Raw genomic sequence first — 55,184 nt, 5'->3', positions numbered from 1 at the left:
CGAGGGGCTGATCGACGGCGTCCGCATCGACCATGTCGACGGGCTGACGGACCCGGCCGCCTATTGCCGCACGCTGCGCACAAGGCTCGACGCGCTGCCCCGCCTCGATGACGCTCCAGCCGGACCGGCGTGGATCGTGGTGGAAAAGATCCTGGGGCCGGGAGAGAAGCTGCCGACCGATTGGGGCATCGACGGCACCAGCGGCTACGACTTCATGGAACAGGTGAGCGCCGTCCTTCACGATCCGGCGGGGGCGGAGCCGCTGGGACGGTTGTGGCATGACGTGAGCGGCCGATCCGCGAACCTTCACCCCGAAGAACTGCTGGCGCGGCAGCAATTGCTGGCATGGCAGTTCACCGGCCAGCTGGAGCATTGCTGCGCAGCATTCGTCACGCTGGCCCATGCCACGCCGGACGCGGACGGGATCACCGCCGCAATGCTGCGCCGCGCGATCGAGCGACTGTTGTGGGTGTTTCCCGTGTACCGCACCTATGGCACCGGTTCGGACGCGCCGCAGAGCGACGACGCAATCCGGGCGGAGGCACGCCGGCGTGTCGCGCCGCATGTGCCCCCGGGCGAGTGGGCCGTCACGGACATGATCCTGGCTTGGCTGGCGGCAGAAGGGCCGGGCGATCCGGCGTTGGTCGCGGAGGCGGCGCGCCGGTTCCAGCAGCTGTCCGCGCCGATCGCAGCCAAGGCGCTGGAGGATACCGCCTTCTACCGGTACGGGCGGCTGCTGTCGCGCAACGATGTCGGCTTCGACGCCGGGCTGATGGGCATGGCCGTCGGCGACTTCCACGCGCTGATGGCGGAGCGTGCCGCGCACTGGCCGAACGCGATGCTGACGACCGCGACGCACGACCACAAGCGCGGCGAGGACACGCGCGCGCGTCTGGCTGTGCTGAGCGCGATCCCCGACCGCTGGCGCAGCGTCGTGACGGAGTGGGAGGCGATCGCGGACGGGATGGTTGCGGATATCGACCGGGGCGACCGGTACATGCTGTTCCAGGCGCTGCTCGGCGCGTGGCCCGATACGCCGGAGGCGGACTTTGCCGACCGCGTCGCCTCCTGGCAGACCAAGGCGCTGCGGGAGGCGAAGCTGCGCTCGTCATGGGAAGCGCCGGACGAGGATTATGAAGGCCGCGCCAACACGCTTGCCCGCGCGCTGATCGAGGATGAGGCCTTTGCAGGCGCCGTGACACGCTTCGTCGCGGAGATCGCACCGGCGGCGGAGCGCAACAGCCTGATACAGGTCGCGTTGCGCTGCACGGTTCCGGGCGTGCCCGACCTCTATCAGGGTACCGAGTTCGCGGACCTGAGCCTTGTCGATCCGGACAATCGCCGGCCCGTGAACTATGCCGCGCGCCGCGCCGCGCTGGATGGTGCCGCGCCGGCCAAGATGGCGTTGCTCGCCGCCCTGTTGCAGCTTCGTCGCGAACAGCCGGACCTGTTCGCGCATGGCGATTACCGCGCGGCAGCGGTGACCGGCGACGCCACGGGCCGTGTCCTCGCCTTCGAGCGGCGGCATGGCGACCGCGTGTTCCGATTGGCCTGCCTGTTGCGCGGCGATGCGGCACAGGGCGCGATCCGCTTCGAGGGTGGCGAGCGCGACGCCGGCCGCCTGCTGTCCACCGCGCCCGTCTGGTACGAGCTGAGCTGACCCCGTGCGCGTCTTCCTCGATTTCGAAGCATCGTCCCTGGCCGACAAGAGCTATCCGATCGAGGTCGGCTGGGCATGGGAGGATGGCCGGGATGAGGATTACCTGATCCGCCCCGCGTCCGGCTGGACCGACTGGGCGTCGGAGGCGCAGGCGATCCACGGCATCGCCCGTGAAACGCTTGAGCGGGACGGCACGCCCCACGACGTGGTGGCGCGCCGGATGGTGGAGGTGCTGTCCGGCCACGACCTGTTCGCCAGCGCGCCCTCCTGGGATGGCAAGTGGCTCAGCGCGCTGCTCCGCGCTGCCGGGCTGCCCCGCCATGCCTTGCGCCTGCGCGACAGCGAGGACGCCCGGGCCGAAACCGCGCGGGACATCCTGGCCCCGGTGCTGCTTCAAGACGCGCTGGGTCCGGCGGTCGCCGCCGTGCTGGCCCAGGCCGAGGCGGATCGGCCGTCCGGACGGCCAGCGCACCGTGCCCTGGCGGATGCGGTGCAGGAACGCGCATACTGGCTGCACGTCCGCGACCTTGCGACACAGCGCGCCGGTTCACCGACCGGCTGACGCGGAACGCGCGTCGGCGACCTTAGGCAGCCGGCGCGTCCTCCTGTGCCAGCCCCGCCGCCCGATCGGGACTCACGCGTACGTCGCGCAGGGCGCGCGGTGGATCGTTGCCCGCGGGCCAGCCCTCCCGCTGGCGGGTACGGTCGCCGTCCGCCTCGTCCGTCTGGTCGTGGAACAGCACGGTCGTGGTCGGGAAAGGCAGGTCGATGCCGTTTTCCTGCGCCGCGCGGCGGATCGCCAGGATCACCTTCGCCTTGATGCCGATCGTGACCTTTGGCGCGGTCCACCAGCGTGCTCGCAGCGTCACGGTGCTGTCGCCGAAGCCCACCGCCAGCACGTCGGGACCGGGGTCCTGCTCCACCCCCTCGACCCCCGCCATCGCCTGTCGAAAGACGCGCATCGCGTGATCCGGGTCGTCGCCATAGCCGATGCCCACCTCGATCTGGCTGCGCACGGTCGGAAAGGCGGTGTGGATGGTGACGGCGGAGGTGTAGATGTCCGAGTTCGGAATGATGACCCGCCGGCCGTCATAAGTCTTTATCAGCGTTGCGCGGCTCTGGATGTGCTCCACCGTCCCCTCGAACCCCTTGACGATGACCTGGTCGCCGCGGCGGAACGGTCGGTTGATGAGCAACAGGATGCCCGCCAGCAGGTTCTGCAGGATGTCCTTGAACGCGAATCCGATCGCGACGGAGCCGATGCCCAGGCTGGAGATGATCGTGCCCGGTTTCACCGAGGGGAATACGATCACCGAGGCCACCAGCACGGCCGTCAGCATGATGAAGCCGAACGCGATCGATCCCAGCACACCGCCGAGATCGGCATAATCGCGGTGGAAGAAGGCGCGGCGGACACCCCGCGCGACCAGCCGCCCGACCACCCAGGCGATCAACAGGAAGATGATGCCGCCCGCGATGCTGGGCAGCGCCTTGGCGAAACTGTTCCACCACAGATGGAGCGTGGCGACCACCGTGCTGACCGGGTCCAGCACCGGCGGCGGGGTCACATGCGCGACAACGGTATTGTTCATGCGGATCGGAACGAGCCCGAAACGGATCGGGTTCCGGTATGGCCGGGTCGGGCAGGCTCGCCGCGCCCCGGCCGATCCGGGATCAGCGGCCGATCACCACCGTCACGGCGCGCCGGTTCTGGGCATAGGACGCATCGTCCGACCCCAGCGCGACGGGGCGTTCCTTGCCATAGCTGATGGTGCTGACCCGCGACGCGTCGATGCCGCGCGCGACCAGATAGTTCTTCGCGGAATTGGCGCGGCGATCGCCCAGCGCCAGGTTGTACTCACGCGTGCCGCGCTCGTCGCAATGCCCCTCGATGGTGATGCGGACCTGGGGATAGCGGTTCAGCCATTCCACCTGGCTGTCCAGGATGCCGCGCGCGGTCGCGTCGATATCGAACTCGTCGAGCGAGAAGTTGATGGTGTTGGACGACACCGATCGACGGAAATCGGCGTCGGAACCCGGCACCACCGCGCCGTTGTCCATGCCAGTGCCCGGCGTGTTGGCGCCAACCTCGCCCGCATTCTGGGCGGGTGCCGGCGGCAGGACCGGAGGCCGCTTCTTCGCGCAGCCGGCCAGCGCGATCAGCGCGGTGGCGGCCAGGATGGTGGAATGAAGCTTAGCCATGATCAACTCCCGTGGTTCAAACTAGTCCTGTTCATGCCCCCATGAACGACATCCTCGTAAACGGCGTCAGGGCCGGATCGGGCCCCAGGCCGGGTCCGACCCGTCGAGCGGCGTCGGGATCTTGCGTTCCACATTGCCGGTCAGGTCGACCATCCACAGATCGGCCTTACCCTGGCTGCCCCGGCTGGACCGGTAGAAGGTGATGACGCGGCCGTTGGGCGACCAGCTCGGCCCCTCGTCCTGCCAGCTGTTGGTCAGCAGACGCTCGCCCCCGCCGCTGGGGCTCATCACGCCGATGCGGAATGCGCCCGACACCTTGGTGAATGCGATCAGGTCGCCGCGCGGGCTCCACACCGGGGTCGCGTAGCGCCCGCCGCCGAAGCTGATCCGCTGCTGGTTCGATCCGTCCGCATTCATGACATAGATCTGCTGGCCGCCGGACCGGTCGCTTTCGAACACGATGCGCGACCCGTCGGGCGAATAGCTGCCACCCGTGTCGATGCCGGGCGACTCGGTCAGGCGCTGCGGCTCCCCGCCCTGCGATGCCACGCGGTAGATGTCCGTGTTGCCACCCGTCGCCATGGAGAACAGGATCCAGCGGCCATCGGGGGAAAAGCGCGGGGCGAAGGTGGTCGCGGCATTGCGTACCACCAGTCGCGGGCGCCCCGAACCAAGGTCGTAGACGTAGATGGAGGGGATCTTGCCCTCATAGCTCATGAACACGATCGACTGCTGGTTCGGCGCGAAGCGCGGCGTCAGGACGATCGACTGGCCGTTGGTCAGGAAGCGGTGGTTGGCGCCGTCCTGGTCCATGATCGCCAGGCGCTTGATCCGCTTTCCCTTCGGCCCGGTCTCCGACACGTACACCACCCGGCTGTCGAAATACGGCCCTTCCCCGGTAAGGCGGGTGTAGATCGAATCGGCGCATTTGTGCCCCGCACGGCGCCAGTCGGATGGCGGCACGACAAAGCCCTGTCGCGCCAGTTCGGTCTTCGACGCGACGTCGTACAGGTAGCAGCCGACGGTCAGCGAGCCATCGCCGTTCGCCTTCACATAGCCCTGGACCAGCGCCTGCGCGCCCGTCCCGCCCCAATAATCATAGGCCGGGGCCGTCACCTCCGGCACCGACACGGTGCGCAACTGCGCGGGCGGCAGCGGCGTGAACAGGCCGGAATTGCGCAGGTCGTTGGCGACGATGTCCGACAACTGCCGCCCCACCGCATCGGTGGAGCCGGCCGGCGTATCGATGATTTGCGCCGCCGGCATCACCGGGATCGCGATCGGCGTTGGGGAGCTGGTGCCCCCCTCCACATCCACCACCAGCCCGCCGGCCTGATCGCCCGCCGGCTGCCCGGCCTGGGGCGCTGCCGCTGTCGTCGCCGGAGCCGGTGCAGGTGGCGGCACCTGCTGCGCGACGCTGCTGCCCGACAGGAACAATGCAGGGGCAAGGAGGGCAGTTACGAGGAGATAGGCCTTGGTCATGCGCGTCAACCCGGAAGCTTGTAGCGGAGCGTGAAGTTGCTCCAGCCATTCTGAACGTCGTACAACTCCTCGGGTAGCCCCTTAAGCGGCGAGCACCCGACGAACGTGGCGATGGCGAGATCGTCGACCCGGTCGACATAGCGGCTGTTGTCGTCGTCGACGCCGGTATGGCCGACGACGCGCGGACGCGCGGCCAGCGTGCCGTCGCGGTTGAGGCGCAGGTTGATCGCGACCCGGATACGTTCCGCACCCGGTCCCGGCGTCACCTGGCGGTTCGCGCAGGGCTGGACCTGGCGCAGGATCGCGGAGCCGATGTTCGCGGCCTGTTGCGCGCCCATCTTCGCGGCGGGCGCGGCGTCGGCGTTGCTGCTCTTGCTCGGCTCGGTACCCAAGCCCTTGAGGAAGTCGTTGCCAAGACGGCCGCCGCGCGGACGTTCCGCCTTGGCCGTCGCGCTCGACCCCGATCCGCGCGCAGGCGTCGCCGGCTTCGCGCTGCTTGCCGCGGGGCGCGTGGCGTTCGGCTTGCCCGACCCGCCGCTGGTGGTGGCCGGTTTGGCAGGCGCCGGCTTGGCCGGGACCGGCTTCGCGGGTGCGGGCTTGGCCGGGGCCGGCTTTGCGGGCGCAGGCTTCGGCGTAGGCGCGGGTTTGGGAGTCGGTTTCGGCGCAGGCTTCGCCACCGGCTGCGGCTTGGGCTCCGGCTTGGGCTGGGGTTTGGGTTGTGGCTGCGGTTTGGGCTCCGGCCGGGGTTGCGGCTTCGGCGTGGCCTTCGGTTGCGGCTTGGGCGGCGCGGGGGTGGGCGGCGCGGGTGCGGGTTCCGGCTTCGCCTCGGGTGGCGCCTCGACCGGCTCCGGCGCGGCGGCCTCTTCCGGGGCGCCGATTTCCGGCGCCACCGACTGCGCCGCCTCTGCCGGATTGGGCGCGGTCGATTCCTTGGCCACGTCGGTCACCAGGCTGACCTCGACCGGCTGCTGCTTCAGCTTTTCGGGATTGGGCGTGGCGAGAAAGCCGACCGACAACAGGCCGAAGAGCACGAGGTGCCCCGCGACGGCTACGCCCAGCCCGATCTTCTCCGCGCGCTCCATCAGCGGCCGGCGGTTCCGCCGTCAGCCGCCTCGCCGCCCGCGTTGGTGACCAGCGCGATGCGGGTCAGGCCCGCGCGGCTGAGTTCGCCCATGACATTGGCGACGCGGCCGTAATTCTGGCCCCGATCGGCGCGCAGGTAGATCTGCGGCGGCTGGTCGGCGCCGACCGCCTTGTTCGCGATCGCGTCGAGGCGTGCGGGCAGATCGCCCTCGTTCACCTCGTCCTTGTCGATGAACAGGCGGCCCTGTTCGTCGATCGACAGTTCGATCGGCTGTTTTTCCTGGTCCAGCGCCTTGGCCCGGCTGTCGGGCAGGTTCACCGGCACGCCGGCGGTCAGCAGCGGCGCGGTGACCATGAAGATGATCAGCAGCACCAGCATGACGTCGACCAGTGGCGTGACGTTGATGTCCGCCATCGGCGCGCGCCGCCCGCGCCCCCGACCCGAAGGAAGGTTCACCGCCACGGGATCAGCGTGCCCCGTCCAGCTGGCGCGACAGGGTGGCGTGGAAGCCATCGGCGAAGCGGTTCAGCGCCGCTTCGATCCGGCCGATCGCATGGTTGAAGCGGTTATAGGCGATCAGTGCCGGGATCGCCGCGAACAGGCCGATCGCGGTTGCGAACAGCGCCTCCGCGATCCCCGGCGCGACCACCGCCAGCGACGAGTTCTGCGCCTGCGCGATACCGGTGAAGCTGCGCATGATGCCCCACACCGTCCCGAACAGGCCGACGAACGGCGAAGCGGAGGCGACGGTCGCCAGCACGTTCAGCCGATCGGACAGGCGATCGACCTCCCCCGCCGCCGCCGCGCCCATCGCGGTCGCGAGCCGTTCCCGCGTGCCCGCCTTGTCGATCGCGGTCCCGGCGGTGGATCGGCGCCATTCGGAAATGCCCGCCGCCAGCACGCGCGTGGACGGCAGGTCGCCCTCCGCCTCCTTCTTGTGAAAGGCGTCGATGTCGTCCGCCTTCCAGAAATCGCGTTCGAACCGGGCCATGCCCTTGCGCGTGCGGCCCAGGCGCACGACCAGAGACACGATGATCGCCCAGCTCCAGATGCTGGCGAGCAGCAGGCCGGCCATCACCACCTTCACGACGATGTCCGCCTGGAGGAACAGCGCCACCGGCGACAGGGTCGCGGCGTCCATGTTGAAGACGGGGTTCATGGGCGTTGCAACTCTCCCTGGCCGACAAGGCCTTGATAGATGGCGATCCAGTGCGGCGGTTGCCGCGTCGGCCGGCCGCTGGCGGATACCAGCGCGACGGTGATCCGCGCCTCCGCCAGCAAGGCGGTGCCGCACCTGACCTGTTGATGAACAAGGACGTCGGCGGCGCGCACGCGTTCCAGCCGCGACACCACCATCAGCGCGTCGTCCAGACGCGCCGGCGAACGGAAGCGCAACTGCACGTCGGCCACCGCATAGGCGCCGCCGCCGCCCTCGAAGAACGCACGCTGGTCGATGCCGGCGATGCGCAGCATGTCCGATCGCGCCCGTTCCATGTAGCGCAGGTAATTGGCGTGATAGACCACGCCCGACAGGTCCGTGTCCTCGAAATACACGCGCAGCGGGAAATGGTGCACGCCGCCGTCGAACCGCCCCTCCGCGGGTCGGTCGGCAACGGGCAGATCGAGGCCGGACGGACTGGTCACGCCGGCCTGTTAACCCAAGGAGTCAGACGGGGAAAGCCCGTGCGGGCGCGCTCAGCGGCCCTCCACCTCCGGCGTGCCGAACACCGACGGGTCGATCTCCAGCCGGGGATACGGCCGCGCGCCCGGCTGCGGCGCAGGTGGCGGCGCCTGGGTCGCGGCGCGGACCGGCGCGGCGATCGTCGGTGTGGTCAGCGCGGGGGCTGGCGTCGGCCGAGCCAGAACGCGGACCGGCTGGGCAGGCGCCGGCTGAACGGCTGCGGACTGAACGGGTGCGGCACTCGGCACGGCGACGGCAGGAACCGACGCCAGTGGTGCTGGAGAGGACACGGCGATCGCGGTCGTCGGCGCGGCGGACGCGGCCGCGATGCGCAAGCTTCCGATCCGCCACGCGTCATAGGCACGGTAGAAATCGACAAAGGCCTGATCCAGGCCGGGCATCTGCGCCCGCGCGAACGCGTCCAGCCCGCCGGCGGGAACCGCGGGGGCGGCGGCCAGGATCCGCTCCGCCGCCGCGCAGAAGGACGGGCGCGCGGGGGTTTGCGAGTAATAATTGTACAAGCGCGTCATGGAATCGTCGTACCGGTCGCGCCAGTCACCACCGCCCGCACGATACTCGGCGGAATAGCGCGCCTCCGCCGCCGCTAGACCCGCCTTTTCGCGCGCCAGCAGCGCGTTGTACGCCGCGATGATCGTGGTGCCCTGCACGCCCTGGCAGGACAGCGCCGCGACGTTCAGCCCCGCGCGCAGGTGCCACACCGCCGCCGCCGCGGTCAGGTTGCGATTGGGCGTGGGATAGCTGCCGTCCGCCAGAACCGCCGGGATGCGCATGCCCGGCGTCGCGCCCGGCGGCAGCATCGGCGCGGCCACCACCGGTGTCGGCTCGGGCGGCGGCGTCACAACCGCCACCGGCGTGCGGGTGGCACACCCCGCCAGCAAGGGCAGCACGATCAGTACGGAACGCCGCATGGCCGAATCCTCGAAAAGCACGTGGTTAACCGTACCCTCTCGTATCTGCTTTTACGGTTAACGAAAGGTTGCGGCGACCGGCGGCGGCCATGTCACGGCCGTTCGCGTACCGGCGGGAGGAGAAAATCAGCCCCCGCGACGGCCCAGCGCGGCGGCGGCCTCATCCATCAGCTCGCCCAGGATCGCCGCGGCGGGTTCCTCCTGGCGGACCATGCCAACCGACTGGCCGGCCATCACCGAACCATGTTCCACATCGCCGTCGATCACCGCACGGCGCAGCGCGCCCGCCCAGTAATGCTCGATCTCCAGCTGCGCCTCGGCCATCGCGACCGCATTCTCGTCCAGCCGCCCGGCCACTTCGCGCTGCTTGGCGGAAAACAGGTCGGACGCCGAATTCTTCAACGCGCGGACCGGGATTACCGGCAGGCGAGGGTCGATCTGCACCGACGCCACCGCGTCGCGGGCGGAGGCGCGGATGAACGCCTTCTTGAAATTGGCATGGGCGATCGATTCGGTCGCGCAGACGAATCGCGTGCCGAGCTGCACCCCGGCCGCACCCATTTCCAGATATCCCGCGATCGCCTCACCCCGGCCGATGCCGCCGGCGACGAACACCGGCACCGCGTCCGCGATTTCCGGCAGCATTTCCTGCGCCAGCACGCTGGTGGACACCGGACCGATATGGCCGCCGGCCTCCATCCCCTCGATCACCAAGGCATCGACTCCGGTCCGAATCAATTTCTTCGCGAGCGCCAGCGTTGGTGCGAAGCAGACGACCTTCGCCCCGCCTGCCTTGATCGCCTCCAGCGATCCCTTGGGCGGCAATCCGCCCGCCAGCACGACATGGCCGACGCCGTGGCGCACGCACACGGCGATCAGGTCGAACAGCTGCGGGTGCATGGTGATCAGGTTCACGCCGAAGGGCCGGTCGGTCAGCGCGCGTGTCCCGGCGATCTCCCGGTCCAGCAGGTCGGGCGTCATGGCGCCGCACGCGATCACCCCGAACCCGCCCGCGTTGCTGATCGCGGCGACCAGGTTGCGCTCCGACACCCAGGACATCGCGCCGCCCATCACCGCGACGCGCGAACCGAGGAAGTCCGCGCCGCGCGCCATCAGGCGCGACAGCCGCGCGGCACCGTGATCGGCGGCGGTTGGGGAGGTCGATGCGGGCGCAAGCGTGTCTGTCATGCCGGGCGGACTACCGCGTTCATCCGCGCGCCCGCAAGCCGCCTGCGTGCCGTTCCGACGCACGCCGTGCCACGCCTCCCTTGCGGAAGCGCAACGAAGATGGTTCATCCGCGTATATGCCTGCTACAAGGCAGCAAGACTCAAGCACGGAGGAACATCATGGCACGTTCGGCGGAAAAGCGCGGCAAGGATGAAACGGCGGCGGCCGAGAAGAAGGTGAAGTCGACCGGCAAGGCGGCAAGCGGCGCGCGCGGCGGCATCACCGCCCCCGTCACCCCCTCCGCCGAGCTGGCCGAGATCGTCGGCAAGGACGACCTGCCCCGCAGCGAGGTGGTCAGCAAGGTATGGGAATACATCAAGAAGCACGACCTGCAGGACGCCAAGGACAAGCGGCAGATCAACGCCGACGACAAGCTGGAAAAGATTTTCGGCAAGAAGTCGGCCAGCATGTTCGAGATGAACAAGCACCTCAGCGCGCATCTCAGCGCCAAGAAGGCCTGACACCGGACACCCGTTCCGTGATGGCGGGGCTCGGCAGGTCGCAGAAACGCGGCGGGCCGGCCCCCTCATTGCATGGCGGACATAGGACGCCTGACAAAACGCGGGGGCGATTCGTCACCCGCACACATCAACGTTGGGCAGTCACGCCGAGCGGCCGTTCAGATCAGCCGGTTCACGGCCTCCATGAAGCGCAACAGGCTGATCGGCTTGGACACATAGGCGTCCGCCCCGGCCGCGCGGATACGCTCCTCGTCCTCGCGACCCGCATAGGCGGTGACAGCCATCACCGGGATGCGGCGCAGATCCGCGTCACCCTTCAGCTCCACGATCAGCTCATGTCCCGTCACGTGCGGCATCTGGATGTCCATGATGATGAGGTCGGGTGCAAAGCTGCGTGCCCGCGCCACCGCCTCCCGACCGTCGCGCACCGGCTCCGCCACGAACTCGTGCGCCCGCAACAGATCGCAGAACAGCTTGCTGTTCAATTCGTTGTCCTCGACAACGAGCACCTTCTTTGCCACGCGCGCATCGTCTTCCATCGACAAGAGAGATAGGCGTTGCGGGACCCCGACACAAACACAGACCCGCAGGCGATCGCATTGCGTGCGCTCGTCTGGACCCTGGAAGAGCCGGATCGAGCATCCCGCTTGATTGACATCACCGGCCTGACCCCCGCCGATCTGCGCGCGCGGGCGGCGGAACCGGCGGTGCTGGCCGCCTGCCTGTCCTTTCTCGAGGCGCATGAGGCGGACCTGATCGCCTGTGCCGGCGCGCTGGACGTCACGCCGCCGGCCCTGGTCGCCGCGCGCGAGGCGCTGGAACGATGAGCCGCCCGCTGCTCATCACCGATTGCGACGAGGTGTTGCTGCACATGGTGCGGCACTTCGGCACCTGGCTGGACGAGGCCAAGGACATGGATTTCGCCATCCAGCACGGCGCGTTCGAACAGCGCATCCGGCGACGGAGCGGCGGCGATCCGTTGAGCCAGGACGAGATGTGGGGCCTGCTGGACGAGTTCTTTCCGGCCGAAATGGACCGCCAGACGTTGGTGCCGCACGCCGCAGACGCCCTCGCCGCGCTGGCGGAACGCGCGGACATCGTGGTGCTGACCAACCTGCACGATGTCTGTCGCCAGCCGCGCATCGAGCAGCTCGCCCGGTTCGGCATCGAACACCGGGTGGAGTGCAACCAGGGCGGCAAGGGTCCGCCGGTCGCCCGCCTGGTCGCGGAATTCGGCGCCTCCGTCACCGTGTTCGTCGACGATCTGGCGGTGCATCACGAATCGGTCGCGCGCCACTCACCCGATGTCCACCGGCTGCACATGGTGTCGGAACCCGACCTGGCGCCCAGTGTCCCGGCCGCCCCGCACGCCCATGCCCGTATCGACGACTGGCGCGCGGCGCGGGCCTGGATCTCCGACCGTTTCGAGGCGGGCGTGGCCGCCCCGCCGACCACCCCATCCCCCATCCTTTCGGGAGTTGAAGCATGACCGACACCATCGACCAGCGCCTGTCCGACCTGGGCCTGACCCTGCCACAAGCGGCCGCCCCCGTCGCATCCTACACGCCGGTCGTGGAGGCGGGCGGCATGCTCCACATCTCCGGACAGCTGCCGTTCCGCGATGGACAGCTGGTCACCGGCCGACTGGGTGACGGCGTGTCGCTGGAAGAGGGGCAGGACGCGGCCAAATTGTGCGGGCTGATGCTGGTGGCACAGGTGAAGGCGGCGCTGAACGGCGACCTGTCGCGCGTGCGCCGCATCGTGAAGCTGGGCGTGTTCGTGAACTCCACCCCGGATTTCACCGACCAGCCCAAGGTCGCCAACGGCGCGTCCGACCTGATGGTGTCGCTGTTCGGCGACGCGGGCAAGCACGCGCGCTCCGCCGTCGGCGTGGCGGTGCTGCCGCTGGGTGCGGCGGTAGAGGTCGACGCGATCATCGCGGTCGACTGACATACCCAAGGTCGGACCACCCGCGCGCTGTGCATGGATCACGCGCGGATGGTCCGGCGGGGTTGCCGAATTGATCTATGTGATCCCGGTTGCCGGCCCCGTCGGTTAGGAGCATGGTCTCCCAAGCCGAACAGTCAGGACACGGATGCCGCAATACAGGATCAGCTTCGCCGGACGTGAACAGGAAGCGATCGCCATCGAATGCGCGGACGTCGAGGAAGCACGCAACGAAGCGGTACGGCGTCTGGGCACCTATCTCGCCGATCATCCAGGTTTCGCCAACGAAGGACACTGGCGCGTCGAAGTGGAAAGCGAGCAGTTCGAGCCACTGCTCCACGTCATCGTGGCAACCGTGCCGGCACGATCGCGCAAGGATCGCTGATGCAGGAGCCGAAGCGAATGTCCGGCTCGCCGTGTCGCTGAAAGATCAGAGTGGCGGGAGCAACCGCGCACCCCCGGAAGCGCGCACGACGCCTAGATCTCGACCGGGAAGCCCGGGGAGTCGCTGAGCCGGGCGATGTCGGGCCAGCCGAGCAGTTCGCGCGCGTCGACGTCGATAAAGAACGCGTGCCGCTCCCGCGCTTCCACGCGACCGGCCCGCTCCACCGCGCGCCGCACCATCTCTTCCAGCGATCCGCTGGCGATCTGCTTCGGGCGCACATTCTCCTTGCCCGCGACCGCAGGCTCCCGCTGGCGCCATAGCCGCGCGGGTTGCTTCCACATGCTGTTCACTTTGTTCTCGCGTCTTTGTTTCGACGAGCGAGGCCTTGCTAGCCGGGTGCAACCGAACCGTCATTAACCAAAATGCGACGAACCCAACTTACCCACAGCTTTCTTTGATTCGACTCGTTTCGGATCAAAGCGGGCTGCGCCGGCCCAGGTCTCGCCCTGTCGTTTCACCCGTTCCGGCAAGCCCGGAGCCCCCCTATATGGTTCAGCGATGACCAGCATCACTGCCCGTATCGCCGATGGCGTCCTGTCCATTGCGCCCGACGATTGGGACGCCTGCGCTGGCCCTGACAATCCGTTCGTCGGCCACACGTTTCTCTCCGCGCTGGAGGAGTCCGGCAGTGTCGGGGGTCGATCCGGGTGGCAGCCGCTGCCGGTGATCGTCGACGGACCGGACGGGCGACCGGCCGCCATCGCACCGGCCTATGTGAAGGCGCACAGCCAGGGCGAATATGTCTTCGATCACGGCTGGGCGGACGCGTGGGAGCGGGCCGGCGGGGACTATTACCCGAAGCTTCAGGTGGCGGCGCCCTTCTCCCCCGTTCCTGGCCCCCGCCTGTTGCTGCGCGACCCGGACATGGCACCGGCGCTGATCGCGGCGTTGCAGGCGGTGGTGGACGGCAACGGCCTGTCGTCCGCGCACGCCACCTTTATCGCCCCCGAACAGGTGCCGGCGTTCGAGGCGGCGGGCTGGCTGATCCGCCAGGGCACACAGTTCCACTGGCGCAACCGGGGCTATGGCAGCTTCGACGATTTCCTGGACCAGCTCGCCAGCCGCAAACGCAAGGCGATCCGCAAGGAGCGTGCGGCGGCGGTGGAGGGGCTGACGATCCGCCACCTGACCGGCGCCGACATTACCCCGGATCATTGGGATGCGTTCTGGACCTTCTACCAGGACACGGGCAGCCGCAAATGGGGTCGCCCCTATCTGACCCGCGCGTTTTTCACCCGGCTGGGCGAGACGATGGGCGACAAGGTGCTGCTGATCGTCGCAGAGCGGGACGGGCGACCGATCGCGGGCGCGCTGAACCTTATCGGCGGGGACACGCTCTATGGCCGGTACTGGGGCGCGACGGAGGAGGTGCCGTTCCTCCATTTCGAGCTGTGCTATTACCAGGCGATCGACGCCGCCATCGCGCGCGGGTTGGCCGCCGTTGAGGCGGGTGCGCAGGGGGAGCACAAGCTGGCCCGCGGCTATTCCCCCGTGCCGACCTGGTCGGCGCATTACATCGCCGATCCGAACTTCCGCCGCGCGGTCGCCGACTTCGTGACGCGAGAGCGCGAGGCGGTGGTGGCGGAAAGCGATTATCTGGGTGAGCTGACGCCGTTCCGCCGGGGCAGCTGAACCCCGAAATCCTCCAGCGTCAGCGGTTCGGGCTGGCTGCGGTCATCGATGCGCAGCAACATGCTCGACCCGTCGCGCCATACCGGCGTCATGCCGTCCAGCAGCGCGGGGTCGAAACGTGGCGGCTCCAGCAGCCAGACATAGTCGAACGCATCGCGCGGGAAGTTGTTGAGCGCCATGCGGATCGGCCGCCACCAATTGCCACGGCAATAGCGGTCGGTGACGATCTCCGACGGATCGTGCGCGAAACCGCCCGCCGCCGGATAATGCGTGGTGAGCAGTTGCGCGCCGGCCATCGACCATTGGTCGTTGGAAAAGGCCAGGCGCCGCGTGATCAGCATCGCCGGAAAATGCTCCAGCCGGCTGTACGCCCAATCGTCCAGGCAGCGGCGCCCTACGAAACTGACCACCCGCGCCCGTTCCGGCACATGGTCCAGCGCCGCCATCTGACGGCTGTAGCTGCGCTCGTAGAGGAAAAAGCTGGCGGTGGTGCCGACCAGCCGCGCGGCGAAGAACGCCATGCCCAGCGCCGCGATGGCCGAGGCATGGCGCATCGACAGGCCATGCCGCGCGCGGAGCGCGATCACCGCGATGGCCAGCGCGAACGGGGCCAGCCGCATGTCGGCATAGGCGCTGCCGAACACGATGCGCGGCAGGATGATGAACACCGCGAACAGGAACGCCGCCGACAGGCCGAGCTGTCGCGAATATTCCACCCGGTCGTCGCGCACGCCCTTGAACAGGATCAGGAACAGCAGCGTCGCGGAAAACAGGTCCCACGCCATCCACCGGTCGCGCAGCACCATGGACAGAAAGCTGATCTTGGCACGCCAGTTGAACCAGTCGCCGGTCTGCCCCGTGACATGCTCGCCCGACCGCCAGAATATCATCAGCAGCATCGGCAGGCAGAGCGGCAGACACCCCAGCCCAGCGCGCACCATCGCCTCCAGCCAGCCGCGCCAGCCGCCGCGCGCCTCCGGCCGCTCCATCCGGTCGTGCTGGCGGATCAGCTCCGCCGACATGGCCAGCACGCCCAGCACGCCCCAGCCGAACGTATGGCACAGCCACAACAGGCATGATGCCGGCAGGAAGATCGCGGCGCGCAGGCGGAACCGGTTCAGTCGCGCCAGCCGCAGCCACAGCGCGAACAGGTTCAGCGCGATCGCCATCGACAGGGCGAAGTTCACGAAACCGAACTGGAACGGATAGCTGTAGGCGAGCGGCAGCGCGAACAGCGCGGTGGCGGGGATACGGCCATGCACCTCCCGCGCGATCCAGAGCAGGCCGGCGACGGTCAGCGCCGGGATCGTCATCACGATCAGCTTCACCGCCAGTTCGAGGCCGAACACCTTGGCCAGCGGGACGACCAGCAGGTCGATGCCCAGATTGCCGATCAGCGACCAGCGGAAATCATACCATTGTGACAGCCAGGGATCATGCCCGATCGACAGCTGCACCCGGTACCGCCCCATATGGCCGGGCAGGTCGACCAGCGGGGGCACGGTGGGCCAGAGCAACGGGATCGTGGCGGCGAGGGTGACCGCGATCACGAACCAGCGCGTCTGCCACCAATGAAGCTTTTCCCCCATCCGACCCGTCTTAAAGCGCGCGTGGGCAGACGGACAAGGGCATTGCCGCTCCAACCGGCGCATCCCCTGTCCGCGCGACGATCACCGGTCGCGCCGGCCCAGCAGGCGGAGGCGGAGCGCGTTCAGCTTGATGAAGCCGGCGGCGTCGCGCTGGTCGTAGGCGCCCTGATCGTCCTCGAACGTCACGACTTTTTCCGAATACAGGCTATTGGGCGACTTGCGGCCGATGACATGGACGGCGCCCTTGTACAGCTTCAGCCGCACCGTGCCCGACACCTTGGCCTGGCTGTGGTCGACCGCCGCCTGCAGCATCTCGCGCTCCGGCGAGAACCAGAAGCCATTATAGACCAGCTCCGCATAGCGCGGTGCCAGTTCGTCCTTCAGGTGCGCGGCGCCGCGATCCAGCGTCAGCTGCTCGATCGCGCGGTGCGCCAGATGCAGGATGGTGCCGCCCGGGGTTTCGTACATGCCGCGTGACTTCATGCCGACGAAGCGGTTTTCGACCAGGTCGAGCCGGCCGATGCCGTGCGTGCGGCCATAATCGTTCAGCTTCGCCAGCAGCGACGCGGGGCTCAGCCCCTCGCCGTTGACCGCCACCGCATCGCCACGCTCGAAATCGATCGTGATGATCTCCGGCGTGTCGGGCGCATCCTCCGGATTGACGGTGCGCGAGAAGACGTAATCGGGCACCTCCTCCCACGGGTCCTCAAGCACCTTGCCCTCGGACGAGGTGTGCAGCAGGTTCGCGTCGGTGGAAAAGGGCGCCTCGCCCCGCTTGTCCTTGGCGACCGGGATCTGGTGCGCCTCGGCGAATTCGATCAGGCGGGTACGGCTGGTCAGGTCCCATTCGCGCCACGGCGCGATCACCTTGATATCCGGGTTGAGCGCGTAATAGCCCAGTTCGAAGCGGACCTGGTCGTTGCCCTTGCCCGTCGCACCGTGGCTGACCGCGTCGGCGCCGACCATGTTCGCGATCTCGATCTGCCGCTTGGCGATCAGCGGCCGCGCGATGGATGTGCCGAGCAGGTACAGCCCCTCGTACAGTGCGTTCGCGCGCATCATCGGGAAGACGTAGTCGCGGACGAACTCTTCCTTCAGGTCGTCGATGAAGATGTGTTCGGGCTTGACGCCCGCCATCTCCGCCTTGCGGCGCGCCGGCTCCAGTTCCTCGCCCTGGCCCAGGTCGGCGGTGAAGGTCACCACCTCGCAATTATACGTCTGTTGCAGCCATTTCAGGATCACGCTGGTGTCCAGACCGCCCGAATAGGCCAGCACGACTCGATTGATGGACTCGCTCACGCTCGACGCTTCCTCGGCAAGGGCTGTGGGAACAAGGTCGCGCCCCTATGCGCTCCCCGCCCGCCACGCAACCGTTCACCCGCCGTACAAGCCGGCGTCAGCATGAGGATCGCCATGTCCCGCTTTCCCCTTCTCCTCGCCGCGACCGTCGGCGTCGCCCTGTCCGTTCCGCTGGCCGCCCCCGCCGCCGCGCAAAAGACCCCCGCGCGCAAGGTGACGCCCGGCGCGAAGACGGCGGCCAAGGTCTCGCCCCAGGTCAGGGCCGAGTTCGCGCGCAGTGACACCAACAAGGACGGGTTCCTCAGCCGGACGGAGGTGACAGAGCGCGTCCGCCGCATGGATGTTGGCCGGTCGAAGCTGAACGGGCAACAGATCACCGATCTGTCGACCCTGTGGTTCGCACGGGCGGACACGAACAAGGACGGCAAGATCTCTCCCGCGGAGATGCAGGCGCTGCTGAATGCCACCGCGCGCCGCTACGACACCAATGGCGACGGCGTGGTCAGCGTCGAGGAACGACAGGCCGCACGCGCCGAGACGCTGAACGAGGTGCGTCGTGGCCCCGCCGGCCCGAAGAATCCGGGTCGGTAAACCAGCAGCACTGAACGGGCGCCAGGCGGTCAGCCGCGCAGCGCCCGTTCCCCGTCAATCATATAATCGCGCGTGACCGGCAGGGCGGTTCGGCTGCGGGCATATTGCAGCTGGAAATTGACCAGCGCGCCGTGCTCGAACGCCTTGCACGCGCCCGCCAGGTAAAAGGTCCACATGCGATAGAAGCGCTCGTCGTACAGCGCGACGATCTGGTCCTTCGCCGCCACGGTTCGATCGTACCACGCCTTCAGCGTCCAGGCGTAATGCAGGCGCAGCACCTCCACATCGCACAGGAACATCCGCGCCGGCTCCGACGCCGCGACGATTTCCGACAGCGACGGGTTATAGCCGCCGGGAAAGATGTATTTCGTCGTCCAGCGATCGGTGACGCCCGGCACGCCCAGACGGCCGATGGTGTGGAGCAGCATCACGCCGTCCTCGGTCAGCAGGTCGCGCACCTTGGCGAAGAACTCGCGATACTGCGCGGTGCCGACATGTTCGAACATGCCGACCGACACGATGCGGTCGAACCGCCCCTCGACCCGGCGGTAATCGATCAACTCGAAACGGACCTTGTCGGCGACGCCCGCCGCATCCGCCCGCGCGCGCGCGACCTTCAGCTGTTCCTCGGACAGGGTGACGCCCAGCACCTCCACGCCCAGCTTGCGGTGCAGGTACAGCGCCATGCCGCCCCAACCGCACCCGATATCCAGCACGCGCATGCCCGGCCGGATCGCGAGCTTTGCCGCGATGTGCGCCAGCTTGTCCTCCTGCGCCCGGTCCAGGTCGTTGGCAGGGTCGGTATAATAGGCGCAGCTATATTGCCGGTCCCTGTCGAGGAACAGGTCGTAGAGGCGGCCCGACAGGTCGTAGTGATGCGCGACGTTGCGCCTCGATTGGCGCTCCATATTCACCCGCTCGACCCGGTGGCGCAGCGCACCCCATAGTCGGGCCAACGGCGAGGCGGCGAGGCGACCGCCACCCTGCTCCCACGGATCATTGGCGGTCATCAGCTCGATCAGGTCCATGGCGTCGCCATTTTCGACGATCAGCCGCCCGGCCATGAACATCTCCCCCGCGCCCAGGCCGGGGTCCCGCAGGATCGCCCGCTCCACGCCCTTGTCCGCGAAGCGCAGCACGACATGGCCGAAGTTGTCCGCCGGCTGGCCGAAAGTGACGAGGGGCTTTCCGGGGCGATTCAGGGTGAGTTGGCCGTGACGAACGGCGCGGCGAAGAAACACGTCAATCAGCGACATGACTATGGCGGTAGCAACTTAGATGCCGGCATACCAATCGTAATCGACATTGTCCTCCCAAAAGCCGCCCTTGCCCTTGCCGATCCCGGCCAGACTCGGCACCGCCTCTATCCCCATCACATATTTCGCTTGTTTATAACCGAGTTGACGCTCGACCCGCAGGCGCGTCGGCGCACCATGGCCGATGTCGAGCGGCCGGCCGTTCAGGAACAGCGCCATGATGGTTTGCGGGTGGAACGCGTCGATCAGGTCGATCGACTCGTAATAGGGCGCGCCGCCGATCTGGTCGGCGCAATGAAACACGACGTAGCGCGCGGCGGATTGCACCCCCGCCAGCTTCAACAGGCTGCCCAGCAACGGTCCCTGCCACTGGCCGATCGCGCTCCAGCCCTCGACGCAATCGTGGCGCGTGATCTGCCGCCGCTGCGGCATGGACCGCAGCTGCGCCAGGCTGAACTGAAGCGGTCTCGCCACCAGTCCGCCGATCGCAAGCCGCCAGTCGGCGAACCCGTTGGCCGCCAGCGCGCCATATGCGGGCGTGTTCGGGTTGGCGTTGCCGTTGGTGCGGAACACCGGCGACATCTGGTCGACCCGGTATTCGGGGGCCAGCGCGGCCCGGTCGATCAGCGCGCGTTGCAGCCCGTGACTGATCGCGTCCCCGGAATCGAGGATTCTGCGCGCCGGGCCGAAATCCTGCACCCGGTCGCACGCCGACAGCAGCGTCCCCGCGCCGATCCCCAACAGCGCGCGGCGGCGGGTCAGCACCGCGCTCAATGCCCCTCTCCTTCCGGTACGCGCAGCCAGCCGGTCAGCATCGCCCCGATCTCCTGCCGCCAGCCCGCCAGGATGACCGCGACCAGATGCACCACGACGAACGCGACCACCGCCCAACAGGCGATGAAGTGGATCGAGCGCGCCGACTGCCGCCCGCCGAACAGGTCGAGCAGCCACGGCGCCCCCGCATTCCATCCCGGCGACAGCGACAGGCCGGTGGCGATCATCAGGGGCAGCAGCACGAACAGCGCGACGCAATAGGCGATCTTCTGCGCCAGGTTGAACCGCTCGGGATGCGCCGCGTCGTGGAAGCGGAAGCGGAGATGCTCGCGAACGTCTCGGCCCAGCGCCGCCGGCTTCAACTCCGCCGCCCGCACGCGCAGGTCGCGTGCGAAATGGCGGTTCACCAGGCTGGCGATCATGAACCACAATAGGTTGAACGCCAGCACCAGCGCGAACAACAGGTGCCAGCGCCTGGCCAGCGCCAGATTGTAGCTAGACGGAATGGTCAGCCAGCCGGGAAAGGTCGGCGGGTTGAACCAAGACGTATCGAGATTGGCGCCGTACACGCCCCAGTACAGATGCGGATGCGCGTTGGAGATCATCAGCCCGCTGCCGATCATCACGAACACGGTGACGGCGTTGGCCCAGTGCCACAGCCGTGTGGGCAGACGGTGGCGATAGGCTTTGCGGGGCGCGACCTGTGCGGGGCGTACATCGTTCACGGGTAGCAGCTTACAGCAAGCACGACCGTCGCGGTAGGCGGGAGCCGATCGTGCCGCGCCGACGTTCAGCATCGATGACCGACTGGCATTTCTACGAACCCGCGCAGGGCCACCGCCTGCCGCACGACCCGCTGAACGCGATCGTCGCACCCCGCCCGATCGGCTGGATCAGTACCGTATCGGAGGCGGGCCTGCGCAATCTGGCACCCTACAGCTTCTTCAACCTGCTATGCTATTCGCCGCCGCTGATCGGTTTCTCGTCATTGGGATGGAAGGATTCGGTCGCCAACATCCATGCGACCGGGGAATTCGTCTGGAACCTCGCCACCCGCGATCTGGCGGAGGTGATGAACGCGACATCCTCCACCCTGCCGCCGGACGTGGACGAATTCGCGCATGCCGGGATCGAGACGGCGCCGTCCCGACTGGTCCGTCCCCCGCGCGTCGCTGCGAGCCCGGTTGCCTTCGAATGCCGTCTGACCCAGCTGATCCGGCTGCAGGGGAAGGAGGGTCAACCGCTCGACCAATGGCTGACGATCGGTGAAGCGGTCGGCATCCACATCGACGGCGCGATGCTGGAGGATGGCATCTACCAGACCGCACGGGCGCACCCGATCACGCGCGGGGGCGGCCCGGCCGATTATTTCGAGATCACCGAGGATGCGTTGTTCAAACTGCGCCGGCCCGGCTGAGCCGATTAGGTCCAGCGCGGACGTTCAGCCGCGGGACAGCCTACAGCGGCGATCCCCTACGCAAACGGCGCGCTAGGGGGACGGGTGATGAAGGGGCATATCGCGGCGCTCTCGGCCGGTGTCGCGGCGATGCTGGCGCTTGGCGGCTGCACGCCGGTGCGCATCGCGGGGTTCGACTCACTCGCCGCTCAGGGCGAGCTCGATCGCATCGACGTGACCCATGTGCCCGGCTGGCGTGACGGCACGTTCCGCGTCGGCGCCGCGACCGGGCATTTGCGCCGGCGGGAGAGCAGCGATGCGATCGGCTGGGGGCCGGACATCATCGGTCCGGCGGCGGACGCGGTCAGGATCGGCTCGGTCGCGCGTTTCGGCACGGTCGAATTCGCGATCGATCGCCTCGATCCGGTTGGTCGGCTGGAAGGGCGCTGCCGCTATTTCCGCAGCGAGGCGCGGGGACAGGCGTTCGGCGTCGACGCGGCAGCACCGCTCGACCCGCTGCAGCTGGGTTGCGCGTATCGCATCGATGGGCGCGACGCGGGGTCGCTGGTCATGCGCGCCACCTCCGCCCGCGACATGGCCGATCCGCGCACGGGGACGGTGACCATCGACGGCCTCACGCTGGACATCGAATCGACGCACCGGCTGGGCGGCGTCGGCTTCCGGGTGCCGGACGCCATCGGCTATGTGCTGCTCACCAACGGTGGGGAGACGGCGGGCGCTGTCGAGATGACCGGCGCGCAGGACCGCCGCATGCTGCTGTCCCGCCAGCCCGCGCTGCGTGCCGCCGCAACCGCGGCGCTGCTGACGCTGGCGCTGTTTCCCGACCCGGGCAACGTCGACTGACGATCAGGCGTAGGCGCGCCAGAAGAACACCAGCGTCGTCGCCCCCGTCACCAACAGCGTCCACGCGCGAATCACGCCGGCCGGCAACCGCTTGCCCAGCCCTGCCCCCGCCCATCCGCCGACCAGCGCGCCGGCCAGCATCGGCGCACCCAAGGTCCATTGCACCAGCCCGGTCGCCACGAACACGATCGCGGCGGCGGCGTTGGCGACCGCCAGCATCAGCGTGCGCGGCGCGAACAGCTCTCTCGGGGAATGCCCCGCCAGCAGGCCGTATGTGGCGGTGGTCATCAACCCCACGCCGCCACCAAAATACCCGCCATAGATGCCCAGCACCGCCTGGACGACCATCAGCGTCCGGGTTCCGATCGTCACCCGTTGCCGCAACCAGTCCGACGCCGCGCGACCGAACGCCAGCACCACGAACGCGTACAGCACCAGCCATGGGACGATCAGGTCGAACGCGCGGGCCGGGGTCAGCACCAACAACAGGCTGCCCACCAGACCCGCCACGAAGGTGATCGCCGCGAGCCATCGGTAGGACACGCCGCCGACCGGGCCCAGCTCGTCGCGAAAGGCCCAGGCGCTTGCGGCGGCACCCGGCATCAGCGCGACGTTCGACGTGGCGTTGGCGATGTTCGCCGGCAATCCCGCCGCCAGCAGGGAGGGCATGGTGGCAAAGCTGCCGCCGCCCGCCAGCGCGTTCATCGCGCCACCAATCAGGCCAGCGCCCGCGGCGAGCAGATACGGCGCGACGTTCAGGGTTCCACCATCATCGGCGCGTCGGCGACCGGCAACGGCGGCACCCGCGCCAGCAACGCCGCACCCAGCAGCGCCAGCGCGGACAGCACCAGGCAGAACAGCGTCACGCCCGTCCAGCCGCCCCGCGTCCAGGCGACCCCACCGGCGGAGCCGAGCACGCTGGAACCCAGATAATAGAAGAACAGGTACAGGGCCGCCGCCTGGCCCCGATGGGACTGCGCGCGCCGGCCGACCCAGGCGCTGGCGATCGAATGCGCACCGAAGAACCCGATCGTCAGCACCCCGATGCCCGCCACCACCAACGCCAGCGGCCGCGCGGCGGTAAGCGCCACGCCGACAGCCAGGATCGCGACCGGTACCCAGAACACGCGTCGCCGCCCGACCCGGCCCGACAGGCCGCCGAACCATGCCGAACTGCCCGATCCCAGCACATAGAGCAGGAACACCGCGCCCACCGCGGCCTGGCTGAGCGAATAGGGCGGCGCGACGAGGCGGAATGCCGCATAATTGTACACGGTCACGAATATGCCCATCAGCACGAACGCCTGCCCGAACAACAGCGGCAGGGCATCGTCGCGGGACAGCGTGCGTACCGCACCGATACCGCCGCCCCGGGCCACGAACCGGCGAGAGGGCGGTGCCAGTCGACGGAACGCCTCCGCCATCGCCAACCCGATCAGGCCCACCCCGCCCAGCGCACCGCGCCATCCCCACAGGTCCGCGAGAAGGCTGGCGACCAGTCGGCCGCCCATCCCGCCCAGCCCGCTGCCCGCGATATACAGGCCCATGGCGGAGCCGATGGCGCCCGCGTCGATCTCTTCGGCCAGATATGCCATGGCGACGCCCGGCACCCCGGCCAGCACCAACCCGGTCAGCAGCCGCAGCGCGAGCAGCGCCGGCCATCCCGGCATCACCGCCGCCAACAGCGTCAGCGCGCCCGCCGCCAGCATCGCGAACACCATCAGCGGTCGCCGCCCGATCCGGTCGCTGATCGCCCCCGCCGCCAGGATGCCGAAGGCGAGCGGACCGGTCGCCAGCGACACCGCCAGCGACGCCTCCTCCGCGCTCAACCGATACTCCCCGGCCAGCAGCGGCAGCAGCGGCTGCACCGCGTACAGCAGCGAGAATGTGGAAAATCCGGCGAACAGCATCGCCAGCGTCAGCCGGCGGTACGCGGGCGTGCCATGACGATGCCCGCCCAAATCCGCGTAATCGGCCACGGCGGGCGCGATCAGCCCAGCGCCACCATCTTTTGCTCCGCCTCGCGGTCCATCTGCGCGCGGCTCTTCTTCTCGGCGGCGGTCTTCAGCTGGCCGCACGCGGCATCGATGTCGCGGCCGCGCGGCGTGCGAACGGGGGCGGAAATGCCCGCCTCGAACACGATGTTGCTGAACGCGCGGATACGATCCGGGGTCGAGCATTCGTACGCGGCGCCCGGCCACGGGTTGAAGGGGATCAGATTGACCTTTGCCGGCAGGCGATATTTGCGCAGCAGCCGCACCAGCTCGTGCGCGTCGGCGTCCGAATCGTTCTTGTCCTTCAGCATCACATATTCGACCGTGATGCGGCGCGCGTTGTTGGCACCCGGATAGTCGGCACAGGCCTGCAACAGCTCCTCGATGCCGTATTTCTTGTTCAGCGGCACGATCTCGTCGCGCACATCCTTGGTCACCGCGTGCAGGGACACGGCCAGGTTCACGCCGATCTCCTCTCCCGCGCGCGCCATCATCGGCACCACGCCGCTGGTCGACAGGGTGATCCGCCGCTTCGACAGGGCAAGGCCGTCACCGTCCATGACGACCGACAGCGCGTCGCGGACATTGTCGAAATTGTAGAGCGGCTCACCCATGCCCATCATCACGATGTTGGTCAGCATCCGCCCTTCGGGCTGCGACGGCCATTCGCCCAGCGAGTCGCGGGCCAGCATCACCTGACCCACGATTTCGCCCGCAGTCAGGTTGCGGACCAGCCGCATCGTGCCGGTGTGGCAGAAACGGCAGTTCAGCGTGCAGCCGACCTGGCTGGACACGCACAGCGTTCCCCGATCGGCATCGGGGATGAACACCATCTCGTAATCCTGCCCGTCGGGGGACCGGAGCAGCCATTTGCGGGTGCCGTCGTTCGACACCTGCGCCTCCACCACATCGGGACGCGAGATCGCGAACCGCTCGGCCAGCCAGGGGTGCTGCGCCTTGGCGATGTCCGTCATCTGCGTGAATTCGGTCGCACCGCGATTGTACAGCCAGTGCCAGATCTGCTTCGCACGCAGCTTCGCCTGCTTGGGCTCCATGCCCGCCGCCGCCAGTGCTTCGCGCAACTGGTCGCGCGACAGTCCGACCAGGTCGACACGACCATCGGGCCGCGCGGCGAGGTCGCGCGGAACGGGCACGGGATCGATGTGCCCTGGAATGGGCATGGGAACCGCTGACACTGTAAGCATTGCGCGGATATAGCGGATTTTCGCGCCGATTGCCACCGGTGCCCCGACCGATGAACAGACTGGCGCTACCGCCTCAGGCAGGCGAGCGCCGCCGCGTCCATCGCGGTGGCGGCGCCGTTCAGCGCGTACACGTCGGCAAAGGGACGGCCGCCGATGCCAACCGCCTCCACGCTCATGCTCCGGCCCGCGCGGATCGCCGCCGCGATCGCCTGGTCGCTCGGCGTGTCGGCCGCCCAGGCGTCCACTCCGTTCGCCACCAGCGCAAACCGCCGCTCCCCCACCGTCAGGGTCACCCCCGCCGACCGGTCGCGTTCCCGGCTGAGCCGGACGTGCAGCGACGCGCGCAGACCCCGTGCGGGCCAGCTCGCAAGGCTGGCGAACGGGCGCGATCCGCCGCGCGTGCCGGATACGACGGGGCGCGAAATCGCGAAGCAGTGGCGCGCCGCGCGGGGCGCGGCCGTGTCGCGAAAGGCGCCCCAGACGCCGAACACCCCGATCGTGTCACGCGCCGCGATGGGCGCTCCCAGGCCCAGCGCCGCCGCCGCCAGCGCAGCCCGCGCTATCCATGGCGTCATGGTTCGCCCCGCCCGCGTTTCAACCCCGATCGTTCGACATGTGACATGATGGCAACGCTTTTGGCCGTTTAGCTGGGGTTCATGCAACTCCTGCCCGCTTCCGCCATTCGACGCATCCTAGTTTTTCGCATCAGTATGGAGTTGCGTAATGCGTAAGATCACCCTGGCCGCGCTGGTTCTCGGCACGACCCTGTCCGCCCCGGCGTTCGCCCAGAGCACCAACCCGGTGTTCACCGGCCCCCGCGTCGAGGGCACGATCGGTTACGACCATGTCGGCGCCGGCAGCAGCGTGAACAACAACAACGGTCGCGACGACCAGAAGATCGACGGCTTCCTGTACGGCGTGGGCGTCGGTTACGACGCGGCGTTCGGCGGCGCGCTGATCGGTGCGGAGGCGGAGATCACCGACTCCACCGCGAAGAGCGATCGCAACGACTACACCAGCGACTTCGGCTTCGGCCGGGTCAAGCAGGGCCGCGACCTGTATGTCGGCCTGCGTGCCGGTGTGCTCGCCACCCCGTCGACGCTGATCTACGCCAAGGGCGGCTACACCAACTCGAAGCTGAACGTGCTGGCCGGCAACACCACCAACACCACCGACACCAACTTCAAGCTGGACGGCTGGCGCATCGGTGCCGGCGCGGAGCATGCCCTGTCGCCGAACAGCTATGCCAAGCTCGAGTATCGCTACTCGAACTATGAGGACGCGCGCATCAACTATCCGAACGGCGCGAACAGCGGCCGTTTCGACGTCGACACCGACCGCCATCAGATCGTCGCGAGCTACGGCTTCCGTTTCTGACGTTAGCGCGTCGTTAACCAGCGACACGGGAAGGGTCGGGGCGCTTGCTCCGGCCCTTCTTCTTTGGCTAGGAATGCGGCCCGAGCGACATGGCCCCGGCGCGAGAGAGTCGCTGGCGGCGGGGGGTTTATGATGAAGGCGACGATCGAACGCGCAACGCTGCTGAAGGGGCTGAGCCACGTTCAGTCGGTGGTGGAGCGGCGCAACACCATTCCCATCCTGTCGAACGTGCTGCTGGAGGCGACCGAGGGCTCGCTGAAGCTGATGGCGACCGACTTGGACCTGCAGATCAACGAATCGGTGCCCGCCGCAGTCGACCAGCCGGGCTCCACGACCGTGTCCGCGCACACCCTGTTCGACATCGCGCGCAAGCTGCCTGAGGGCGCGCAGGTCCAGCTGACCGTGGCGGAGGGTCGGATGACCATCGTCGCGGGGCGTGCCCGCTTCTCGCTCGGCACCCTGCCGCGCGACGACTTCCCGGTGATCGCCGAGGGCGAGCTGCCGACGCAGTTCGAGCTGCCGGCCGAAACGCTGAAGCAGATCATCGACAAGACCCGCTTCGCGATTTCCACCGAGGAAACGCGTTACTACCTCAACGGCATCTTCCTGCACGTCGCCGCCGATGGCACGGGCGGACAGGCGGTGCTGAAGGCGGCGGCGACGGACGGTCACCGCCTGGCGCGCGTCACCGTGGCGCAGCCGGAGGGTGCGGCCGGGATGCCGGACGTGATCGTGCCGCGCAAATGCGTCGGTGAGCTGCGCAAGCTGCTCGACGAGGTGGACGGATCGGTCGGCGTGTCGCTGTCGGGCACCAAGATCCGCTTCGATCTGGGGCAGGCGATCCTGACCTCCAAGCTGATCGACGGCACGTTCCCCGACTATTCCCGCGTCATCCCGACCGGCAACGACAAGATCCTCAAGCTCGACCCGAGCGGGTTCAAGGAGGGGGTCGACCGCGTTGCCACCATCGCCACCGAAAAGACGCGTGCGGTGAAGATGGCGCTGGATCGCGACAAGGTGACGCTGTCGGTGACCAGCCCGGAAAATGGCACGGCTGCCGAGGAAGTGCCCGGCGACTACGCCGCCACGCCGTTCGAGATCGGTTTCAACAGCCGCTACCTGCTCGACATCCTGAACCAGATCGACGGCGACCTGGTCGAGGTGCACCTGGCCGACGCGTCCGCTCCGACGCTGATCCGCGAAAACGACAAGTCGCCGGCACTGTACGTGCTGATGCCGATGCGGGTGTGACGGGCGGATCGGTTTTCCGCCGCACCTGACCGGGTGGCAGTGATCGCACGAAGCGTGCCGGTCCTCTATGGTCGGCCGGCACCGCTTCCGCCCACGTCCCGCAGACTCTAAGCGGAACGGCGATGCTGTCCCGGCTGGTCCTGACCGACTTCCGCAACCACCCCGCGCTCACCCTGTCGCCGGGGCCAGGCTTCGTTGTGCTGTTCGGAGAGAATGGCGCGGGCAAGACCAACATATTGGAGGCGGTGTCGCTGCTCGCGCCCGGACGCGGCCTGCGCCGCGCGGCGCTGTCGGCGATGCCGCGCCAGGGTGGTGCGGGCGGGTTCGGTATCGCCGCGACCGCGATCGCCCCGGACGGCGCGGACGTGGAGCTCGCCACCGGCACGCTGGCCTCGGCGCCGGAGCGGCGGCTGGTCCGCATCCAGGGGGCAGCAGCTGCAGCGACCAGCTTGGCCGAATGGATCACGGTGCTGTGGCTCACACCCGCGATGGACCGGCTGTTCGTCGAACCCGCCGCCGGCCGCCGCCGCTTCCTGGATCGACTCGCGCTGGCCTTGCACCGGGGTCACGCTCACCACGCCCAACGGTATGAGGCGGCGATGCGCGATCGCAACCGCCTGCTCGCCGATCCCGCGCCCGACCCGCACTGGCTGTCCGCGCTGGAGGCACGGATGGCGGAACATGGAGCGGCGATCGATGCGGCCCGGCACGATACCGTGACGCTGCTCGGTGAGCGGTTGGCGGCGGAGCCGGACGGCCCCTTCGCCCGCGCGCGAATGGTGCTGGAAAGGGGAGGCTCGTCCGATCTGGCCGGCGACCTGGCGCGCGGTCGTGGCCGCGATGCCGCCGTGGGTCGGACGCTGATCGGCCCGCACCGCGCCGACCTGATCGTCACCCATGCGGCCAAGGACCAGCCCGCCGCGCTTTCCTCCACGGGCGAGCAAAAGGCCCTGCTGCTCGGCATCGTGCTCGCCCATGCCGATCTGGTCGCCGCGCGCACCGACCGCGCGCCCGTGCTGCTGCTTGACGAGGTCGCCGCGCACCTCGACCCGGTGCGTCGCCTCGCCCTGTTCGACCGGCTGTCCGGGCGGGGTCAGGTGTGGATGACGGGGACGGAGGCGGGCCTGTTCTCCGGCGTGCCGGACGACGCGACCCGCCTGGCGGTGCATCCCGGCGGCGTGGGCTGAAGCAGACGCCGTCGAGGACGCCTACTTCCCCTGCGCGCGCCAGCGTTTGACCGCGCGGGCGATCATCGCATCCTCATCCCCGACCTCACGCCACAATTGCGAGAACAGCGGATCGCCGGACGCCGGGCGCTTGATCTCCTCCAGCGTATCCAGCGACACCCGGATCGGGATCGCGACGCCCTCGCCGCAGATGATGCATTCGCGGTTGCGCAGCGCGGGGATCGAATCGAGGAAACCGCGCGCACCCTCCGGCATCGCGGCGCGGACGAACGACTGATCGCGTTCGTTGTTCAGGCGCATCGCGATGATCGTGCCGCACTGCGACAACACCCCTTCCGACAGGTCGGAAGGGCGCTGGGTGATGAGGCCCAGGCTGACGCCGTATTTGCGCCCTTCCTTGGCGATGCGGCCCAGGATGCGCCCCACGGAGGATGACGCGACGCCCTGGTCGGCGGGGATGTAGCGATGCGCCTCCTCACACACGAGCAGGATCGGGCGCTGCGCCTCGTTGCGGGACCAGATCGCGTAATCGAACACCATCCGCGACAGCACCGCCACCACGACGGATGTGATGTCCGACGGCACGCCCGACACGTCGATGATCGATATCGGCTTTCCCTCGCCCGGCAGGCGGAAGATGCGGGCGATGAACTGCGCCATCGTATCCGCGACCAGCATGCCGGAGAACATGAAGCCGTAGCGCGGGTCGGCCTTGATCTCCTCGATCTTGCTTTTCAGGCGCAGATAGGGGGCGGTGTCGCCGGCGCGGTCCATCTTGCCCATTTCCAGCTGCACGATGCTGGTCAGGTCGCTGAGCAGGTACGGGATCGGCGCATCCACCGTCAGCTTCGCGATCTCCTGCCCCAACCGGCTCTTGCCGCGCGCCATCAACAGGCATTTGGCCAGGATGTCGGCGTCGATCTGACGCTGCGATCCGGTCGCGGTCAGGAACACCTCGCAATGTTCCTCGAAATTCATCAGCCAGTACGGCATCTGCAGGTTGTTGACGTCGTACAGCGCGCCGTTGCCCTTGAACGCGGCGGAATATTCGCCGTGCGGGTCGATCATCACGACATGGCCGTTGGGCGCGCGTTCGCAGATGCGGTGCAGGATCAGCGCGGCGGCGGTCGACTTGCCGGTGCCGGTGGATCCGACCAGCGCGAAATGCTTGCCCAGCATCGAGTCGACGTACAGCGACGCGCGCACGTCCTTCGTCGGATACACGGTGCCGACGCCGATGCTGGCCTGCGCATCCGCGGCATAGACCTGTTTCAGATCGGCGGTTGTGACGGGCACCACCTGGCATCCGGGCATGGGATAGCGGGTGACGCCGCGCCGGAAATGATAGAGCTTGCCGGTCAGGCGCTCCTCGTCGCCCTCACCCAGAAAGTCGATATCGGCCAGGATGCGGCCGCCGTCGACCTCCTGCCACGACAGGCTGCGGACATTCGCGACCAGCCACACGCCGCCCATCCGCATCTTGATCTGGCTGCCGACCTGACCCGCGCTGGCGGCGACGGGATCGGCCACCTGCGCCAGCGCATCGATCGCCTGTGGGTCCAGCACCACCTGGCTGGACGACCCGGCGACCGCCAGCACGAACCCGATCGCCTCCTCGGCCCCGGCCAGCACGGCCGGGGCGGACACCGGCGCGGCATGATCGAACATCTTCGATCCAGGCATGAATGTCATCTTGGGGTCCGGGTCCTGAGCAAGCACAGGCCAGGGTGGTAGCGGCGAAAGCGTAAACATACGGTACGCGGTGATTTTTCGCCGCCACGACCGGCCCGCCTCAGATCCGTCGCGCGATCCACCCCGCCGCCCAACCGAGCAGCACCGACAGCGCGACCGCGACCAGCCCGTACAGGATCGCGTGGCGATCGGCGGCGCGGGCCACGAATCGCTCGAACCCCGATTTGCGGATGTCGATGTCGCGCACCGCCGCGGCCAGCACGTGACCGTCGCGAATCAGGAACGTCTCTGCGGTGAACCGCCCCACGGGCACGCGCGCCGGGATGCTGACGCGGGCCCGGTACAGCACGCCGTCGGTGATCTCCACCGCATGCGGCGCCTCATGATACAGGCCCGCGCGCCGGCGCAGGTCGACCAGCCCGTCCTGGAACCGCCCCTGCACATCGGCCGGCGCGCTGGAGGCGGGGGAGAGTTGCAGGCTGTCGACGCCCAGTTCGTAGATCGCGCGCGTCCGCTCATCGACCAGTCGCGCGATCGGCCGGGACGAGGCGAGCGCGTAGAAGGACGGCGCGGATCGATACCGCAGCCGTTCGGCATTGACCCAGATGCCAGCCACCTTCTCCTTTTCGCGGACCAGGATCGATTCGGTCGGCCCCTTCACCACCACGACCACGTCGGTCGGCGCCTCACCTTGGGGCAGGCGGCCGCCGGGATACAGGATCGCCCCGAACAGCAGCAGCTCTGCCCCGGTGAAGGAATAGGCGATCTCCACCTCGCGTTGCGACACGTCGGGCACCAGCACGGGCTTGGCCTGGCCGAGCAGCAGCGGCGCGGCCAGCAGCGCCGCGATCGCCCCGCGCCGCCTCACGCCAGTTCCACCGTGAAGATCGCCTCCGGCCGCCAGACCAGCCCCAGCAGGATGCGGACGGCGAGCAACAGCACCACGATCGACAGTCCCAGGCGAAGGTATTCCGGACGCACCTTCGTTCCCAGCCGCGCACCCACCTGCGCCCCCGCCACAGAGCCGAGCAGCAGCAGCCCGGCCAGCACGATGTCCACCGCCTTGGTGGTGGTGGCGTGGACCATGGTGGCGATGGCGGTGACGAACAGCGTCTGGAACAGGCTGGTGCCGACCACCGCCGATGTCGCCATGCCGAGCAGATAGACCATGGCCGGCACCAGGATGAACCCGCCGCCGACGCCCAGCAGGATGGTCAGAATGCCGATGCCAAACCCGATCAGCAACGGCGCGAGCGGAGAGATGTACAGCCCCGATTTGTAGAAACGGGTGCGGAACGGCAGGCTGGCGAAGAAGGGATGGTGGCGGCGACGGGCAGCCGGCGCGGCGCGGCGACCGCGCGCCACGGCAATGACGCCGATCGATTCCCGCGCCATGACGCTGCCGATCCAGCCGAGCATGACGACATAGACGACGCCGATCACCAGATCGATCTGACCGACCGACTGCAACAGGCGAAACAGCTGCGCGCCCGCCAGCGATCCCAGGATGCCGCCCGCGACCAGCACGCCGCCCATCTTCGCATCGACGCCGCCGCGACGCCAATGCGCGAACACGCCCGACACGCTGGCGCCGGTCACCTGGCTGGCGGCCGATGCCGCGGCGACCGTCGGCGGGATGCCGTAGATGATGAGCAGGGGCGTGGTCAGGAACCCGCCGCCGACGCCCAGCATGCCCGACAACAGGCCGACCCCGCCGCCCAGCAGCACGATCACCAGCGCGTTCACCGACAGATTGGCGATGGGAAGGTACAGGTCCACGCGCGACGGCTTACCCCGCCCGCACGCCCGCCGCCACCATCAGAAATCCGTGCCGACCGACAGGGCCGGGCCCGACCCCGGCCGCGCTTCCCCCACGACCCGCTGTCGCCAGTCCAGCGTCATGCGCAGCGAGCGACCTGCGACCGGTACCCCCATGCCCAGCGTCGGCCCGATGTCGAACCGCCCGGCATCGCGCTGCACTGCGCCCCATGCACCACCGCCCAGGTCGATCCGCGCACGCCCCAGCGCCGCCACCACGCGCGTGGCGCGGGCGGCACCATCCGCGAAACCTTCCACCTGCCCGCGCGCCACCGCGCCCGCCTGCGCATACGCTTCCAGCCGAAAGCCTGCGGCAACGGGCACCGGTCCGAAACCGCCGATCGCCAGCAGCGTCGGCCCGCCGCGCCCACTGTCCAGGGACACGCGCTGCTCCGCCACCAGCCGCACCGGCAGAGCGGCCGGGCGCCACTCCACGCCAATGGCGGCCTCGCGCCCCTGCCCTTGCAGCGGCGAGGCGACACGCGCCGCGATCGCGATGCGGCGGCCGTGATCCAGGGCATAGGTCAGCCGCGCGCCCGCCTGTGATCCGCCAAGCCGGCCGCCGGTCAGCGTCCCGCCCGACCCGCCCCGCGCCAGCAACCACGCGCTGCCCGACAGACGCGCGGTCGCCGAGGGCGGCGGTGTGGACCCGACCGGCGCGACGATGGCGCCTTCAGCTTTCCGATCCGGGTCGGCAACCGCGACCGCCTGTCCGGACGGAACCGTGGCATCGACCGCCACGGCGATGCGGGTCGGGACTGCGGAGTTCGACGAGGTACGTTCGGCGGCGCGATCGGATGCGACCGCAACCGGCTTCGATCGACCCTGACGGCCATGCTCCGCACGCGTCGCCGATGCTGTCGCGAGGGGACGATTTAGCGTCGCGGCGGCGAGCGGCGGTGCCACCGCGCGGATCAGGTCGGCACCCGAATCGATATCCGGCAACAGCCAGGCGACTCGCATGGCGGTCCATCCCCCCAGCGTGACCGCCAGGAACCGCAGCGGCCGCCCCGTCCTCACGCGGCCTTGGCCAGCGGCGGGGCGACCAGCGACTCGTCCGCCAGATCGGGAAACACGTGCCGGGTCTTGTCCCATCGCAGCGCTTCGCCCGCCAGCATCCGCAGGTACATCGTCAATGCCCGCCGCGCCGCGGCCAGCGCGATGATGTTGCCGACCACGAAACGGGGCAGCGACAACAGGCCTTGCCGCCAGCCATAGGCCGCGCCCGTCGCCGTCGCCCGCATCAGCAACCGCCAGACGAGCAACGCGCCGTTCGCGATCAGCAACCAGCCGGGTACCGCCGGCAGCGCATCGCCGCCCCACCATCCATGCCCAGCCAGGCTGACCACCCACGCCACGCCCCCGGCATAGGCCGCGGCGAGCACCAGCATGGCGAGCGGCGCGCGGCGGTCGCGCATCCGCATCCAATGATCGCCCACCGCCCAGCTTCGCGCCCAGCCGGTACGATCCCATCCGGCGAGCGCGATGCCGGTCATCCAGCGCGCCTTTTGCCGGGCAGACGCACCGAACCGCATGGGAAAATAAGCGCGCACCGCCACCGTGCCGCCATCCGCCGCCGTCACCCGGACGAAACTGCCCCGCCCGCCCAGCTCCGCGATCCGCAGGCCGAGTTCGTAATCCTCCGTCAGGCTGGCGGCATCGAACGGATCGCCGCCACGCGCGTCGGCGATGCGCGCCAGCATCGCCACCGCGACGGCGCATCCCGTCCCCGCCAGCGGCATCGCCGCGCCGAGTGCGGTGCGGACCAGCATATGCCGGCCATGCGCCTGAGCGAAGGCGGCGTAACAGGTATATTTTCGATGAGTCTATTGGGCCTCGTTTAACGTTTGCGTCCGAGAATCTGTGCATGTTAGGCGGGGTTCAGGGGAAACGGAGACCAACCATGGACGCTTTGCAGGAAGAGATTGATCGTAATTTCGACAGCTTCCAGCGCGTCGTCCACCAGTTCCTGCCTGCCCGAAAGGGGCAGTGGGCGCTCCTACGACACGGTGACGTTACCTCGTTCTACCCGACCGCTGGGGAGGCCGAGGGCGCCGGCATGGACGCTTACAAGGACGACATCTTCTCGATCCAAGAGGTCACCGAAGAGGTGGTCGATCTCGGCTTTTTCTCGCACGTTGTCGCGTAAGCGTGGCTACAGTCACGGGCGTCGTCGATGCCCACCGACGTCTCATCATCGACGTCGCGCTTCAGCCAGCCCCGGTGGTTGTGCATGGCGTGCAGCCCCATACCGTCGTGCCGACTTCTCAGGTTAGCGCTCTAAGAGGTCTGATCGACACCGGGGCTACAAAGACTTGTATTTCGCGATCGGCTGCGAAGCAGATCGGGCTTCGGCCGCGCGGCAAGTTGAACCTCGGCGGAGTGTCCAGCATCGAGCAGCACAACCGATACAGGTTCGTTCTTGGTGCCTTGTACGATGATAAGGGCGCCCGTGGCTATTACATGTTCGATGAGGTCTCAGGTGTCGACTTCCGGGACAACGGCGATTTCGACGTACTGATCGGAATGGATGTGATCGCGCAGGGTGACCTTACCCTGACCCGTGCCGGCACCTTCACCTGGATGTTGCCCTAACCGAAACAATTTGAGTGCTGGCAAACGCAAGCACCTGATCGATCTGCCGCACGACCTGTATAGCGACGCCGCGACCGCTTGGATGCGGTGTCGCCACAATCCGCGCGATCAGCTTTCGCAGCCTCGGCACCGCCTCCAGGCGCGTCTCCTCGCCGGCCAGCGATCGATCAAGATCTTCAATCTCGCGGCGGTACTGGTCGGCAAGGCCGGGGTGCAATGTGAGCACCGGCAGCGCGTCCATGCTGGCCAGTTCGCGGGCGAGTGCGTCTCGATCGTCGCGGGCTGATGCCAGCGACGATCGTATTTCAGCGAACTCGCTGCCTCCCTCAGCGACGGCGGCCACCAGGCGGTCGACCTTGCGCGTCGCTTCTCCCAGTCTCCGCTCTACCCGATCGTGGTCGCGGCCGAGCGTGGCTGTCTGGCGGGCGTGCTCGCGGTGGTATTCGCGCAGGTAGGCCGACACGACGTCGGGGGCGAGCATCTGCCCTTTCAGGTCGGCCAGCACTGTCCTCTCCAGCTTTCGGGTCGCAATCCGTCGGTTGTTGGTGCACGCCTTTCCGCCGTCGTGCTTGCTGCATCCCCAGTTGCCATGGCTGACGATGATCCAGGGGCTGTCGCACACGCCGCAGATGCCTAGGCCCGATAGGATGTGCTTCGGTCGGCGCTGCGTTTCGGGGCGCGGAGTGGCGCGCCGGGCGAGCTGATCCTGCACCTCGGCGTAAAGCGCGTCATCGATGATCCGGAGGTGCGGCACGGCGGTTTCTGTAAGGTGACCATCGCCCTTTACGAAGCGACGCTCTCGCGTCGTCGGGTCGACCACGGCCTTGGTGCGGCCGTAAACCATGCGGCCGACGTAGATCGGGTTGCACAAAATGCCAAACCCTTCGCCGCGATGGGCCGCGATAGCGGAAGCGCGCCAGATCCCGCGCTTTGGCGGAGGCACGCACTCGGCGTTAAGCTGGAAGGCGATCGCCTGCGCGCTCCGGCCGGCCACGTACTCGCGATATATGCGGCGCACAATCTCGGCTTGTTCGGGGTCGACCTCGCGGAGTCCGCGGATCAACTCGCCGCGATCATCAAGCTTGCTGACCCGACGGTAGCCGTAGGCAACCGTGTTTGCTGATCGTCCCTCGGCGACGCGGCCGCGATGGGCACGGCGAATGTTGTGGGCGAGGTCCACGCGCTGCTGTTCGTCGAGCAACGCCTTGAACGCGCCCTTGAAAGCGTCGATCTCACCGTCCGCGAGCGAAAAGAGCCGGGCACCCCGGAAGTTGATCAGCTTGCGCAACTGGTGTGCGTCGCCTTGATCGCGGGCGAGGCGACTGGTCGAATCGACCACGACCTGCTCGATCCCGCCCCGGCCGAGGTGGGCGAGCAGCGCCGCCAGCCCGGGCCGCTGCGCCTCGCCCATTCCGGCCGCGCCGCTGATAGCGCGATCCTCGTAGACGCCCGCGATCGTCCAGCCCTCACGCTCTCCACGTTCGCGGCACGCTGCAACCTGGTCCTCGATCGACCAGGTATTCTGGAGAGCGCTACTGTACCGGGCGTAGATGAGGGTTCGCACGATTCGGATCCTTGCGGGCCGCGGCAATGTCCCGCGCGACGTGGGCCCGTGCAAGCGCCTCGACGAAGGCGATCACATCGGGGGGCGACGGCTGAGCCGGCGCGGGATCGAGGCGACCGCGGCTAGCCATCAGGCAGCGAGCCTTTCCGCGCGCTTTCGCCGCAGATCGACCACGCGCTCGGCGCTGACCATCACAACAATCACGGCCTCGCCGGATAGGCCGCTGTAGGGGCGCTGGTGCCATGCCAGTGCGTCGCACAGGTCTGCCATGATGCGGCGATCGTCGCTGGTCGGATTGCGGTCGGCCTGGGCACGCGCCTTGACCGCGATTGTGGCGAGCTCCGCGACCAGCAGGTGATTGTAGCGGCCGAAATAGCCGGTGCGGTCATTCCATGCGGGACAGGCCGGCGCGGCCAAGTCGGTGATCCAACGCCACTGCGCAGCCAGCGCTCGGATAAGCGCAAGCCCTTCCCCCGCAGCTTCGGCCGTCAGCTTGCCGGCCTCGACATAGGCGGGGAAGCTCGCCTCGCGACCACGTAGCAGATGCGCAGCCGTGTCGGCGCAGTATCCCCGAAAGCGGTAATCGGCGAGGCGGGGCGGTAACGAAGTCATTCCCGCACCGTTGATTGAAGAGCCGGAACCACCATGTGGGGGGCCAACAGGAGTGTTCCCCATGGCGATTGATACGCAAGACCTCGCGCAGCGAGTGCAGTTGCTGGAGCGTAACATCCAACAGCTTCAGGAGCAGGTGAACGAGCAAGCTCGTAAGCTAGAGATGGCAGAGCGCCAGTTGGCCCATCGGCCAAGCAAGCTGGGCCGGAGCGTCGTTTCCATGGCTCGACACAGCGATTACTGATCACGCAGCCACCTCGTCCGCTGTATCGTTCGCGCACAGCGCCGGCAGGTTGGCCCTGACCAGCGCCTCGGCCACGTCGGGGCAGACGCTGTTGCCGATCTTGGCAATCTGGCTGCTCTTGGTCAGGGGTTTGCCGTTGGGGCCGATCGCGGCGAGGGTGTAATCGGCGGGAAAGCCCTGTGCGTTGGCCAGTTCACGCGGGGTGAGCATCCGCATGCCGATGTCGACGATTACATAGGTCGCTGCGTCTATGGGCACGGTAACGACGGCGAATCGATCCTTGGTCGTGACCGTGCCGATCGGCTGATCCAGCCCGTGTCCGTCGACCTCGTTTCCGTAGTACTTCACCAGGAACGCGGCCACCTGAACGGCGTGGGCCAGCTGGTCGGGCGGCAGCGCGTCGGCTTCCACCATGACCGTCTCGACTAGGCGCTGTTGCGCGGCTGTAGTGGTGACGGTGGTCAGGGGCTTATCCGCCACACGTCCCAGCATTCCGCCGGTGTTCGCCTGCTCCATATGGGCGCACACGACGGCGTGCTTGTTGCTGCCGGCCATCACAGTCGGAGCCGGCGCATCGACCGAGTGGCGCCCTCCGTTGCTGTAGAAGGTCGACAGGAACGCGGCCACCGGAGCGTGCTTCGCGCCCCCGGCAACGACCGTGCCGAGCGGCGTGTCCAGATCAAGGGCGCGAGGCGCCTGCCCTTCCCGCTCGCCGTAGCCGGTCTGGACGAGTGTCGCAGTGGTCAGCATCTGCTGCGTGCCGCGCACGGTGGCGGTGGTCAGCGGTTCGTCCGCCGGCCGGCCGACGCGGTCAAAGTTGTGCTGGCCGATGAAGGCCGCGTCGATCGGCGCGATCGTGGCCGTGGCCCGGGCGAACTCGCCGCCATTGGCGGTCGTGATCGTGCGTAGCGGCTCTGCCGGGTCGTGCGACCGGGCGCTGTTCTGCGTATGCGTGATCGGCACGATCGCGGCATCGACCACGCCATGCTCCGGCTGGCTGGTTGCAGTGCGTAGCGGATCCTGCGGGTCGAACACGCGCGCGGCGCGGGTGCTCGTGAACGCGGTGCCGAGGATGAACGGCTTCGCCGTGTTGACGACGTAGCGCATGACGCCGTGCGCGATGCGGCGATTGGTCGCCGGCTTCAGCGGCCGGGCGCGGTCGAAGATCGACGGGCACGGGATCGACCAGTCGATGCACTCGGCCGCGGTGCGGTACGGGAGCAGCTTGCCCTTGCGCACCTCGACGCTGTCCGGCTTGCCGTGGGTCGGCGTCGGCCAGACGATCGGCAGGCCATCGCGACGGGCGATCAGGTAGAGGCGCTTGCGGCTGGTCGGCGCGCCATAGTCGCAGGCGCGCAGTTCGCGGTACTGGACCTTGTAGCCCAGCCGGCGCAGGCGCCGCACCCACAGGTCGAACTCTTCGCCCTGGCGTTCCTTGATCGGCATGCCCTCGGCATCGAGTGGACCCCAACGGCGGAACTCTTCGACGTTCTCCAGCATGATGACCTGTGGCGCGCCGCGACCGTCGGGCGTCGCCTTCAGCAGGCGTTCTGCCCAGTGGACCACCACCCATGCGAGGTCGCGGATGTTTTTCTCGCGCGGCTTCCCGCCTTTCGCCTTGCTGTGATGCTTGCAGTCGGGGGAGAACCAGGCGAGCGCGACCGGCGCGCCGCCCGTGGCGTCGAGCGGATCGACGGCAAGGATCGACTGGCAATAATGGCGTGTGGTCGGATGGTTGGCGATATGCATCGCCACCGCCTCCGGATCGTGGTTGATCGCCACGTCTGGCTCGCGGCCGATCGCGCGCGCGATGCCGGTCGAGGCCCCACCGCCCCCAGCGAAGTTGTCGATGACGAGCGGGCGCATCAGCTAACCTTCCCGAAGCCGATCTCAATCATGAGGCCGAGCCACTGGATGCAAAGGACGCGTCCCTTCACTTCGTCATATTCGCGGGTGCGCGTTGACTGGCCGAGTGCCGTCCGCAGGCTGCGAGCAAATCCCGCAGGCAGTTCGACGCCGCCATGCGGATCAACCGTCAATGCGGACCCCGCCCAGCCTGACCAGTCGAAGCGGGGAATGAAATGGCGGCGCATCAGAACGGCACCTCCTGATCGCGGGTGAGCCGGTCGATCATCGCAGCGACGAACTTGGGACCGGCATCGTTCGCCAGATTGTCGAGGTACTCCAGCGTCCGGACGTCGACCTGAACGCGCCCACTTTCGACCAGGCAGAGGACGAGGCGCGAGCCCAGCCCGCCATTCCCACAATTCCAGCCTTCCCCGCCGCGCGGAGCATGCGGGAGATCGTCTTTCTCATTGACGACTGGCTGCGGAATCTTCTTGCCGTCGGGGATCCTCACAGCATCCCCGCGAGGTAAGCGCGCAGCATCTGGGCAACGAAGAACAGGGCGGCGATGCCGAGCAGCGCCACCTCGACCCGGCGGGCGTAGTAGCCGATCGGGCGCTCGTGACGGGGTTCCAGCGGGTCGGGACCGCCCTGCCCGCCTGTCGGCTGGCTGAACGCCAGCACCTGTGCGTCGCGGGCGCGGAGGCGGGCGACGGTGGCGGAGAGCTCGCCCGGGAGCGACCGCCAGCCGATCGGGAGGAACCGGCGTGGCGTGACGCGCGGAGCGCGCCGGGTGAACGCCTCGCAAGGCATGCTGACCGGCAGGACCTCGGGATAGGCCACGAGGTCAAGCGGGTCGTATGAGGCGGGGGCGGCGCTCAGCGCAGGCTGCGGGATGATCGCAGCCGGTTCGCAGGTGTCAGGAAGAACGATGACGGACATGGTGCGCTCCTTTCAGCGCACGCTTACCGTCAGCCTTTGCTTACAGTCAAGCAGAATGTAAGCGGGGGCTTACAACTCAGAACGTCACGAGCTCATCCCATGGTATGATGCGATGAAGGTGCGCAACGCGCGCCCTCTCCACGCGGAACGTGCCGGCGGGATTAAACTGCTCGAACTCGAAATACTGGGCAGTCTGCCGAACCAAGCGCTTTGCCATGACAGTGAAGATGCGTTCACCCTCGTCACCATCAGCGGCACGCAACTGGGCCACTACGTACTCGCCAGTCGTCGGCGGTCGGCGCGGATCGACGTAGGCGAGTTCCCCCGGCTCGTAACGCGGTGCCATTGAAACCCCACGAAAATACAGGGCGTAAATGTCTCGCCGGCCATCCAGAACCAAAGGGCGCCGTGCATAGTCGATCACATCGTTCAAGTGCATTTCCATGCCCTCGACGCTGTGCAGCAACCCATCATCTTCTACCTCGATGTCCGCACACAGGGCTGTGCCGACAATCGGGATATCTCGGGGTCGATCCTGCCCACGAAAGGCGAGATACGGCGCCCTCGCCTCCGCAGGCGGAGCCTCCTTTTCCGGCTGTCGGACGCCAGCTTCAAACTCGCCGAATGTCACTCCGATGGCGTCGAGCAGCTTGGTGATGGTGGCGTGGTTAGCAGATCCTCGCCGTTTGATGTCGTTCAACGCCATACGGCTGACGCCAGCCCGTATCGTCCAGGCGCTTGCAGACAAGCCGGTCGGTTTAACTGCCATCAATCGATCGTGAAGCGTCAGCGGGTCAGACATAATGTCAGCTATAGCTAACATCATGCTGATGGTCGCCTAAAGCTATCGCTTACACATTCCGCTTGCGCTGTAAGCGTGTGCTGATATGTAAGCGGGTTATGGACGTGCCTACCACCGAACAGCTGGTCGAGCGGATCGAGAAGTTTCTCGTGCAGCACGACATGCGGCCCACCCGCTTCGGCAGGGAGGCGACTGGCGAGCCTCAGCTGCTCGACAGCCTTCGCAAGGGGCGGTCTCCCAGCCTCGACACGGCGAATAAGATCGTCGCCTACATGGCACGTCGAGATGATGAGGCCGGTGCGGTTGATCATGGCACCGCTGATAATCTGGATCATCACGCCTCGGCATCGGGAGAGTGCGCCGATATTTCCCGGCAGGCGGTGACGGCATGAACGCGCTGATCGCCGCGGCCGTGAAGGGCCGCATGCTCAAGATCGCGTTTGGCGAATTGGTCGCACGTGCTGGCGGCGTCGAGGCAGCCGCCGGCTTCTGCCGCGTCGGCAAGAGCACGCTGGCCCGCTACTACGCACTCGGGCCGGCCGACGAGGAGTGCTTCGCGCCCGTCGACGTGGTGCGCGACCTGGAGGCGCTGGTCGGCGAGCCGATGGTCACGCGGGTGCTGGTCACCATGGCGGAGGGCATCTTCCTGCCCCAGCCGACCGCACCGGCCCGGCGCGGCGACCTGCTTTCGATGCTGGCCGATGCCGCCAAGGAACATAGCGACCTGACGCAGAAGCTCTGCGCCAGCCTGGCCGACGGCCACCTCGATGCGGTCGAGGCCGAGCGCGTGCTGGCCGAGATCGACGACAATTTCCGCGTGCTGGCGACCATGCGCGCCGCGGTGACATCCATCCTGGAGGGGCAATGAAGAACAAGATGCACCTGCCCGCGCGCGTGCCGAACGAAGGCGCGCGCCTGCTGGCGCAATGGATCGCGCGCGAGTGCCATGGCGCGCTGGGCGTGGCGAACCTGAAGCTGTGCGTCGGCATGCCGACGTTGCAGCGGCTGCTGGACGGCGAGATCACGCCCGGCGCGTCGCTGGTCGGCCCGATCGCGGAGCGCACGCACGGCTGTGTCGCGCGCCTGGACTGGCAGCGTTCGCCACGTGGCGGTTGGTTCGATGCGCCTTCGGCTGCGCAGCCGCAGCGGCGGGCCGCATGACGGTCACGATCGACGATCCCGCCGCTGGCGGCAGTGCGCCCGGCGCCTGGGCAACGGCGATCGCGCATACGCCGTCACTGGCGGCGCAGACTAACGAGATCACGCGTGGGGCGCTCCCCTGTCGCTCCGCGCGTGCCGGCGAGGGGCAGGTGACCGCCGCCAGCCCCTCGCCGGATGAACAGGAGGCAAAGGCATGACGGCGCTGACGAAGATCACCGGCGTCCTGCCGGACGGCCATTTCGACGGCGAAGCGGTGCACGTCATCGCGTCACCGGAGCAGCTGTTCGCTTGGGCCGAGCATGCCAAGTCCGGTGAGCGCTTCCTCTATGGAACGCGGTGCGTGTTCTCACCCAAGGGTGAAGGCGTGCGGGCGGCGATGAACCTTGCGGAGCGCGGGCTGGTCAACCTCTGCCAGCGGCCCGTCGCGGGGCGGCGGGAGCGGAACTACGAGGCGCAGCGCACGTCGCGGCGGTGGCCGGGCATCGATCCGGTTGCGCAGGCAACCGACGGCGATCTGATCGGGCTGGGCGACGAGACGGCAGCGGTGAACAAGGTGCTGCCGATCCTGAAGCGGGCGGCGCAGTTCGGCCGCCCCTGCCCGACCGACACGCAACTGGCCAGTCAGGCCAACATCCGGGCCGATGACGTGCAGGCCGTGCTGGGCGTGCTGCGCGCGATCAACGCGATCCGCATCACGTCCGCGCCGGCACCGACCTGCAGAATCGTCACGATCGTCGAGACGGGTCACTGCACGGGGGCAGCACGATGAGCGTGGAGGTCGATCGCGACGCGCTGCTGGGCGCCGTTCGCCGTGTTGCGGACGTGGTGGAGGCGCGCACCACCATTCCGGTGCTGGGCAACCTGCTGATCGAGGCGGCAGAGGGCAAGTTGACGCTGACCGGCACCGACCTGGACCTTCAGGCGAGCGCCACGATCGACGCAGCCGGCACGATGTCGATCACGGTCGACAAGAACAAGCTGCTGGCGGCGGTGACCAGCTTCAAGCCGGGCCGGATCGCGATCAGCGCGGTGCCAGGTCGGCAGGCCGTGCAGATGAAGGCTGGGCGCGGATCGCGCATCCTGTCGACGCTGCCGGCGACGGACTTTCCGAAGCGCGAGGCGCTGGCGAACGCGACCGCATTCGACATCCGGGCATCGGCGTTCCTGCGCCTGTTGGATACGACGAGCATCGCGCATTCGACTGACGAGACGCGCTACTACCTGAAGGGCGCGTTCCTGCACGTCCGGGGGGACCAGCTGATGGCGGCTGCTACGGACGGGCACAAGGCGGTGCAATGCCGCATGACAGTTCCCACGGGGGCCGAGCAACTGCCCGACATCATCGTGCCGACCAAGGCAGTGACGCTTCTGCGCAAGCTGCTGACGAAAGTGGACGGGGAGGTTCGCTTCGGCGCCACTCACAAAGCCTATGAATGTCAGGTTGGCGGTACTCTGCTGATTGGCAACCTCGTCGATGCGACGTTTCCCGATTACCAGCGGGTGATCCCGGATCGCTGTGACCGCGCCCTGATCGGCGCTCGCGACGCACTTCTCGACCCGCTGACACAGGTGGCTGCCATCGTCGACGCCGAGGGCGAGAAGAAAATCCGCGTGGCAGTGATCGACCTGCAAGCCTCGCCTGCCGAAAGCGAGGTGTCTGCCAAGGATGCCACAGGCGCAACGGCGGTTGAGGCTTTGGACGTTGAGGTCAGCGGCGAGCCGATCCGGTTCGGGGTGAACCAAAGATATCTGAGCCTGGTGCTGGGGGTCTTCGCCGAAAGCAGCCGCATCGAATTGTCCCTGGCCGATCCCGCCGCGCCCATGCGCCTGACCGGGGACAAGGACCCTGATGTTGTTGCCGTCATCACACCTTATCGCATCTGAGGAGGTTCGAATGCAGCCTTTCAACAGGAACGATCCCAGCGAAGCCGCCAGGGTCGCGGCCCTTCATCCGGGGGGCAATCCGCTTTCGCCGGCCCCGCGCCTGTCGGACGACGAACGGCTTGCACGTGCCGAGACGGAGCTCCTCTCACTCGCTATCGAACGCGGCTGCGCGGCTACGTGCGGCCAAGAGCGTGATCTGGCGATCAGCATTGTGGCGCTTCGCGCCGCATGTGGCCGCTGATGTCGAGCGATGCCGATGCGCTGCTCGCTGAGATCGAGGCGTGGAGCGACCCCGCGGCGTGCAGCTATGGCGAGTTGGGTACGATCGTGCTCAACCATCCCGGCTTCGTGCCCTTGCTGCGCAAGCGCGGGACGTTGAAGGCCGATACGGCCGGCAAGCTGCGCGCGTTCATGAGGCACTTTCCGGACGTGGAGCGGCTTCCTGCCGACCTGCGCCGGTCGATGGTCGCGCAGGGTCGGACAGGTCGCACCTGGTCACCCGAGAATCACCAGTCGACGATGCTGCGCCTCGGACATCCCGAACTGCGCGATCCGCCGGCTGCACCTCGCCCGGCACCGACTGGCGACAAGCCCCGCATCAACGCCGCGGTCATTCGGGCCGCGAAGCTGGACGGTCGCGATCTGCCCATCTTCGTCACCGCCCTGATCGACATGGGGCTGGAGTGCTGGCGTGATGATCGCGCGGCGCATGGGGAGGCGGTCGCGTGAAGCAGCGCCTCGACACGCAGGTGGCGACGGCGGTGGGAGCCATGCTGGTCGGCCGCGACAGCATCACGCTGGACGTGGTTGCGAGCAGACTGCCGGCACATATCCGAGCGGCGAACCCGTCGCTGCGATGCATGACCAAAGCGCTCGTTGGCGCCGGCTGGGTCGGTGACCGGCGCGACGGCGGACAGGTCGTCTACATCCCCGCGCCCGAGGATGATGGCGAGCCGGCCGATCTGACCGGACACAATGTCGAGGGCGTGGCCGGTGAAGAGGTTCGGCTCCTGATCGAGCGGTGGGAGCGCCTGGAGGAAGAAAAGAAGGGCATCGCCGACGACATCAAGGATGTCGCGGCCGAGGCGAAGGGTCGTGGCTACGACATCAAGGCGATGCGCGGGATCATGAAGATCCGGAAAAAGCCCAAGGAAGAGCAGCAGGAAGAGGCGGCGATCCTTGAAGTCTACATGCGCGCACTGGGGATGATGGTCTGATGGCGATCCTGAATGTCTATGTCGATGCGGATACAATGAAGAGGTTGAAGCGCGCGTCGCGGGAAGAAAACCGCAGCGTCGAAGACCTAGCGGAAGCAGCGATTGCAGAGGCCGCTTTGAATAGCGATCGTGATCGGAGGTTTGGCAAGTGAGCAGCGTCAACAAGGTGATCCTGATCGGCCACTTGGGCCGCGATCCGGAAAGCCGCAGCTTCCAGACCGGGGGCAAGGTGGTCAACTTCCGCATCGCCACGGGCGAGCGCTGGAAGGACCGCAACAGCGGCGAGATGAAGGAGCGCACCGAGTGGCATTCCATCGTTGTCATGAACGAGGGCCTGCAAGGCGTTGCGGAGAAGTATCTGCGCAAGGGCAGCAAGGTCTATGTCGAGGGCCAGCTGCGGACGCGCAAATGGCAGGATCAGCAGGGTAACGACCGATACGCGACCGAGGTGGTGCTCGGCTCGTTCAACTCGGTCATGACGCTGCTCGACAAGCGCGAGGGCGATCCCGGTCGGCACGATTACAGCGGCTATGGCGACACGGTCGGCGGGTCCGGCGGTGGATCGGGTAGCGGCTCGGCCGGCCGGACGGGCGGCGGCTTCGTCGACGACCTGGATGACGACGTGCCGTTCTAGCGACCCCTCACGCGCCCGCTGACAGGCCGGGCATTCATCGCCTGCCACACCTGTTCCGGGGCCACCTAGCGTGACAGTTCTCCAAGCTGCGTCGATGCTCGATGCGGCGCTTCATTTCGCGTCCCGTGGCTGGCCGGTGTTTCCGTGCAAGCCGACCGACAAGTCCCCGTACCTGCCGCGCGACAAGGATGCGGACGGCAAGCCGATCCCCCGTTCGGGCGGCGTCAGCAAGGCCAACACCGATCCCGACCAGATCCGTGCCTGGTGGAAGAAATGGCCCAAGGCGATGATCGGCATCGCGGCCGGCCGGTCGGGCCTGCTGATCGTCGACTTCGATCCTCGTGTGGACGAACATACCGACGAAGAGACGGGCGAGGTCACGACCGAGGTTTGGACGCTGGACCGTCTGAAGGCGGAGCTAGAGGCGGCGATGGGATGCCCCCTGCCCGTCAGCCTCGCCGTGCGGACGCCGTCGGGCGGCGTGCACGTCTATTTCCGGATGCCGGATGGCGTGCCGATCGGGAACGTCGGCAGCCTGCCCGACCACATCGATGTGCGCGGTGAAGGCGGGTACGTGATCGTGCCGCCCAGCTACTGCGTGGGCGACGGCAAGCGGTGCGTCGAGGGGCCGTATCGCTGGCTTCGCGGCGATGCCGACGCGCCGATCGTCGACATGCCCGATGCGCTGGTCACGATCCTGCGCACACCGAAAACGAAGCCGGCGCGCGCCGATGCCGCCCGGCCGGCCGTGTCGATGCCCTCGGACGTGTTTCCCGTCGACGTGGACGCGGCGCATCGCCGCTACGCCATGGCGGCGCTGGACCGCACGGTGATGGAGCTCGCCTCGACGCCGGTTGGCGGTGGTCGCCATGGCGGACGCAACAAGGGCGCCTATCAGGCCGCCTACAACATGGGCGGGTTCGTCGGTGCCGGCGCGATCTCGATCGCGGTGGTGCGGTCGGCGTTGATCGAGGTGGTGCGGACGTTCGATCCGGCCGCGTTCGACAAGCACCTGGCCGCGATCGACAACGGTCTGGAGGGCGGCCAGTCCGCGCCGCACGATCTGAGCGGCATCGGCACCTATGCGCGCCGTCGCGACAGCGGCGGCTCCGCTTCATCCTCCGGCGCACCGCCGTTGCCGCCCGTCGACGCCTATGCCGACGAGCTCGATCGATATGCCGATCGGCCCGCACCCGGCTTCGGCAGCGAAGCGGATGCCTTCCAATCTGGAACATCGGCGGTTTCCGGTTCCACTACGGGGTCAGGGGGCCGCATCGCGCCGTCCGCAGACCCCGATACCGACCGAGCCTGCGCCACTATGGCGATGACCGACCTAGGCAACGCCGAGCGGTTTCATCGCCGACATGGCTGGCGGTTCCGGTTCTGCACGGAACTGGGCTGGTTCGTGTGGGACGATCGCCGGTGGGAACTGCTATCGGAGGAAAAGGACAAGATGCCCGGCAAGGTGAGCCTTGCCGTGTTCGACACGATACGAGCGATCCGCCACGAAGCCGACCTGGTCGAGGCGAGCGGGTTGCGGGAGGACCTGCCGGAGGACGCGCCGGACGATGTGCGGCGGTCAACGCTGAACTTCATCTACAAGTGGCGCGGTGCCGGCGATAGCAAGGTGCCGATCTATTTCAGCGACATGCTGCGCGATCATGCCAAGTCCAGCGAAGGCGCACAGCGGCTCGGCTGCATCGCAGGGCTGGTGAAGTCTTTTCCCGACATAGCGATCCGCGCCGATGCCATGGATGCCGACCGGTTGGCCATCAATGTGCTGAACGGCACGATCCGGCTCGGACTCAATGGCAATATGCCTTCAATACGCCTTGACCCGCATCGGCCCGGCGATCTGATTAGCAAGGTCGCCAATGTCATCTATGATCCGGATGCCACCTGCGAGACGTATGACGGCTTCCTTGCGACAGTGCAGCCTGACGAGAAGATGCGCCGGTTCCTGCACCAGTGGGCCGGTTTGTCGATGACGGGCGACATCAGTGAGCAGAAGCTGGCGTTCTGGCACGGCAAGGGCCGCAACGGTAAGTCCACGCTGAGCGACCTTCTGGGGCATATCGCGGGCGATTATGGCGGGTCCGTCGCGATCGAGACGTTCCTCGATCAGGGCCGTGGCCGCAAGGGCGGTGAGGCGACGCCTGATCTGGCGCGGCTGCCCGGTATCCGCTTCCTCCGCACCTCCGAACCGGAGAAGGGCGCGAAACTGGCAGAGGCGTTGATCAAGCTCATCACGGGTGGTGAGCCGATCGATGCGCGGCACCTGAACAAGGGCTTCTTCACCTTCCTGCCGTCGTTCAAGGTCACGGTGTCGGGCAACCACAAGCCCAAGATTACCGGCCATGACGACGGCATATGGCGGCGCGTCATGCTGGTGCCGTGGGACGTGCAGATCGCCAAGGAAGAGGTCGACAAGTCGTTGCCGGACAAGCTGCGCAAAGAGGCGTCAGGCGTATTCAACCGGATGCTGGCCGGATTGCTGGACTGGCGCATGGAGGGACTTGTCGAGCCGGAGAGCGTGATCGCTGCCACGGCGAAGTATCGTGAGCAGAGCGACCAGCTGGGCCGGTTCCTGGACGAATGTACGCGGCCGAAAGAGGGTGCTCGGGCGAAGTCGTCCGAACTGTTCGCGCTGTTCACGGCATGGGCGAAGGCGAACGGGGCGGCCGAGTGGCAGCAGGTCGGCTTCACCAAGGCGATGGAGGATCGCGGGTTCGAGAATAAACGCTCGAACGGCATCCAGTGGCTGGATATGGAGATGACGAAGTCCGTGTCCGACTTCGCCGAAACCGAGCCGTCCAGCGGCGGCTATGGCCACGATCCCGGACCCTTCACCGATTACGATACCCTGTAATTGGAAGGGTTGAGGGTTCCGGGTGGAAGGCGCGTTGGAAGGGCAGAAATGGCAGATTTGTGCGGGTTTGGAAGGGCTGGAACGCTAATCCCACCTCCCGCCGTGATGTGCGCATGTGCGCGCATGCGCACACACGATATCGACCCGTTTTACCCTTCCAACCCTTCCATCCTTTCCATTTGATCAGACAGCCATTCCAAAGAATGGCGGAAAACCGCGAGTTTTGAGCATGACCGACCGGCACATCATGGAAGCCCCTGCCCCCAACACTCCCGTTCCGATGGAAGGCGGTTCCCTTCCACCCTCGTTCTGGACCTTCGACATGGTGCAGGACCGGCTGGTGGAGGCGATGATCACCTGCTGGCGCCAGCCCGACCGTGAACGTGCCTGGGTGCGTGGCGGCAGCGACGGGCCATGGCACCTGATCATGCCGGAGCCGGGCGACTATGATGCGCGCGGTGGTTTGGAGACGGGCGGCGAGGTGATGATCCGTCCCGCCTCCCTGACGCGGCAAGAGGTGGGCGAGATGGAGGAGGCGTTCGGCTGGACCGAGATGCTGAACCCGCTCGACCGGAAGCTGATCGGATTGGCCATTGCGCACCTGGCGCGCGGCGGGCGTGAGGTGCCGTGGCGGCGTCTGCTCGCTCCGATGGGGCTGAAGCGTGGCGCGGATGGCCTGCGGATGCGGTACGGACGCGCGCTCAATGCGATCTGTGTCGCCAAGAATGGCGGAAACGCTTGGGCTACACGTGTCAATCCCGGAAAAGATCGGGCGTAACGATTTTCCCTGTTCGTCTATCGGGTGTTTTCAGGCTATTTATTGCCACACTGGGACGGGCCTTCGGGTGCTGACCGGTGTATCCCCCTGGAGCCTTCGACGGGCGGCGCGACTTCGGTCACGCCGCCCGTCGCCGTTTGGAGCCACGTGCATGGGCAGGCTCAAGGGCTTGTCGTCTCGCCTGTCGCCGCTGCGATCCCGCGTGCCGCATCTGTCGCACGATCGTCAGACCTATGACCGACGGCGTGACGAACAGCCGTGGCGCAAGTGGTACAAGACGGCGCGGTGGCAGGCGCTGAGATGGTCGGTGCTGGTGCGTGATCGGTTCACCTGCCAGCGGCCCGGCTGCGGTCGTATCGAGCCTGACACGTCGCTGCTGGTGGCGGATCACAAGCGCGCGCACCGTGGCGATGAGGCGCTGTTCTGGGACGAGTGCAATCTCCAGACGCTCTGCAAGCCGTGCCACGACAGCGACAAGCAACGCGAAGAGCACCGCTCCGGCAGGTAGGGGGGGTGGTCGAAAACGGCTGAGGGGCGGTCCGCCTAGACCGCATCCGATGCCACGTAGGGATTTTTTCTTGATGGCGGAGAATTTGGGGGTCGACCTGTTCGGCGATCCGATCCTGCCGCGCAACGAAGGCCGTGGGCGACCGGAGCATGTCTGGAGCCTCGAAAACTCCAACAAGGTGCTGCTGGCGTTCGCGAGCGGCCTGTCGGTCAAGGATGCGGCCACGGCGATCGGACTGTCGGTGCCGACGCTGCGGAAGCATTATTTTGCCGAGGTGGCGAAGCGGGCCGCTGCCCGGCTGCGGATGAACATGACGCAGCTGTCGCGGCTCAACGACGAAGCGGCGAAGGGTAACGTCACCGCCGAAAAGGAATTGTTCAAGCGGCTCGACAAGGCCGCGCTCGATCAGCTGTCCGATCAGGTTGCCCACCACTCGAAACCGGCCAAGCCGGAGAAGCTGGGCAAGAAAGCGCTGGCGCAGCAGGCGGCGGACGAAGTGACCGGCCTGTACGAAACACCGCCTACCCCGCCCGGCCTGCTGAACTGACGACGCCGTGACGGACCCGATCTGGACCACCGCCTGCCCCGACTGGGAAAAGCGTATCGTGGAGCGCCAGTCGCTGGTGCCCTTCGCGCCGCTGTTCCCCGATCAGGCGGCGGGAGCGCTGGCGGTGTTTAAGGCACTTAGGATGGTCGATGTCCCCGGACAGCCGACCTTCGGTGAAGCATGCGAGCCGTTCGTGTTCGATCTGGTCGCGGCCATCTTCGGCGCGTTCGACCCTGTCGCCGGTCGTCGACTGATCGAAGAGTTTCTGCTGCTGATCAGCAAGAAGAACGGCAAGTCGACGATCGCGGCCGGGATCATGCTGACGGCCCTGATCCGCAACTTTCGTCACGGCGCTGCCCTGAGCATCCTAGCGCCCACCCAGAAGGTGGCCGGGAACAGCTTCGATCCGGCAGCGGCGATGGTCCGTGCCGACCCGAAGCTCAATCAGCTGATGCACATCGTCAGCAACCAGCGGCTGATCAAGCATCGCAAGACCGGTGCGGAACTCCGCGTGATCGCGGCTGACACCCAGACGGTGAGCGGCAGCAAGGCCGGCTTCGTACTGGTCGACGAGCTTTGGGTATTCGGTAAGCGTGCCGGATCGGAAAGCATGCTCGAAGAGGCGACCGGCGGGCTGGCGTCGCGTCCGGAAGGCTTCGTCATCTACCTGACGACCCACAGCGACGAGCAGCCGGCCGGCGTGTTCAAGGACAAGCTGGACTACTTCCGCGGTGTCCGCGACGGTACGATCGACGATCCGCGCAGCCTGGGCATGCTTTATGAGTGGCCGAAGGTCATGCGGGACGACGAGGCCTATCTCGATCCGGCGAACTTCTATGTAACCAACCCAAACCTCGGACGATCGCAATCTGTCCCCTTCATCCAGCGCAAGCTCAGGCTGGCGAAGGAAGGTCGCGGTGAGGACGGCGATACCTCGCAACAGATCGTTCTGGCCAAGTATCTCAACGTCGAGATTGGCATGCGGCTCAGCCGTGACCGGTGGACCGGGGCCGACTTCTGGGATGCCGCATCCGACGTAAAGCTGGTTTCGCTCGACGAGCTGATCCGCCGATCCGAAGTGGTTGTCGCCGGTGTTGATGGCGGCGGGTTGGACGATCTGCTCGGGCTTTGCCTGATCGGACGGGAGAAAGGGTCCATGCGCTGGCTCGTGTGGACGCGGGCTTGGGCCTGGGCGGTGGTGTGGGATCGCCGGAAGGATATCGTCACCAAGTTGGACGAGTTCGTTGCCGAGGGGACCCTGATCCGGTGCGATATGCCGGATGATCGGCTCGATAGTACGGTCGACGACGACACCGAGCGAGATGAAGATTTGACGGCCGACGTTCGCGGCGTTGTCGAAACTTTGGTCAAGGTCCGGGACGCTGGCCTTTTTCCTGACAAGGAAGCGATTGGCCTGGACCCGGTGGGTGTCGCGGCCATCGTGGACGAGTTGTCTAAGCACGACTTCGAGGGGCAGTTTTCCTCGATCAGCCAAGGCTACAAGCTGTCGAGCGCGGTCAAGGGATCGGCGCGGAAGCTAGCCGCCCGCACCATGCGCCATGGCGGCACCAAGCTGATGCAATGGTGCGTCGGCAACGCCAAGATGGAGCCACGGGGCACCAGTGCGGTCGCGATCGTGAAGTCCTCGGCCGGCGCGAAGATCGACCCGCTCGCGGCCATGTTCAATGCGGTCATGCTGATGACGCTCAACCCGGAAGCGGCTGGGATCTTCGAACCGGCGTCGATGATCGTCTGAGGAGGCGTAGCAGTGCAGATCATCCACAAGGCCACCGCCCGCGCGGCTGGCGACAATCCTTACGTCTTCGTCATGTCGGACGCGACGCGGGACCGGTACGGCGACATCATCGAGCCGGCAGGCTGGAAGCTGGCCGCGTTCAAATCCAACCCCGTGGCCCTTTTCGGACACGACAGCACTCTCCCGATCGGCGCCTGGAAGAACGTGCGTGTCGAGAACGGCGCGCTGCTGGGCGAACTGGAGTTCCTTAACGCCGGTCTGTCGCCGCGTGTCGATGAAATCCGCGCGTTCGTGGAATCGCGCATGCTCCGCGCCGTGTCTGTTGGCTTTCGCGGTCTCAAGGCCGAGCCGATCGCCAACGGTGGACTGCGCTACACCGAAAGCGAGCTGGTGGAGTGCTCCGTGGTGAGCATCCCTGCAAACCCCAACGCTCTTCAGGTGGCGAAGAGCCTCAACCTTTCCCGCGACGCCCAGCGGCTGATCTTTGGCGAGACTGCCGACGAGATCACCCCCGCTGGACGGAGCGCCTTCGGCGAGCCCGCCGTGACCCCCTCCAGTCTCAGGACCAAGAGCATGACGACCCTCTCCGAGCGCATCGAAAGCGCGCAGACCGAACTGACGCAGCTGCGCGGCAACCTCCAGACCACCATCGACAACGGCGGTGACATCGACGCCATCACCGGCGAGATCGAGCAGAAGGACGCCGCACTGGCCTCCCTCCGCCGCGCCGAAGCGGCCCTCGCCGGCACGACCGAACAGGGCGGCAACCAGACAGTGGTGACGACCCCCGCCCCCGTGCAGCAGCGTGCGGCCGAGCCGCGTCGCCCGTTCGCGGTTGCCGCCCGCAAGGTCGAGCCGGTCGACCACATCTTCCGGTCCATGGTGGTCGGTCTGCTGGCGCACGCGCGGCACCAGAGCCACACCGACGCGCTGAAGATGGCATATGGCGAGGACGTGTCCACCAAGGCCGTGATGGACGTGCTGCTGCGCTCCGCCACCGTGCCGGCGGATACCGTCACCCCGGCCTGGGCCGGCGCGCTGGTCGAAACCGCCGTTGGCGACTTCTTCGACCTGTTGCTGCCGACCTCCATCTACCCGCGCCTGGCGGAGATTGGTGGCCGGTTCGGCTTCGGCCGCGCGGGTAAGGTCAGCCTGCCGTCGCGGTCCGCCACGCCAACCGTCGCCGGTTCGTTCGTCGGCGAGGGCGCGCCCATTCCCGTGCGCCAGGCCGGGTTCGTCAGCACGACGATCACGCCAAAGAAGATGGCGGTCATCACCACCATGACGCGCGAGATCACGGAGCATTCCACTCCGCAGATCGAGCAAATCCTGCGGGAAGCGATCCAGGAGGACACCAGTATCGCGCTGGATGTCGTGCTGCTCGACGCCAATGCCGCAACCACGGTGCGCCCGGCGGGCATCCGCAACGGCGCATCCACGGCGGCCGGCACGGCGGGCGGTGGCATGGCGGCGCTGGTCGCAGACGCCAAGGGCATGCTGACCGATCTGACCACGGCGACGAATGGCAACCTGCGTCGGCCGGTGTGGCTGATGAACCCGACCCAAGCGATCAGCGCCGGGCTGATCCAGGACGCGTCGGGCGCCTTCCCGTTCAAGGTGGAGATCGCAGCCGGCAACTTTATGGGCTACCCGGCGCTGATCTCGTCCACGGTGCCGGCGGGCGTGCTCGTCCTGGTCGATGCGGCCGACTTCATGTCGGCGGTGGGCGACGTGCCGCGCTTCGACGTGAGCGACCAGACGGTGCTGCACATGGAAGACACCGCACCGGCCCAGATCGGCGCGGCTGGCGCTCTGCCGACCGGCGGTTCGGTCCGCTCCATGTTCCAGACCGACAGCCTCGCGCTGCGGATGATCATGGACGTCAGCTGGGCGATGCGCCGCGCCGGCACCGTCGTGGTCCGCACCGCGGTCACCTGGTAACCCCCGCCGGCCGGGCGCCCCGCCCGGCCGGTCCCTCGTGAAGAAGGATCAGGCACATGCCTACCCCGCAAGAACTGCTCGAACAGTCCCGCAAGGACCTGGAAGAGCAGAACAAGGCCGCGCTGGAGCGGACCGAGAACGTGCGGCCGACGCCGACGCAGGACGAGGTCGACCTCGCCAAGCTGGCCACGCCGACGCTGGAAACGCTCGACGGCAAGGAAGACCACGGTGCGCCCGACGA

65 protein-coding genes and 1 pseudogene (1 of these 66 running past the window's edge) are annotated in these 55,184 nt (G+C 67.5%); 34 read left to right on the top strand and 32 right to left on the bottom strand.

Annotation, left to right across the window (positions count from 1 at the left end):
* Together treY and BMX37_RS07070 are read left to right on the top strand one after the other, a co-directional pair.
* Positions 1-1,660, top strand: the 3' portion of a protein-coding gene (gene treY / locus BMX37_RS07075; RefSeq protein WP_093664958.1) for a malto-oligosyltrehalose synthase. Its footprint begins 698 nt before the window's first position; 1,660 of the gene's 2,358 nt are visible here — the last part of the coding sequence; its start codon lies off the left edge, out of view; it ends in the stop codon at positions 1,658-1,660.
* Positions 1,661-1,664: 4 nt separating this feature from the next.
* Positions 1,665-2,222, top strand: coding sequence for a 3'-5' exonuclease (locus BMX37_RS07070; protein ID WP_093664956.1), 558 nt, complete (start codon positions 1,665-1,667; stop codon positions 2,220-2,222).
* Positions 2,223-2,244: 22 nt separating this feature from the next.
* Here BMX37_RS07070 and BMX37_RS07065 read toward each other — a convergent pair whose 3' ends face one another.
* From BMX37_RS07065 to BMX37_RS07025, 9 genes are all read right to left on the bottom strand, one after another.
* On the bottom strand, positions 2,245-3,252 hold the full coding sequence (locus BMX37_RS07065) for a mechanosensitive ion channel family protein (RefSeq protein ID WP_093664954.1): 1,008 nt from the start codon (positions 3,250-3,252) through the stop codon (positions 2,245-2,247).
* A gap of 82 nt (positions 3,253-3,334) precedes the next feature.
* Positions 3,335-3,862, bottom strand: coding sequence for a peptidoglycan-associated lipoprotein Pal (gene pal / locus BMX37_RS07060; RefSeq protein WP_093664952.1), 528 nt, complete (start codon positions 3,860-3,862; stop codon positions 3,335-3,337).
* Positions 3,863-3,928: 66 nt separating this feature from the next.
* Entirely contained in the window at positions 3,929-5,344 is a 1,416-nt protein-coding gene (gene tolB, locus BMX37_RS07055) for a Tol-Pal system beta propeller repeat protein TolB (protein ID WP_093664950.1), read from the bottom strand.
* A gap of 5 nt (positions 5,345-5,349) precedes the next feature.
* Entirely contained in the window at positions 5,350-6,426 is a 1,077-nt protein-coding gene (locus tag BMX37_RS07050; RefSeq protein WP_093664948.1) for a cell envelope biogenesis protein TolA, read from the bottom strand.
* Positions 6,426-6,890 (bottom strand): protein TolR, encoded by a 465-nt coding sequence (tolR, locus tag BMX37_RS07045; protein ID WP_093664946.1) that lies wholly within the window; start codon positions 6,888-6,890, stop codon positions 6,426-6,428. The genes BMX37_RS07050 and tolR overlap by 1 nt, the downstream gene beginning before the upstream one ends.
* A gap of 4 nt (positions 6,891-6,894) precedes the next feature.
* Positions 6,895-7,587 (bottom strand): protein TolQ, encoded by a 693-nt coding sequence (gene tolQ / locus BMX37_RS07040; RefSeq protein WP_093664945.1) that lies wholly within the window; start codon positions 7,585-7,587, stop codon positions 6,895-6,897.
* The gene (locus BMX37_RS07035) at positions 7,584-8,048 is read right to left on the bottom strand and encodes a YbgC/FadM family acyl-CoA thioesterase (RefSeq protein WP_093665358.1); all 465 of its coding nucleotides are present in this window, start codon (positions 8,046-8,048) and stop codon (positions 7,584-7,586) included. The genes tolQ and BMX37_RS07035 overlap by 4 nt, the downstream gene beginning before the upstream one ends.
* Before the next feature lie 75 nt (positions 8,049-8,123).
* Positions 8,124-9,038, bottom strand: a complete 915-nt coding sequence (locus BMX37_RS07030; RefSeq protein WP_212611409.1) for a hypothetical protein — start codon at positions 9,036-9,038, stop codon at positions 8,124-8,126.
* 126 nt (positions 9,039-9,164) lie between these two features.
* Complete coding sequence (locus BMX37_RS07025) at positions 9,165-10,151, bottom strand: NAD(P)H-dependent flavin oxidoreductase (protein WP_093665357.1); 987 nt, start codon at positions 10,149-10,151, stop codon at positions 9,165-9,167.
* A 234-nt stretch (positions 10,152-10,385) separates the two neighbouring features.
* Here BMX37_RS07025 and BMX37_RS07020 point away from each other — a divergent pair, with 234 nt between their 5' ends.
* Positions 10,386-10,727 (top strand): SWIB/MDM2 domain-containing protein, encoded by a 342-nt coding sequence (locus BMX37_RS07020; protein WP_170841882.1) that lies wholly within the window; start codon positions 10,386-10,388, stop codon positions 10,725-10,727.
* Positions 10,728-10,885: 158 nt separating this feature from the next.
* On the opposite strand, the gene BMX37_RS07015 is transcribed toward BMX37_RS07020, so the two are convergent.
* Positions 10,886-11,248: a response regulator gene (locus BMX37_RS07015; RefSeq protein ID WP_093665355.1), complete on the bottom strand. Its 363-nt coding sequence runs from the start codon at positions 11,246-11,248 to the stop codon at positions 10,886-10,888.
* Between the two features lie 36 nt (positions 11,249-11,284).
* Between BMX37_RS07015 and BMX37_RS07010 the strand changes: the two genes are divergently transcribed.
* From BMX37_RS07010 to BMX37_RS06995, 4 genes are all read left to right on the top strand, one after another.
* On the top strand, positions 11,285-11,554 hold the full coding sequence (locus tag BMX37_RS07010) for a DUF3572 domain-containing protein (protein ID WP_093664943.1): 270 nt from the start codon (positions 11,285-11,287) through the stop codon (positions 11,552-11,554).
* Positions 11,551-12,216 (top strand): hypothetical protein, encoded by a 666-nt coding sequence (locus BMX37_RS07005; RefSeq protein ID WP_093664941.1) that lies wholly within the window; start codon positions 11,551-11,553, stop codon positions 12,214-12,216. The genes BMX37_RS07010 and BMX37_RS07005 overlap by 4 nt, the downstream gene beginning before the upstream one ends.
* On the top strand, positions 12,213-12,677 hold the full coding sequence (locus BMX37_RS07000) for a RidA family protein (RefSeq protein WP_093664939.1): 465 nt from the start codon (positions 12,213-12,215) through the stop codon (positions 12,675-12,677). Before BMX37_RS07005 ends, BMX37_RS07000 begins: the two co-directional genes overlap by 4 nt.
* A gap of 145 nt (positions 12,678-12,822) precedes the next feature.
* Entirely contained in the window at positions 12,823-13,059 is a 237-nt protein-coding gene (locus tag BMX37_RS06995) for a DUF6894 family protein (RefSeq protein WP_093664937.1), read from the top strand.
* Positions 13,060-13,151: 92 nt separating this feature from the next.
* On the opposite strand, the gene BMX37_RS06990 is transcribed toward BMX37_RS06995, so the two are convergent.
* Positions 13,152-13,400, bottom strand: coding sequence for a hypothetical protein (locus tag BMX37_RS06990; protein ID WP_093664935.1), 249 nt, complete (start codon positions 13,398-13,400; stop codon positions 13,152-13,154).
* 217 nt (positions 13,401-13,617) lie between these two features.
* On the opposite strand from BMX37_RS06990, the gene BMX37_RS06985 reads away from it, so the two are divergent.
* Positions 13,618-14,751, top strand: a complete 1,134-nt coding sequence (locus BMX37_RS06985; protein ID WP_093664933.1) for a GNAT family N-acetyltransferase — start codon at positions 13,618-13,620, stop codon at positions 14,749-14,751.
* On the opposite strand, the gene BMX37_RS06980 is transcribed toward BMX37_RS06985, so the two are convergent.
* Both BMX37_RS06980 and BMX37_RS06975 read right to left on the bottom strand, forming a co-directional pair.
* On the bottom strand, positions 14,712-16,340 hold the full coding sequence (locus BMX37_RS06980) for a hypothetical protein (protein ID WP_170841881.1): 1,629 nt from the start codon (positions 16,338-16,340) through the stop codon (positions 14,712-14,714). The genes BMX37_RS06985 and BMX37_RS06980 overlap by 40 nt on opposite strands.
* Before the next feature lie 81 nt (positions 16,341-16,421).
* Positions 16,422-17,639 carry an argininosuccinate synthase gene (locus BMX37_RS06975; RefSeq protein ID WP_093664931.1) on the bottom strand — a complete coding sequence of 406 codons (1,218 nt, stop codon included), beginning with the start codon at positions 17,637-17,639 and terminating at the stop codon, positions 16,422-16,424.
* Positions 17,640-17,741: 102 nt separating this feature from the next.
* Between BMX37_RS06975 and BMX37_RS06970 the strand changes: the two genes are divergently transcribed.
* Positions 17,742-18,230, top strand: coding sequence for an EF-hand domain-containing protein (locus BMX37_RS06970; RefSeq protein WP_093664929.1), 489 nt, complete (start codon positions 17,742-17,744; stop codon positions 18,228-18,230).
* 29 nt (positions 18,231-18,259) lie between these two features.
* On the opposite strand, the gene BMX37_RS06965 is transcribed toward BMX37_RS06970, so the two are convergent.
* The 3 genes from BMX37_RS06965 to BMX37_RS06955 are packed head-to-tail and all read right to left on the bottom strand — an operon-like array spanning position 18,260 to position 20,985.
* Complete coding sequence (locus tag BMX37_RS06965) at positions 18,260-19,486, bottom strand: SAM-dependent methyltransferase (protein ID WP_093664927.1); 1,227 nt, start codon at positions 19,484-19,486, stop codon at positions 18,260-18,262.
* Between the two features lie 18 nt (positions 19,487-19,504).
* On the bottom strand, positions 19,505-20,260 hold the full coding sequence (locus BMX37_RS06960) for a molybdopterin-dependent oxidoreductase (RefSeq protein ID WP_093664925.1): 756 nt from the start codon (positions 20,258-20,260) through the stop codon (positions 19,505-19,507).
* On the bottom strand, positions 20,257-20,985 hold the full coding sequence (locus BMX37_RS06955; protein ID WP_280139231.1) for a cytochrome b/b6 domain-containing protein: 729 nt from the start codon (positions 20,983-20,985) through the stop codon (positions 20,257-20,259). Before BMX37_RS06955 ends, BMX37_RS06960 begins: the two co-directional genes overlap by 4 nt.
* Before the next feature lie 74 nt (positions 20,986-21,059).
* Here BMX37_RS06955 and BMX37_RS06950 point away from each other — a divergent pair, with 74 nt between their 5' ends.
* Positions 21,060-21,677, top strand: a complete 618-nt coding sequence (locus BMX37_RS06950; RefSeq protein ID WP_093664922.1) for a flavin reductase family protein — start codon at positions 21,060-21,062, stop codon at positions 21,675-21,677.
* Between the two features lie 87 nt (positions 21,678-21,764).
* Positions 21,765-22,520, top strand: a complete 756-nt coding sequence (locus BMX37_RS06945) for a hypothetical protein (RefSeq protein ID WP_093664920.1) — start codon at positions 21,765-21,767, stop codon at positions 22,518-22,520.
* A 3-nt stretch (positions 22,521-22,523) separates the two neighbouring features.
* Here BMX37_RS06945 and BMX37_RS19130 read toward each other — a convergent pair whose 3' ends face one another.
* The 4 genes from BMX37_RS19130 to BMX37_RS06925 all read right to left on the bottom strand — a co-directional run bounded on the left by BMX37_RS19130 (position 22,524) and on the right by BMX37_RS06925 (position 26,294).
* Complete coding sequence (locus tag BMX37_RS19130; RefSeq protein ID WP_280139237.1) at positions 22,524-23,240, bottom strand: sulfite exporter TauE/SafE family protein; 717 nt, start codon at positions 23,238-23,240, stop codon at positions 22,524-22,526.
* Between the two features lie 35 nt (positions 23,241-23,275).
* Complete coding sequence (locus BMX37_RS19125; protein ID WP_244501440.1) at positions 23,276-24,499, bottom strand: MFS transporter; 1,224 nt, start codon at positions 24,497-24,499, stop codon at positions 23,276-23,278.
* 11 nt (positions 24,500-24,510) lie between these two features.
* Positions 24,511-25,719 (bottom strand): dual-specificity RNA methyltransferase RlmN, encoded by a 1,209-nt coding sequence (gene rlmN, locus BMX37_RS06930; RefSeq protein ID WP_093665352.1) that lies wholly within the window; start codon positions 25,717-25,719, stop codon positions 24,511-24,513.
* Between the two features lie 65 nt (positions 25,720-25,784).
* Positions 25,785-26,294, bottom strand: coding sequence for an invasion associated locus B family protein (locus tag BMX37_RS06925; RefSeq protein ID WP_093664916.1), 510 nt, complete (start codon positions 26,292-26,294; stop codon positions 25,785-25,787).
* A gap of 148 nt (positions 26,295-26,442) precedes the next feature.
* Here BMX37_RS06925 and BMX37_RS06920 point away from each other — a divergent pair, with 148 nt between their 5' ends.
* The 3 genes from BMX37_RS06920 to recF all read left to right on the top strand — a co-directional run bounded on the left by BMX37_RS06920 (position 26,443) and on the right by recF (position 29,534).
* Positions 26,443-27,096 (top strand): outer membrane protein, encoded by a 654-nt coding sequence (locus tag BMX37_RS06920; protein WP_093664914.1) that lies wholly within the window; start codon positions 26,443-26,445, stop codon positions 27,094-27,096.
* 132 nt (positions 27,097-27,228) lie between these two features.
* Positions 27,229-28,347: a DNA polymerase III subunit beta gene (dnaN, locus tag BMX37_RS06915; RefSeq protein ID WP_093665351.1), complete on the top strand. Its 1,119-nt coding sequence runs from the start codon at positions 27,229-27,231 to the stop codon at positions 28,345-28,347.
* 122 nt (positions 28,348-28,469) lie between these two features.
* Positions 28,470-29,534 carry a DNA replication/repair protein RecF gene (gene recF / locus BMX37_RS06910; protein WP_093664912.1) on the top strand — a complete coding sequence of 355 codons (1,065 nt, stop codon included), beginning with the start codon at positions 28,470-28,472 and terminating at the stop codon, positions 29,532-29,534.
* Positions 29,535-29,555: 21 nt separating this feature from the next.
* Here the strand turns inward: recF and BMX37_RS06905 are convergent, their stop codons facing one another.
* From BMX37_RS06905 to BMX37_RS06885, 5 genes and pseudogenes are all read right to left on the bottom strand, one after another.
* Positions 29,556-31,226 carry an ATP-binding protein gene (locus BMX37_RS06905; protein WP_093665350.1) on the bottom strand — a complete coding sequence of 557 codons (1,671 nt, stop codon included), beginning with the start codon at positions 31,224-31,226 and terminating at the stop codon, positions 29,556-29,558.
* A 100-nt stretch (positions 31,227-31,326) separates the two neighbouring features.
* Complete coding sequence (locus tag BMX37_RS06900) at positions 31,327-32,094, bottom strand: TIGR02186 family protein (RefSeq protein ID WP_093664911.1); 768 nt, start codon at positions 32,092-32,094, stop codon at positions 31,327-31,329.
* Positions 32,091-33,005: a sulfite exporter TauE/SafE family protein gene (locus tag BMX37_RS06895; protein WP_093664909.1), complete on the bottom strand. Its 915-nt coding sequence runs from the start codon at positions 33,003-33,005 to the stop codon at positions 32,091-32,093. The genes BMX37_RS06900 and BMX37_RS06895 overlap by 4 nt, the downstream gene beginning before the upstream one ends.
* Positions 33,006-33,044: 39 nt before the next feature.
* Positions 33,045-34,064 (bottom strand): hypothetical protein, encoded by a 1,020-nt coding sequence (locus BMX37_RS06890; RefSeq protein ID WP_244501437.1) that lies wholly within the window; start codon positions 34,062-34,064, stop codon positions 33,045-33,047.
* A pseudogene (locus BMX37_RS06885) lies at positions 34,061-34,834 on the bottom strand (glycosyltransferase family 2 protein); the annotation flags it as partial. The gene BMX37_RS06890 and the pseudogene BMX37_RS06885, both read right to left, overlap by 4 nt.
* 113 nt (positions 34,835-34,947) lie before the next feature.
* Between BMX37_RS06885 and BMX37_RS06880 the strand changes: the two are divergent.
* The gene (locus BMX37_RS06880) at positions 34,948-35,193 is read left to right on the top strand and encodes a hypothetical protein (protein ID WP_093664905.1); all 246 of its coding nucleotides are present in this window, start codon (positions 34,948-34,950) and stop codon (positions 35,191-35,193) included.
* A gap of 2 nt (positions 35,194-35,195) precedes the next feature.
* Positions 35,196-35,639 carry an aspartyl protease family protein gene (locus tag BMX37_RS06875; RefSeq protein WP_093664903.1) on the top strand — a complete coding sequence of 148 codons (444 nt, stop codon included), beginning with the start codon at positions 35,196-35,198 and terminating at the stop codon, positions 35,637-35,639.
* Here the strand turns inward: BMX37_RS06875 and BMX37_RS06870 are convergent.
* Together BMX37_RS06870 and BMX37_RS06865 are read right to left on the bottom strand one after the other, a co-directional pair.
* Entirely contained in the window at positions 35,620-37,203 is a 1,584-nt protein-coding gene (locus BMX37_RS06870) for a recombinase family protein (RefSeq protein ID WP_093664901.1), read from the bottom strand. The two genes, BMX37_RS06875 and BMX37_RS06870, sit on opposite strands and share 20 nt — an antisense overlap.
* Before the next feature lie 129 nt (positions 37,204-37,332).
* Positions 37,333-37,815, bottom strand: coding sequence for a hypothetical protein (locus BMX37_RS06865; RefSeq protein WP_093664899.1), 483 nt, complete (start codon positions 37,813-37,815; stop codon positions 37,333-37,335).
* Positions 37,816-37,876: 61 nt separating this feature from the next.
* Here BMX37_RS06865 and BMX37_RS06860 point away from each other — a divergent pair, with 61 nt between their 5' ends.
* Positions 37,877-38,059: a hypothetical protein gene (locus BMX37_RS06860; protein ID WP_093664897.1), complete on the top strand. Its 183-nt coding sequence runs from the start codon at positions 37,877-37,879 to the stop codon at positions 38,057-38,059.
* Here the strand turns inward: BMX37_RS06860 and BMX37_RS06855 are convergent, their stop codons facing one another.
* From BMX37_RS06855 to BMX37_RS06835, 5 genes are all read right to left on the bottom strand, one after another.
* The gene (locus BMX37_RS06855; RefSeq protein WP_093664895.1) at positions 38,060-39,925 is read right to left on the bottom strand and encodes a DNA cytosine methyltransferase; all 1,866 of its coding nucleotides are present in this window, start codon (positions 39,923-39,925) and stop codon (positions 38,060-38,062) included.
* Complete coding sequence (locus BMX37_RS06850) at positions 39,925-40,152, bottom strand: hypothetical protein (RefSeq protein WP_093664893.1); 228 nt, start codon at positions 40,150-40,152, stop codon at positions 39,925-39,927. Before BMX37_RS06850 ends, BMX37_RS06855 begins: the two co-directional genes overlap by 1 nt.
* The gene (locus BMX37_RS06845; RefSeq protein ID WP_093664891.1) at positions 40,152-40,418 is read right to left on the bottom strand and encodes a hypothetical protein; all 267 of its coding nucleotides are present in this window, start codon (positions 40,416-40,418) and stop codon (positions 40,152-40,154) included. The genes BMX37_RS06850 and BMX37_RS06845 overlap by 1 nt, the downstream gene beginning before the upstream one ends.
* Complete coding sequence (locus BMX37_RS06840; protein WP_093664889.1) at positions 40,415-40,846, bottom strand: hypothetical protein; 432 nt, start codon at positions 40,844-40,846, stop codon at positions 40,415-40,417. Before BMX37_RS06840 ends, BMX37_RS06845 begins: the two co-directional genes overlap by 4 nt.
* A 76-nt stretch (positions 40,847-40,922) precedes the next feature.
* Complete coding sequence (locus tag BMX37_RS06835) at positions 40,923-41,648, bottom strand: S24 family peptidase (RefSeq protein ID WP_170841880.1); 726 nt, start codon at positions 41,646-41,648, stop codon at positions 40,923-40,925.
* Positions 41,649-41,746: 98 nt separating this feature from the next.
* On the opposite strand from BMX37_RS06835, the gene BMX37_RS06830 reads away from it, so the two are divergent.
* From BMX37_RS06830 to BMX37_RS06745, 17 genes are all read left to right on the top strand, one after another.
* Positions 41,747-42,040: a hypothetical protein gene (locus BMX37_RS06830; protein ID WP_093664887.1), complete on the top strand. Its 294-nt coding sequence runs from the start codon at positions 41,747-41,749 to the stop codon at positions 42,038-42,040.
* Positions 42,037-42,516, top strand: a complete 480-nt coding sequence (locus tag BMX37_RS06825) for a phage regulatory CII family protein (protein WP_093664885.1) — start codon at positions 42,037-42,039, stop codon at positions 42,514-42,516. Before BMX37_RS06830 ends, BMX37_RS06825 begins: the two co-directional genes overlap by 4 nt.
* Positions 42,513-42,809: a hypothetical protein gene (locus BMX37_RS06820; RefSeq protein ID WP_093664883.1), complete on the top strand. Its 297-nt coding sequence runs from the start codon at positions 42,513-42,515 to the stop codon at positions 42,807-42,809. Before BMX37_RS06825 ends, BMX37_RS06820 begins: the two co-directional genes overlap by 4 nt.
* Positions 42,806-43,006: a hypothetical protein gene (locus BMX37_RS06815; RefSeq protein ID WP_093664881.1), complete on the top strand. Its 201-nt coding sequence runs from the start codon at positions 42,806-42,808 to the stop codon at positions 43,004-43,006. Before BMX37_RS06820 ends, BMX37_RS06815 begins: the two co-directional genes overlap by 4 nt.
* Entirely contained in the window at positions 43,003-43,578 is a 576-nt protein-coding gene (locus BMX37_RS06810) for a hypothetical protein (RefSeq protein WP_093664880.1), read from the top strand. The genes BMX37_RS06815 and BMX37_RS06810 overlap by 4 nt, the downstream gene beginning before the upstream one ends.
* Positions 43,575-44,693 (top strand): DNA polymerase III subunit beta, encoded by a 1,119-nt coding sequence (dnaN, locus tag BMX37_RS06805; protein ID WP_093664879.1) that lies wholly within the window; start codon positions 43,575-43,577, stop codon positions 44,691-44,693. The genes BMX37_RS06810 and dnaN (BMX37_RS06805) overlap by 4 nt, the downstream gene beginning before the upstream one ends.
* Before the next feature lie 240 nt (positions 44,694-44,933).
* Positions 44,934-45,422: a hypothetical protein gene (locus BMX37_RS06795; RefSeq protein WP_139198044.1), complete on the top strand. Its 489-nt coding sequence runs from the start codon at positions 44,934-44,936 to the stop codon at positions 45,420-45,422.
* 233 nt (positions 45,423-45,655) lie between these two features.
* Entirely contained in the window at positions 45,656-45,910 is a 255-nt protein-coding gene (locus BMX37_RS06790; protein ID WP_244501469.1) for a DUF2312 domain-containing protein, read from the top strand.
* Positions 45,910-46,062: a ribbon-helix-helix protein, CopG family gene (locus BMX37_RS06785; protein WP_093664873.1), complete on the top strand. Its 153-nt coding sequence runs from the start codon at positions 45,910-45,912 to the stop codon at positions 46,060-46,062. Before BMX37_RS06790 ends, BMX37_RS06785 begins: the two co-directional genes overlap by 1 nt.
* Positions 46,059-46,544, top strand: coding sequence for a single-stranded DNA-binding protein (ssb, locus tag BMX37_RS06780; protein WP_093664871.1), 486 nt, complete (start codon positions 46,059-46,061; stop codon positions 46,542-46,544). Before BMX37_RS06785 ends, ssb begins: the two co-directional genes overlap by 4 nt.
* Positions 46,545-46,614: 70 nt before the next feature.
* Complete coding sequence (locus BMX37_RS06775) at positions 46,615-49,413, top strand: phage/plasmid primase, P4 family (RefSeq protein ID WP_244501436.1); 2,799 nt, start codon at positions 46,615-46,617, stop codon at positions 49,411-49,413.
* A 229-nt stretch (positions 49,414-49,642) separates the two neighbouring features.
* Entirely contained in the window at positions 49,643-50,191 is a 549-nt protein-coding gene (locus tag BMX37_RS06770; RefSeq protein WP_244501435.1) for a hypothetical protein, read from the top strand.
* Between the two features lie 151 nt (positions 50,192-50,342).
* Positions 50,343-50,699, top strand: a complete 357-nt coding sequence (locus BMX37_RS06765; RefSeq protein WP_093664865.1) for an HNH endonuclease — start codon at positions 50,343-50,345, stop codon at positions 50,697-50,699.
* 73 nt (positions 50,700-50,772) lie between these two features.
* Positions 50,773-51,246: a hypothetical protein gene (locus BMX37_RS06760; protein ID WP_244501434.1), complete on the top strand. Its 474-nt coding sequence runs from the start codon at positions 50,773-50,775 to the stop codon at positions 51,244-51,246.
* A 7-nt stretch (positions 51,247-51,253) separates the two neighbouring features.
* Entirely contained in the window at positions 51,254-53,002 is a 1,749-nt protein-coding gene (locus tag BMX37_RS06755; protein WP_093664863.1) for a terminase large subunit, read from the top strand.
* Positions 53,003-53,014: 12 nt separating this feature from the next.
* Entirely contained in the window at positions 53,015-54,943 is a 1,929-nt protein-coding gene (locus BMX37_RS06750) for a phage major capsid protein (RefSeq protein ID WP_093664861.1), read from the top strand.
* Between the two features lie 56 nt (positions 54,944-54,999).
* Positions 55,000-55,184 (top strand): hypothetical protein (locus BMX37_RS06745; RefSeq protein WP_139198043.1); only part of this gene is annotated, 185 nt, incomplete at its 3' end.

The sequence above is a fragment of the Sphingomonas gellani genome (assembly GCF_900110035.1).
Taxonomy (GTDB): Bacteria; Pseudomonadota; Alphaproteobacteria; order Sphingomonadales; family Sphingomonadaceae; genus Sphingomonas; species Sphingomonas gellani.
Note: the sequence above shows the minus strand (reverse complement) of the source record. Positions and strands in the feature narration are given on the sequence as shown.

Excerpts from the sequence above, each read along its gene's own strand:
- BMX37_RS07030 (WP_212611409.1), bottom strand. The coding sequence starts at position 9,038 with ATGCGGCGTTCCGTACTGATCGTGCTGCCCTTGCTGGCGGGGTGTGCC.
- BMX37_RS06970 (WP_093664929.1), top strand. The coding sequence starts at position 17,742 with ATGAGGATCGCCATGTCCCGCTTTCCCCTTCTCCTCGCCGCGACCGTC.
- BMX37_RS06905 (WP_093665350.1), bottom strand. The coding sequence starts at position 31,226 with ATGACATTCATGCCTGGATCGAAGATGTTCGATCATGCCGCGCCGGTG.
- BMX37_RS06760 (WP_244501434.1), top strand. The coding sequence starts at position 50,773 with ATGGCGGAGAATTTGGGGGTCGACCTGTTCGGCGATCCGATCCTGCCG.
- tolB (WP_093664950.1), bottom strand. The coding sequence starts at position 5,344 with ATGACCAAGGCCTATCTCCTCGTAACTGCCCTCCTTGCCCCTGCATTG.
- BMX37_RS07000 (WP_093664939.1), top strand. The coding sequence starts at position 12,213 with ATGACCGACACCATCGACCAGCGCCTGTCCGACCTGGGCCTGACCCTG.
- BMX37_RS07020 (WP_170841882.1), top strand. The coding sequence starts at position 10,386 with ATGGCACGTTCGGCGGAAAAGCGCGGCAAGGATGAAACGGCGGCGGCC.
- BMX37_RS06835 (WP_170841880.1), bottom strand. The coding sequence starts at position 41,648 with ATGTCTGACCCGCTGACGCTTCACGATCGATTGATGGCAGTTAAACCG.
- BMX37_RS06995 (WP_093664937.1), top strand. The coding sequence starts at position 12,823 with ATGCCGCAATACAGGATCAGCTTCGCCGGACGTGAACAGGAAGCGATC.
- BMX37_RS06770 (WP_244501435.1), top strand. The coding sequence starts at position 49,643 with ATGACCGACCGGCACATCATGGAAGCCCCTGCCCCCAACACTCCCGTT.
- tolQ (WP_093664945.1), bottom strand. The coding sequence starts at position 7,587 with ATGAACCCCGTCTTCAACATGGACGCCGCGACCCTGTCGCCGGTGGCG.
- BMX37_RS06830 (WP_093664887.1), top strand. The coding sequence starts at position 41,747 with ATGGACGTGCCTACCACCGAACAGCTGGTCGAGCGGATCGAGAAGTTT.
- BMX37_RS06880 (WP_093664905.1), top strand. The coding sequence starts at position 34,948 with ATGGACGCTTTGCAGGAAGAGATTGATCGTAATTTCGACAGCTTCCAG.
- BMX37_RS06925 (WP_093664916.1), bottom strand. The coding sequence starts at position 26,294 with ATGACGCCATGGATAGCGCGGGCTGCGCTGGCGGCGGCGGCGCTGGGC.
- BMX37_RS06825 (WP_093664885.1), top strand. The coding sequence starts at position 42,037 with ATGAACGCGCTGATCGCCGCGGCCGTGAAGGGCCGCATGCTCAAGATC.
- BMX37_RS06985 (WP_093664933.1), top strand. The coding sequence starts at position 13,618 with ATGACCAGCATCACTGCCCGTATCGCCGATGGCGTCCTGTCCATTGCG.
- BMX37_RS06990 (WP_093664935.1), bottom strand. The coding sequence starts at position 13,400 with ATGTGGAAGCAACCCGCGCGGCTATGGCGCCAGCGGGAGCCTGCGGTC.
- BMX37_RS06945 (WP_093664920.1), top strand. The coding sequence starts at position 21,765 with ATGAAGGGGCATATCGCGGCGCTCTCGGCCGGTGTCGCGGCGATGCTG.
- BMX37_RS06810 (WP_093664880.1), top strand. The coding sequence starts at position 43,003 with ATGACGGCGCTGACGAAGATCACCGGCGTCCTGCCGGACGGCCATTTC.
- BMX37_RS06785 (WP_093664873.1), top strand. The coding sequence starts at position 45,910 with ATGGCGATCCTGAATGTCTATGTCGATGCGGATACAATGAAGAGGTTG.
- BMX37_RS07005 (WP_093664941.1), top strand. The coding sequence starts at position 11,551 with ATGAGCCGCCCGCTGCTCATCACCGATTGCGACGAGGTGTTGCTGCAC.
- recF (WP_093664912.1), top strand. The coding sequence starts at position 28,470 with ATGCTGTCCCGGCTGGTCCTGACCGACTTCCGCAACCACCCCGCGCTC.
- BMX37_RS06920 (WP_093664914.1), top strand. The coding sequence starts at position 26,443 with ATGCGTAAGATCACCCTGGCCGCGCTGGTTCTCGGCACGACCCTGTCC.
- BMX37_RS06850 (WP_093664893.1), bottom strand. The coding sequence starts at position 40,152 with ATGCGCCGCCATTTCATTCCCCGCTTCGACTGGTCAGGCTGGGCGGGG.
- BMX37_RS06865 (WP_093664899.1), bottom strand. The coding sequence starts at position 37,815 with ATGACTTCGTTACCGCCCCGCCTCGCCGATTACCGCTTTCGGGGATAC.
- BMX37_RS06815 (WP_093664881.1), top strand. The coding sequence starts at position 42,806 with ATGACGGTCACGATCGACGATCCCGCCGCTGGCGGCAGTGCGCCCGGC.
- BMX37_RS07065 (WP_093664954.1), bottom strand. The coding sequence starts at position 3,252 with ATGAACAATACCGTTGTCGCGCATGTGACCCCGCCGCCGGTGCTGGAC.
- rlmN (WP_093665352.1), bottom strand. The coding sequence starts at position 25,719 with ATGCTTACAGTGTCAGCGGTTCCCATGCCCATTCCAGGGCACATCGAT.
- BMX37_RS07025 (WP_093665357.1), bottom strand. The coding sequence starts at position 10,151 with ATGGCGCGCGGCGCGGACTTCCTCGGTTCGCGCGTCGCGGTGATGGGC.
- pal (WP_093664952.1), bottom strand. The coding sequence starts at position 3,862 with ATGGCTAAGCTTCATTCCACCATCCTGGCCGCCACCGCGCTGATCGCG.
- BMX37_RS06840 (WP_093664889.1), bottom strand. The coding sequence starts at position 40,846 with ATGTCCGTCATCGTTCTTCCTGACACCTGCGAACCGGCTGCGATCATC.
- BMX37_RS06765 (WP_093664865.1), top strand. The coding sequence starts at position 50,343 with ATGGGCAGGCTCAAGGGCTTGTCGTCTCGCCTGTCGCCGCTGCGATCC.
- BMX37_RS06980 (WP_170841881.1), bottom strand. The coding sequence starts at position 16,340 with ATGGGGGAAAAGCTTCATTGGTGGCAGACGCGCTGGTTCGTGATCGCG.
- BMX37_RS06855 (WP_093664895.1), bottom strand. The coding sequence starts at position 39,925 with ATGCGCCCGCTCGTCATCGACAACTTCGCTGGGGGCGGTGGGGCCTCG.
- dnaN (WP_093664879.1), top strand. The coding sequence starts at position 43,575 with ATGAGCGTGGAGGTCGATCGCGACGCGCTGCTGGGCGCCGTTCGCCGT.
- BMX37_RS07050 (WP_093664948.1), bottom strand. The coding sequence starts at position 6,426 with ATGGAGCGCGCGGAGAAGATCGGGCTGGGCGTAGCCGTCGCGGGGCAC.
- BMX37_RS06950 (WP_093664922.1), top strand. The coding sequence starts at position 21,060 with ATGACCGACTGGCATTTCTACGAACCCGCGCAGGGCCACCGCCTGCCG.
- BMX37_RS06795 (WP_139198044.1), top strand. The coding sequence starts at position 44,934 with ATGTCGAGCGATGCCGATGCGCTGCTCGCTGAGATCGAGGCGTGGAGC.
- BMX37_RS06965 (WP_093664927.1), bottom strand. The coding sequence starts at position 19,486 with ATGTCGCTGATTGACGTGTTTCTTCGCCGCGCCGTTCGTCACGGCCAA.
- BMX37_RS06860 (WP_093664897.1), top strand. The coding sequence starts at position 37,877 with ATGGCGATTGATACGCAAGACCTCGCGCAGCGAGTGCAGTTGCTGGAG.
- BMX37_RS06820 (WP_093664883.1), top strand. The coding sequence starts at position 42,513 with ATGAAGAACAAGATGCACCTGCCCGCGCGCGTGCCGAACGAAGGCGCG.
- dnaN (WP_093665351.1), top strand. The coding sequence starts at position 27,229 with ATGAAGGCGACGATCGAACGCGCAACGCTGCTGAAGGGGCTGAGCCAC.